Genomic DNA, 56703 nt, shown 5'->3' with positions numbered 1-56703 from the left:
CCAGTCCAAGGTGCGCCGGCTGCTCGGGTCAGGGTCCTTCAGCGAAGGCTGGGGCCTCTACACCGAGCAGATGATGCTGGACGAGGGCTACGGCGGCACGGGGCCCCAGGCGGACCGGCTGCGGCTGAACCAGCTGGCGCTCTACCTCCAGCGGCTGGCGCGCTACGTGGCGGGCTTGTCATTGCACACGCGCGGGATGACGTACGACCAGGCCGTGAGCCTCTTCGAACAGGAGGCCTACATGACGCGCGTCAACGCGGAGCGCGAGGCCCGTCGTGGCACGTCCGACCCGACGTATCTGGTGTATGCGCTGGGCAAGAAGATGCTGATGGAGCTGCGCGAGGACGCGAAGGTGAAGTGGGGCAAGGACTTCACCCTCCAGCGCTTCCACGACGCCGTGGTCTCCCACGGCTACCCGCCCGTGCCCATCGTCCGTCAGCTGTTGCTCGGCGAGGACACGGCGCCTTCCGCGTCCCGGTAGGGTGTGGGAAATGTTTGATCCGGAGCCGCCTCGCCCGTCACCGGGTGAGGCGGCCCGTTGCCTCAGACCGGACTACGGCACGTCCGGGAAGAACGGAGTGACGTAGTTGGGCGATGCGGACGACGCGCACACCTTGGCTCCAGCGGCGGGGGAGAAGGTGCAGATGCCCGTGAGGCATTGCGAGTGCTCGCGATGGAGTCCGCCACGGTGTCGTGCGGGAGCGTGAAGGTGTGGCCCAATTCCGGTGCGCTCCGCCTGTGTATGCCCAGGGGTTCCAGCCGAACTGGCCTTGAATCTCTCCCGGGGTGTCGTTCCAGACATTGTTGTTGGTCAGGTCCCCCTTGTGAAAGGCGTCACGAAGCGAAAGCCATTTAAGTCAGCTTTTCAAGTAAGGCGGACCTGGATGCGTCACCTTTCTACCGGGAGCTGACGGCTACGGGGCGGGGATGAACTTGAACTCCGCGATGACGATCTCCGCCTCCTGCCCGTTCTTGGGTGCACGTCCCTGGAAGAGCCAGAAGTTCATATGGACGGGCAGGGGGTTCTGGGGAATGCGCTGGACGTAATCCGGCGGATTGAAGAGCCAGCTGGCCATCTGATTGGCGTTGCCATCCTGGTGGCCATGCAACGCCTGGAAGAAGACCTGCGTCGACGACCACTGGAAGCGGTGGGTGGAGTGGGTCCCCCCCAGGCTGATGGAGTAGGCCTGATGGGAGTAGGGGACACCCGTCACCGCGGGGTACACGGCCCAGTTGCCCATCTGCGGCTGACTGCCGCCCCACTTCGCGAACTCGATATCGATTTCATTCGTGGCGTCCGGGCCCACGTCGGGACGCGTGTAGTTGAACAGGCCCAGGACCACGTTGTCGTCGAAGAGGTCCGGCCGGCCAATCACCTTGAACTGGTAGGTGCCATACCCCAGCCGCTGCTGCGGCATGTAGACCTCCGCCGTCGTCCAGCGTCCATCGCGCCACGCAATCTTCAGGTGGAGGTGGCCGTTCGCATCCACCCAGGCGTTGCGGTCATCCCACGTATTGGGCCCCGGCCCCCCCTGACCGCTGCGCACCTCCCATTGATAGCCTGAGAAGGAGACGCTCTTCGCCTCCGCGAGCGGAGCGAAGGCAATGCTGGAGACGAGAGCGATACCGAAGACCTGTGAGCCGCGCATGGATGCCCCCACTTCGAAAAGGGTTCCAACAAGAAACACTTTTCCGCATATTCTGCTATTCCTGGGAGTGAAAGTCCATGGCGCCTGTGAGGCTGCTGGGCTTCTGAAACCCAAACCCAAGAACACTCCACCGAATCGGGGCAACTCCAGGTGTGACCTGTTCGTCAACGTGGCGGGCGGCATGCAGCTACCCGAGCCGGCGTGTGACCTGGCCGTATGCGCGGCGCTGGTCTCCAGCCTGCAGAACCGGCCGATGGATCCGCACACGCTGGTGCTGGGCGAGGTGGGCCTGGCCGGAGAGGTGCGCGCGGTGGGGCAGGTGGAGCCCCGGCTCGCCGAGGCCGCGAAGATGGGCTTCCAGCGCGTGGTGCTCCCCAGTGGGAGCGCTCGGCGCATGGAGGAGACGAAGCTGCAGGTGATCGGCGTGGAGACGCTCGGCGAGGCCCTGGCCGCGATGTTCGATTGAAGGCCGCGCCCGCGCGCTACTGGATCCGGACGAACTGGACCCGCCTCCCCCCTGGCACGGTCACCTGCACCTCGCAGCGGGGGCAGGTGAACTCTCCCAGGATTCGCTCGCCTCCACTCTCGATGGGCTGGAGTTTGCCGGAGCAGTCAGGACACTTCCCGTTGAGCGTGAAACTCCGGCGAAGGGGGGGGTTGGAGACGATCTGGTGACTCCACTCATTGATGGTGCGGTTCAGGTTCCTCGGCACCTCGACGCGCCGGCCTTCATCGAATTGAACCGTGAACTGGCTGACCACGGGCGAGTGATCGATGCCCAGGTCGAGCCATCCCCCGAGCTGTTCCCAGAGATGCTGAGGAGTGTTGATCCGGACGAACTGCCTGGCCTTCGTGACCAGGTTCGGGTTGGAGACAATGGATTCCACCGATCCGCGAGGGAACTGGAGATCTCCGATGCCTCCCTGCTGGTCCTGCTGGTTCACGGGCACGAACTGCCAGAGATGCTGGACCTGACAGCTATCACTGACGATGAGATGGTCGGCGACCTGGATGGTGTGCTCGGTGTTCCTGTGCTTGAGGCTGGTGCCGTACTTCGGCGCGATGAGCTGCCAGCCGGACTCCTCCAGGGAGCACGCATACCCAGGGGCATCATTCTGCATGTACCAATCCCCGGCGAGGATGACGGGGATGCCATCGTGCCGCAGGGTGGCCGCGTGGGTGATGATCTCGTGGATCTGCGCGGGAATCATGTTGGTGGACCCCGACGGCGAGGTGTGCACTCCCATGGTCCAGATCAGGCTGCTGGACGAGCGGTAGGGCACGGTGGACAGCAGCCACCCCACGCTGCCACGGTGCCCGGCGACGGGGCCCTGCACGCCTCCCCCATTGTGGCGATTGAAGAGCACGGTGCTCTCCTCCAAGGGGCGCTCGCTCGAGCCGAAGTGCAGCGGACCGAGGACGATGCTCACTTTCTGGGTGTTGTAGATGAGCACGTAGTGGTCCTTGGTCCCGCCGCTGCCCAGGGTGAGTTCGCCCCCAGAGCACTTGTAGTGACCGAGCCGGGAGCTCTTGAGCTGCTTGTTCATATTGCCGATGAACAGCTTCGCGTCGGTGACTTCCTGGACGATCAGCCAGTCCGCCTCAGTGACGCCCAGCATGTTGGCGATCACGAGGGGCACGAGTTGCCGCTTCCCCAAGGGCGAGGACGAGCCGTACTTCTGGATGTTCCAGGTGCCACAGCAGAAGGTCATCGACGGGGCCTGGAGTTGCTGCCCCTGCAGGAACTGCAAGTCGGTATGAGTGGCGCACTCGGTACAGCCCCAGGCTCCCTGCTTCGACCACTGCAGCGGGATGAGCTGCTTGGGGTTCTGGTAGCGCCCACACGCGCCGCATGAGAAGGGAATATGGAAGGCGGACCGCACGGGCCGCGCCTGTGAGGAGGGCTGCCACAAGCCCTGCCGCAGCTTGGGACTGCGAGGGCAGCCCCTGTTCTTCCCAATGCCCCCGAAGCGGTACTTCCGCGTGCACGAGCCGCACAGCGTGGCCCGGCAGTGGATGCACAGCGCCAGGCTCGTCTGATTCTCGGGGAGGCGGTCCTGGCAGTGATTGCACTTCTTCTGCGAGTAGTGGTTGGGCATGAGGCTTCACCGGCAGCAACGGCTGTGCCAGCTTGGAGAAGCCCGCCGGAGCCAGCGCCCCCCTGCGCACGGGGCGCGAGGGTGCGTTCTCGCCGGACGCGACATGACGCAAAGGGCTTCAGGCGCGTCCTGAAAAGACGCGTCCTGCCCGCTGGCTGCTCAGGGCTCGAGGGGGCCCAGGAGTTCTTGGGAGTTCTGGGAGTTCCTGCTTTGGGTTCAGCACCACGCGCGTGGGACCGGTCTTCTCCGATGAAGAGGAGGCCCTGCCGGGCGGGACCTGAGGCATCCCCTCATTCATAGGACGGCGAAGACCTCGCGGAAGAACGCCTGCTCAAGGACGAGTTCACCGAAGCGCTTCATCAGAGGCTCAAACCGATGCTCTTTCATCATCGGCAGGGCGCCATAGAAGTACAGCCCCTGGTTGAAAAGTGAATGGGTGCGTTTCTTCGCGGTGTTGGCCTTGAGGGTTCGGTCCAGGCCGGTGTCTTCGGCGGCGGCCCCAAGGGCCGTAGAGTTTCACCACTTCCGTGGCGCTGGCCGACAGGCTCGTTGCCAGACACCAGGCGTCCTTCATCCCCACCGCCTTCACCACGACGACCGCCGTGAGTTGGTAGCGTTGGTGGGTGACGCGCGCACCCTTGAGCGTGGTCGCACGGCCATTGGCAGGCAGCCACTCCGCGGCAGTGCGCATTTCCCCCTTCGCATTCTCGACGTGGATGCACTCGCGAAAGCGAATGACGAAGTCGAAGCCGAGTTCCGCCTTCAGCAGCTCGTACAGCTCGACGTCGCCGAAGCCGCGGTCGGCCAGCACCGTCACCTTCACCCCCGCGGGGAGCACTGCGCGCAGCCGGCGAAGGACGAGGTCTTCAGCCTGGTTCCGGTTGCCGGCAGGCCACTTTTCAGCGCCGTGTGCCAGACAAGCGGAGTCGCGCGCCCATGCTTCGTCATCAGGTAGAGGCAGAGGGTCGTGTGGTCGTCGTGCTCGAAGTCCGTCCAGTCGAGCGCGACCACGGCCTCTGTTCGCTGCGCGAGCACCATCGGCACCCACGAGGCGAAGAGCGTCCAGACGTCTCCCCCGCTGTTGGACAGCAGCCGGTCCACTTGCTTGATGGCGTGCTTCGGCTCAAGTCCACGGGCCTGCGCGAGCGCGCGGCCAATGGTTGCCACTGCCAACGAGGCGGCTTGAATGACGCCCAACGTCGCATTCGCCAGCGACAGCACCCGCTTGGCATGGACGTCCTCGCCGACGACGGACCTCACGTACTCCTCGACGACTTCTGGGCTCAGTGGCTGCTCGCGCATGCGCGCACCGTCCGCGCCATGGCCCGTCCTTTCAACGGGTTACGTAGCGTCAGCAGAAGTGAACCCGCTCCACCGGATCAGCGCCCCTCATGCCGCGATGAGGGGATCTCCCAGGATCTTACCCACTCTCCCTCAAACACCCTGCTGGTGGGTGAGGGAGCGCCTGTCGAGCCGGAGGAGGACGCAGGCGGTCGCTGCGTCAGCGTCCTGCACGCCCTGTTCCCACTCTGAGGGAACCGGACTGTCCGTCTGGCTTCTCATGAGCGGTAGACTTCCATTGGCACGGGCAGGCTCAGGCTGGGCGCGGCTCGTGATTTGGTCCTTTTTGGGTCCCCAAAGACCCAATTTGGTCCCCCCCATGCAGGCCCCATCACCTTTCTCAGAGGATGCAAGACTGGAAGCGGCGGGTTGCTCTGCTTGGAAGCGGCGGCAATCGAACCCAGCATCCCTGCGCAGCGCCGGCTATGCCCCTGAGCGCGGCCCGGGCGTCGGATCATAGATGCCGATGGCGCCCGCGTTGCCGCGCATGAAGGCATCCAACTCGGCGGGCGTGACCTCAAGGGGTGTGCGGACCGCGGCCGCCGGATCGCACACGATGAAGTTGCCCTCCGGCGTCATGCCCACCACCGCGACCAGGTGCTCCTGGGCACCGCCACCTTGCGCCCACGTGTCGCTCTTGACCACCGGGTCGGTATTCTCGGAGCCCTGCGCGGGCTCCTCGACGAAGTTCCCGGAGATGACCACCGACATTCCTGACTCGATGGCCTTCTGGATGCTCTCTGAGTTCGCGTCCACCTTCGCCCAGCTTCCGCGCGCGGCCGTCACCGCGTTCTTCACGTCCTGGAAGCCGGTGTATTGAGAGTTCTCCGTCGTCAGCGAGTACTCCGTCCCTCCCTGGGGGTTGGTCGTCACGCCGTCGCTGTTGGTGTCGGTCAGGCGATTGCCCCAGTAGCGCACGGCCTGCACGTCCGCTCCGGCAGTGCCGTTGTGCGTAATGCCAGGGATGGAGGGGATTTCGAGCCCCTGCTTGAGAAACGCCATGAGCGTGGCGGTGGGGCCGCAGTTGGCGTTCCGGCCATCGCCTCCCACCTGCGTCTCGGCGTCGAACTGATTGACGTAGATGCCCTGGTACGCGTCCGCGGCGTCCGACTGGTTGCGACTGGCCCGATACGTCTTGGTATCGGCCTCGGTCATCTCCGCGGTGTGGCTCATGCGGACCCAGCCCTGCTGCTGCCTGTTGGCATCCTGGACGTAGACGAAGTCGCCCCGGACCGCGGGGCCATTGTCCGGCGGCGTGGCGACTTGCAGCTTCGTTCCCTTGTAGAAGAGGACGCTCTGCCCGGATTCCGCGCTCGGCCCCGGACGCAGGTAGACGTTCTCCGGGGAGGAGACGATCAGCCACTCCCCCGGGGCCATGTTCTGATCTCCCTGCACGTTCGGCGTCGGCGTCAGGTCGACCGGCGGCCGCTGCACGACGACAGGCGGCGGATTCAGCACGACTTTGGGCGAGGTGCCGCGCTCGAACGAGGACACGGCGAAGTTCGCGACGGCCTTGGCGGCGGGTTGGAGCGGCGGTGCGACCCCCTTCTCCACGGCGGCGTTCGCGACGGTGCGCAGCACAGGCCCCAGGGCACGGCGGATTCCATCAGAAAACATGTGTCACTTCCCCCTCTACACGGCGCGACAGCGCCGTGCGGATGGGGAGATGAAAGCGCTGGGGGGCCCCGCCCGGCGAGTTAAATGGGATTAATTCGGGCCCCATCCTGGGGCATCCCCGCGCCCGCTCCCATGACGAAGCGGGCGCGTGGTTCGACGGCTACTTCTCCTGCGTGACCTTGTTGTCCGTGCCGGTGCGGCTGATCTTCGGCTTCGACTTGCCGAGTCCACGCTTCCAGGTGACGGAGTTGGAGTTCCCCGTCACGGAGATGGCACCGGTGGCCTCCACCTTCACCTTGTTGTCGGTGCCGTTCACCGTGACGCTCTTGCACTCACCGGTCAGCGTCACGGTGTTGGCGTTGCCGGTGATCTCCACCGTGCTGCCCGGCGCACAGGCGTGGGTCGCCGTCTCGTCATTGCCGGTGATGTCGATGTTGCCCGACGCCTCCTGCGCGACGGCCGTCATCGGCCCGAAGGCACATGCCACCATCATGAACACTGCCGTGCCGAACTTCTTGTTCATCCGTTTGTCCCCCGACGAGTGGTGCCGGCCTGATGCCGCACGGCCCCCATCTACGTGACGGGCGACGAAAGATTCAACACGTCAGGGCGCGCAGCCTGGATCCGCTGGGCTCCAGGTGTACTGGGAGTCCAGCGTCAGCTTCTGTTCCACCACGGGGCCACTCATGCCGCGCGCGGTGAGGAGGAAGGTCTGCTCCGGCGCCGTGCCTGAGACCTCGGCGCGGTAGATGAAGCGACAGCCTCCGATCCACGTGTCATCGGGAACCGGCGCCCGGGAGCCGTCGAGGCAGGGCTCCGGAAGGAAGCCCAACTGGGCGGCGCTCTCCGAGTAGCGGTCCTTCTCCCCGAAATAGGACTTCTCGGCCGTGAAGAGCGCCTTCAGGTTGAAGGCGCCCTCGCACACCGGGGCTGCCAGGGGCGTCCCCTCCGGCCTGCGCACGCCATGGCAGTCCTCGAGGACGAGCTCCGAGGGCCACACGCGCACGAGCTTCCTGTCCGCGTACCCATGCGTCAGGGTGTACGTGAGCCCTTCGGCGAGTCCGCCCACGCCCACCGCGCGCACGCTGAAGGTGCTGTCGTCGGGCATCGAGCCCGCCACCGAGACCGCATAGCGGAAGTGGCACCCCGCGAGCCAGGGGCCGTCCGTCGCGGGCACGCGGCTGCCATCCGCGCACGCCGCCGGGGTGGGGAGCCGCGTGACGTCCGCGGTCCAGGCGTCCTTCTCCCCGAAGTGCGCCTGCTGACCCGCCAACAGCTCGCTGAGTCCCAGGAGCGCCTCGCACCGCAGCCGCTCGCGCAGCTCCTGCTCGGTGGTGCTCCGCGAGGGCGTGACCGGCGCGGGCGTGCTGGCCTTGACCGGAGCAGGCTCGGACCGAGTGGGCGCGGGTGGCTTCTCCTGACGCTCACAACCGCCCAGCACGACCAGCGCCGAGACGAGGCAGGGGACGCGGAATGAGAGGCTTCGCACGCAGGACTCCTGGGTTCGCATGTCCAGGCGTCCATCATGGCGCTTTTCACGCGCTCATAAGAGCCCTTCCTCCGCGGGAGGGTCACCGCGCGCCTTGTCCTCGCGGCTGAGCGTCCTCCGCGCGCCCGCCTTCGCTCCCAGCGGAGAGGTGAGCCAGATGAGGCGCGTCCCCGCCGGGTACCACTTCTTCTGGGCCGACGTCCGGACCTCGTAGGGACCGGACTCCGAGCCGTGGGAGATGAGCAGGGGATCCTCGCCGACCTGGATGACCAACGACACATGCTTGCCCTGCCAGAGGCAGAGGTCCCCTGGCTGGACCTGGGACAACGGAATGTGAAGCATGTGGGCTTCGAGCGTGCCTGTGTATCCCGCGCCGCTGTAGCGGTTGCCATTGGGGTCGGGTGCGCCCGCCCACTTGTAGCAAAGCGTCACGAAGCCCGAGCAGTCGATGTCGAGCGGCAGCTTGTGGCGCAGCTGGAGGCCGTCAATGGGGCGGATCTGCGCGTAGTGGATCTGGTCCCGGTGGGAGGCCCCCCACAGTCCCTCCGTGACGATCTTCGTGCGGAGCACAGGTGGCATCGGGGTGGGGGGCGTCTCCTCGTCCCCCAGGGTCGCGCCCAGGGCCTTGAACGCCGCGCGCGTCTTCGGGCCATAGACGCCAATGGCATCCACGCCGTGCGCCTCCTGGAACTTCTTGAGCGAGCCTTCCGTCCGGGCGCCGAAGGTGCCAGGGCCCGTGTCCATCTGCGCCTGGGTCATGTGGCCCAGCTTCACCAGCGCGGTCTGGAGTTGTCTCACGCCCGTTCCACTCGCGCCGCGCTCCAGGTCCACCGCGGGCAGCGTGTAGCCCTTCAACGGGAGGCTCGGCACCTCTGCCCGGCTGTAGCCGGCGGGGGCCTTCCGCTTGCGGGCCTTGCCTGTCCGTGCCCGGGATGTCTGTGCTTTCCTTCGCATGCGGCCTCCTGCCGGCAACATGCGAATCGGCTCGGGGAGGCGCCAGGAGCGGGAGCCTGCTTCCGAGGTGCGCCTTGCTTCCTAGCGCGCGCGCTGCAGATGAACCATGGCCTCGTCCAGCAGCGCGGCCACGCCCCGGCGCACCACGTGCACCACCTTGCGGTGATGCGAGGACGCCAGGTGCGTGTAGTGGGTGGACACCTTGTGGTGCAGCTCCGTGGCGCCCCACACCAGCACCAGGTCCGCCCACTCCAGGTCGCTCTTCGCGCGGTCCGCCGTGCGGCGCTCGGTGCCGTCCACCATGCGCAGGGAGATGGGGCCGCTCAGCTTCGCCTCCAGCTCCTCCCGCACCGCGGGCGAGCCGCCCACCACCACCACGCGCTGGACGCCGCGCTGATGGCACATCTCCAGGAACGCCACCTCCGCGCGCCGGTTGGCGGAACCGCCGCACCGCGCGCAGTGGCTCCGGGGCTCGACACGCAAAGGCTCCCGGCCGCTCGCCGACGCCACCTGGAGGCAGCCGGGATCCCCGCACACCTGGAAGAAGCGCTCGGACAGCACCTCGGCCGCTCGCAGGAGCTTGGGCTCGCTCATCCGCGCCTTGCCCGGCCGCGTGAGGCCCGCCTCCTCCAGCACGCCCCTGGCTCGCGCACGCGCGTCCATCAGCGTGACGCCCCGCTCCGCCAACCACCCGTCGATGTCCCGGTCCGCGCTCATCGCTTCGCCATCGGGGCAGGAGTAGCGGCGAACAGCTCCGATTGCATCGGGACGGGCCCGGAGGGCTGCGCCAGTCCGAGCGCCTCGCGCACCGGGCCGAAGCTCCGGCGGTGGATGGGCAGCACGCCCAGGGCCTGGATGGCCTGCACATGCTGCGCGGTGGGGTAGCCCTTGTGCGCCGCCAGGCCGTAGCCGGGATATTGCGCATCCAACTGGGTCATCAGCCGGTCGCGCGTCGTCTTCGCCAGCACGGACGCCGCCGCGATGCTCAGGGACAGCGAGTCCCCCTTGATGATGCCGCGCTGCGGAGCCGGGCACTGGGGAATCGTGCGCGCGTCCACCAGCACGTAGTCCGGCGTCAGCCCCAATCCCTCCACCGCGCGCCGCATGGCCAGCAGGCCCGCGTGGTAGATGTTGAGCTGATCAATCTCCTCCACCTCCGCCCGGCCCACCGCCCACGCCACCACGTCGCGCTTGAGCGCCTCCGCCAGCGCCTCGCGCTTGTCCGGGTCCAATATCTTCTTCGAGTCGTCCAGCCCCTTGAGCTTGTAGCCCCGGGGCAGGATGGCCGCCGCCGCGACGACGGGGCCCGCGAGCGGCGCCATGCCGGCCTCGTCCACGCCGGCCACCTTCAACAGGCCCTGCTCCCACAGCTCCGTTTCGAACTTCAGCAGGTGCCGCAGCCGCTGCCCCTCCGCCCGGTTCTTCTCCTGACGCGAGCGCAGCTTGCGCGCGAGCGCCTGCGCTCCCTGACGGGGGTCTGCCTCCAGCGCCTCCAGCAGGCCCTGGGGGATGGGCTGCGCCTGGGTGACGAACCGCCCGGTCAGCTCGGTGACCGAGCATTCGAGCAGCGCCTGCACACTCTCTGCGGACATGGGGGACCTTCGGGATTGCCTACCCGGCGGGTAGCGCGGTTGCACGGCTTACTGGAGTGGGGGAACACCAGTGCCGCGACAACACGCCCGCTCGCACGCCGTCAGGCCAGACGGGCGTGCGGCAAGGCTGTGGGAGAGCCGGACCGACGCGGACGCGCGCATGCGGGTTTGACGCATGGCGTAAGTGGTACCGCGCACAGGTGGGTGTGCACAACCGCCCCACGGCCTGAAGCGGCGGATTTTCCGCGCCCGCCGGCCCTCACTGGCGGGTCTTCCGGCTCAATCCTGGAGCGTGAGTGTCACCGTGCCGGGAACAGGCGTGCAGTGGCACTCGTCACAGGTCCACTCCACGCGCTCCGCGCGCGTCACGTGCGAGCCCGCCGTGGCCACCACGCGGATGGGGCTGGGCGCGAGCGTTTCGTTGATGGCCGTGGTGATGCCCCGGTCATCCGTCACGCCGGTGATGCTGACGTTGCTCTCCAGGTTGGTGGCCGTCACGGACGCGCCCTGGATGTACGCGCCGTCCGACGACATCACCTCCACGCGCAGCGACCTCGGCTCCGCGCAGGTGTCCTCGTACCGGTTCGCGCTGGGGGCATCATCACAGCCCGTCACCAGCACGCTCGCGAGGAGCCCCAACCAACCATACCGCTTCCACTTCGTCTCCATCCCCACGCCCCCGACCCGTCCCATGCACGGAATCTGGTACCGGCGGACGGGTGCTGCAATGCGCGGGTCACGCGGCGGGCGGCAGCCGCGCATGGGCAAAACGTGCGGCCTCTGTGTCCGGATAACGATGCACGATGTACCGGTAGATCTCCTCCGCGCGCATTGTGTTTCCCAACTTCTCCCCCTGCACGCGCGCCAGCAGCACCAGCGCGCGGGGCGCGGTGGGTTCATCCGGCGCCGTGTCCGCCGCGGCTTCCAACGCTTTGACCGACAGTGGGAAATCTCCTTCCACTGCCGCGGCCTGGCCAATGAACAGATGGTGTGAAGGCAAAAGCTTCAAGCGGGGCAGAACGTGGAGCGCGCCATACAGCGCCAGCGCCTTCGCCACGTCGCGCCCCTCCACCGCCGCGCCCAGCTCGGCCACCTTCGCTTCGACTCCGGCGGCGTCGGGCGCGGGGGCTTCGGGCACCGGGGACTCGCGCAGGGACACGGGCGCGCGCTGGGGCGCGGTGTCGCCCAGCGTGGGCTCCAGGAAGTCGCGCGAGGGCAGGTAGCCCATCGCGTCCCCGTGCACGTACAGCACCAGCCCCAGCAGGCTCGCGGTGGCGAAGGGCACCAGGCACGTGAGCGCCTCCGCGAGCCATCCGGAGACGAAGGGCACGGGCAGGTAGAACACCCACGCCGCGGCCAGGTGCAGCCCGGCGTGGACGAGCGCCAGCAGCACGAACACGCCCGTCACCCACCCCGCGTCGCCCCCCACCGTCCGCAGACACCTGAGCGTGCGCAACGGATTCAAGGCGGCGAACGCCGACTGGGACGTGGCGGCCAGCAGCAGCGCCCACGGCATCCACAGGACTCCCAATCCGGCGAGCCCCCAGAAGAGGGGGTCCCCGCGCACGACGGGCTCCCACAGGGTCTGTTGCAAGAGCATGGCCCGCCCGATGTTGTCGAACGCGGAGGCGGAGGGCAGCAGGTGCCAGGCGCGAGCGAGCGCGGGCGCGAAGACGCCCACGGTGACGCCCAGGCCGCGCAGGCCCGGCACGATGTTGTCCTGGACGACGCTGGTGAAGCCGGGGCCCTCGGGATCCGCGTCGCCCCGCGCAGCGCCGCGCACCAGCGCGAAGAACGCGGACCAGAAGATGCCCAGCCCGAGCGCCATGGGCAGCACCACGAGGATGCGCACGCCCATCCCGAGCACGCGCAGCACGGTCAGCATCAGGCTGACGGCCAGGAGCGTCTGCAGGCCCGGAACGGTGAAGGGAAAGCGCAGCGCGTCCAGCAGGCGGGTCCGGAGGGCGCGCTGGGAGCGGTGGCGCAAGAGCACGTTCGCCGTGCCCTCGCACCGGACGCACACGGTGTACTCCACCGTGCCCATGCGCCGCGTCTCCACGCACGCGGGGCACAGCAGGGCCTCGCAGTGCTCGCAGCGCCAGCCGGCGGTGGCGCCCGGGTGTCCGGCGCAGGAGGGAGGGGCAGGGAGGGAAGGGGCCATGCGGCCCGCGAGCCTACGCCGGGCCGGGAGTCTCGTCCCAGGGGGACCCGAGCCACGCCTGGAACGCGGCCTTCTGCGCGTCGGTGGGCCGCTCCACGCGCTGCAGCCACGCGGCGTCCGCGGGCTTCTGGCCCAGGACGACCGGCACCTCCATCAGGCGGTCGCGGCGGAACAGCGTCACCCTCACGGTGTCGCCGGGGCGCTTGTCCTCGCAGCGGGCGATGAGCCCCGCGCCGTCCACACGCCAGCCGTCCAGCGCCACCACGTCGTCCTCCGGATACAGGCCCGCGTCCAGCGCGGGCGTGCCCTCCGGTACGGTGGACAGCGTCGAGGAGCCGCGCACGGTGACGCCCAGCCAGCCCTTGGGCTTGGGGTCGACCTTGAGGCGCGGCGGCGTGCCGCCCTTGTCGTTGGGGGCCTCCCGCACGCGGAAGGACACCTCCAGCCCCACGTGCGCGAAGACGCCGTAGTCCAGGTCCTCCGTGGAGCGCACCGCCCGGTCGAAGAAGGGCGTCATGTCCACGCCCGCCACCTCGCTCGCCGCCCGCTCCACGCCGTCCTCGGGGACGCCGGAGCCGTCGCCATGGCGTTGCCACAAGAGCCGCATGACGTCATCCAGGCACTTCGCGTCACGGGTGGCGCGGCGCACCTCCAGGTCCAGCAGCGCGCACACCACCTCCCCCTTCAGGTAGTAGGAGATGGCGCTGTTGGTGGAGTGCTCGTCCGGGCGGTAGTGCTTCACCCAGCTGACGAGCGACGCCTCCGTGAGCGTCTGCACGCGGCGGCCCGGCGTGGAGTGCAGCAGGGAGAAGGTCTCCCCCAGCCGGGCCAGGTAGCGCGTGGGGGACATCAGGCCCGCGCGGCGCACGAAGAGGTTGTCGTAGTAGGCGGTGCCGCCCTCGAAGGCCCACAAGAGCGTGGTGTAGTTCTCCTGCGAGTAGTCGAACGGCACCAGCGCGCGAGGCTTCACCCGCTTGATGTTCCACAGGTGGAAGTACTCGTGCGCCACCAGGGTGAGGAAGTCCTCCCAGCCCCGGAGCGACGACAGGCCCGTGCGCGGGAAGAGCAGCGCGGTGGAGGCCTGGTGCTCCAGGCCGCCGCGGCCCTTGTCGGTGAGATAGACGAGGAACAGGTAGCGCTTGAGCGGCAGGCCTTCGTACATGCGCGCCTGGGCCTCGCAGATGCGCTGCATGTCCGCGCACAGCCGGTCCGCGTCCGGCACGCTGTCGCCCCACACCACCACTTCGTGCGGCACGCCCGCGGCGGTGAAGGTGAGCGGCGTGTGCGGGCCCACCTCGAAGGGGCTGTCCACGAGCGTGTCGTAGTCCGGCGCGTGGAAGGTGGCCCCTTCCGAGTCCAGCGCGCAGAACGTGCGCCAGCCCTGCGGCGCGTCCACGGTGACGTGGTGGGGCAGGGTGCGCGTTCCCTCCGTGTAGAGGAACACGGTGGCGCCGTTGAAGTAGGCGTGGCTGCCGTCCAGGTGGCTGGTGCGCACGGACAGCTCGTTCGCGTAGACGCGGTAGCACAGGGTGACGGCCTGCCCCCGCGCGTCCACGCGCCAGGTGCGCTTGTCCACGCGGCGCACCGGTAGGGGCTGGCCGTCCGGGCCCCGCGCGGTGACGTCCTGCACCTGGCGGGCGTATTCGCGCACCAGGTAGCTGCCCGGCGTCCACACCGGCATCACCGCGTCGAGCAGGTCAGGCCCGGCGGGGAAGCTCGCCTCCACCTCGAACAGATGCGCATGCGGGCGGGGCATGGCGACGCGGTAGTGGACGGCGAGCGACATGGACGGAGGGCCTTTCTCCATGGGGGGACCGCGGGGTTACTTCGCCTTGACGAGCACGGCGCCGAAGAAGCCGTCGGTGCCGTGGGTGTGCGGGGCCAGACGCAGGTACGGGCCGGGGCCGAGCTTCGCGCCCAGCTCCGCGCCCAGCACCTCCGCCACGGGGCGCACGCTGAAGTCGGGGTGCTTGGACAGGAAGTCCTCCACCACGTTCTCGTTCTCCTCGCGCAGCACGCTGCACGTGCCGTAGATGAGCCGGCCGCCGGGCTTCACCAGCATGGCGAAGCGCGCGAGCAGCGCCTTCTGCCGGCCCACGTGCATCTCCAGGTCCTCCGGCGTGAGGCGGTATCTCGCGTCCGGCTTGCGGCGGAAGGTGCCGGTGCCGCTGCACGGCGCGTCCACCAGCACGCGGTCCGCCAGGCCCTTGAGCGGCGTGAGCGCGGCGTCCGCGTCCGGGCCCTCATGCGGGATGAGCTGCGTGCGCACGTTATGCACGCCGGCGCGGCGCGCGCGCTTGCGCAGGTCCTCCATGCGGCCCTCGTCCACGTCCAGCGCGTGCAGGTCGCCGCGGTTCTTCATCTGCGCGGCCAGCTGCAGCGTCTTGCCACCCGCGCCCGCGCACGCGTCCACCACGCGGGTGGGCGGCGCGTCCACGAGCATGCCCAACAGCTGGCTGCCCTCGTCCTGGATCTCGAACCCTCCGTCCTTGAAGTCCTGGAGGGAGAAGAGGTTGAGCCGCGTCTCCATGACGAGGCCGAAGGGGGACAGGGACGTGGGCTTCGTGGACTCCACGTCCTCCGCGGCCAGGCGCTCCTGGAGCTGGGCGCGGTCGCCCTTGAGCGTATTGGCGCGGACGATGAGCGGGGCGCGCTCGTTCATGGCCTCGGCGGCGCGCGCGGCGTCCTTGCCGAAGACGGCCTTGAAGCGGTCCGCGAGGAAGTCCGGCAGGGACGCGGCGATGGGGAAGCGCTTCGCTTCCGGCAGGGCGTCCAGCTCCGCCGCGGCGTCCGGCAGGCGGTCGAGCACGGACACGTCCGGGCCGGTGAGTCCGCTGGAGCGCGCGACGTAGGTGGGATCCTCGCCGTGGAGGATGCGGGACGCGGCGAGCCGCATGACGTCCTGGCGCGTGCCGTCCAGCGCGTCGAACTTCCGGTGGGACTTCTCCAGGAGGAAGTCGACGGTGCGCTGGCGGCGCAGCAGGGCGTAGACGCGCTCGGCCACGGCGCGGCGCTCGGTGGAGTAGAGGGCCGTCTTGCGGCGCAGGACGAACTCCAGGGCGCGGTCGGACAGGCGGCCCTCTCGGCGCACGCCGCCGTAGGCCTCCAGACACGCCTGGAGGACCAGGTCCTCGCGCAGGGGGCGGTTGGGGTTGGGGCGCGCGCGTTCATGCTGGGCGCGGCTGAGCTTCGGTTTGTCGGCGCGTCCACCGGCGTCCTTGCGCTTCTTCGGCGCGCCAGGGCGGGACGTACGGGGCCCGCCAGACTTGGGGGCGCCACTTCGGGAAGGTCCAGGCTTACGAGTCGTGGCCATGTCGCATGGGGCCTTTGCATCCCCGGGTGGCGTTGACAAGCAGGGAACGCAAAAGACGCCCCCGGAATGCCCCGGAGGGGCTGGCCGAAGGCGTCTGGAAGCCGCTTCAGGGCTTTCCGGGCCTGGCCTCCGAGGCCGTTCCGCCTCCGCCCCAGAAGGGGAAGAAACCTGTCCGACAGTCGGACAGGTTTCCGCGACCGGGCTGGACAAGCGGCCCGGGGCCCGGGGGTCGGCCGCGGTGGTCCAAAACCTGTCCGACAGTCGGACAGGTCGCGCGGCCTGACTGGGGCAGTGGCCCCTGGCACGGGCCGGGGCCGCGGTGGTCCCAAACCTGTCCGACAGTCGGACAGGTTTCCGTGGCGCGGTCGGAGCCGCGTCCCAGCCAGGGCCGGGGCCGCGGTGGTTCCAAACCTGTCCGACTGTCGGACAGCTTTCTGCGGTCCGCCTCCGGGGGCTCAGCGGGCGCGGCGCCGGCGGCGCACGAGCCCTGCGACGAGCGCCGCGGCGGCGGGAATCAGGGCGGCGGACGGGCCGGCGGCGCAGCCACCGCCTCCATTCGAGTCATCCCCCGGCGTGACGCCCGGCGTCGTGGGCGTGCCCGGAATCTCGGGGCGGGGGTCGGGGTCGGACGGGGTGGTGCCGGGGTCCTCACCCGAGCCGGTGCCGGGGTCCTCACCCGAGCCGGTGCCGGTGCCGGGGTCGGTGGTGCCGTTGGCTGTCACGGTGACCACGGTGGTGGCCGTCAGCGGGGCGGCGCCCTGGACGGTGGCCGTGGCCGTCACGGTGTAGGTGCCGGCCTGGGCGAAGACGTGCTGGACCTGGGGGCCTTCGGCGGTGCCGCCGTCCCCGAAGTCCCAGGTGACGGTGGCTCCGGACTGGGAGGCCGTCGCGGTGAACGAGGCCGTGTGGGGCGCGGCGCCGCTGGCGCTGTTCACGGCGACATTCAGCGTGCCCTGGGGCTGCTCGGGCTTCGCGGGCAGCGTCTTGGAGAGGGTGAACGAGTCCAGCGTGCCGCCGTCCGTCTTCACGAGCTTCGCGGTGAGGTTTCCCTCCACGACCTCGACGTCGAGGAAGCCGTGGGCCGCGTCGTCGCGGATGACGCTCCAGGACGGGCGTGACGTGGCGAACGCGCGCAGGGTGGCGCCGCCGCCGCCGACAACGAGGTAGGGGATGCCCGCCTCGTTCTTGCCGGCCTCTGCGTCACCGAGCATGGGCTTGCTGCGCTCGTAGTCGTGGTCATGGCCGGTGAGGACCAGGTCCACGCCGTACTTCTCGAACAGCGGGCCGAACTGGCGGCGCATGGTGAGCTGCGAGCCGTGCTCGCCGCTGGACCAGGACGGGTGGTGGAAGAAGACGACCTTCCACGGCTGCGTGGTGGCGGCCAGGTCCTTCTCCACGAACGCCTTCTGCGCGGCGAGCGTGCACTTGGACGCGGACGCCAGGCCCACGGCGCAGTTCGAGTCGATGGACACGAAGTGCACGTGCCCCCAGTCGAACGAGTAGTAGCGCTCCGAGCCCTCCGCGTTGTTGGTGGGCAGGTAGAGGTTGTCCAGGTAGGGCTGCGCCTGGTTCGTCACGTACTCGTGATTGCCGGGCGTGGCGAACATGGGCACCTGCGCGAGCAGGGCGGCCATGGGGGTGAAGAGGTTGGTCTGGAACTCGGTCTCGGTGCCGGACGCGTAGGCGTTGTCACCCAGGGCGACGAAGAGCTCCGGCTTGTTGGTGAGCATGGAAGCGGCGACCTTCCGCTGATCGCTGCCACCAGTGCCGAAGTCACCCACCGCGGCGAAGTGCACGCGCCGCGTGCCGGGCACGGGGGCGGTGCTGAACGACTTCGCCGGGGTCGTCTCGCCACACCCGTCCACGGAGTACGTATAGGAGGTCGCGGGAGACAGGCCCGTAAGGACCACGGCGTGGATCTTCGCGGTGGCCGAGGACTTCGCCGTCTGGCTGGTGTTGCCCACGCCGTAGCGCACCTGGGCGTTGGAGCAGTTCGACGACAGGCGGAACGCCACGGTGGCGGTGTCGGGGCCCACCTTCTGCAGGTAGGGATCACGCGGCAGGGCGAGCGCGTCACCCGAGGCAAAGCCCCCGACGAACAGGGCAGCCAGGGCAGCGAGCGAAAGAGACTTCGTCCGGTCCATGAATCCTCCGGCCCGAGACATTCGGGACGGGGGCCCAACCGTTCATCGTTCAACGATCATCCAGAAATCAGGTGCTGGAGGGTAGGCAGGAGAACGAGCGCCCGGTGGGGCGGAAAGGCAGACGAACGGGCCTGCGTCGCATGTTTCAGGGAAGGCGGAACGGAGCGGCGCCTTGCGGCGTCCCGAGGCTGCGTTACCCCTGAAGACATGACCGAAGTCCACTCCCAGACCCGAGAGTACACCCTGCCTGCCGGGTGCCCCGTGTGCGAGTCGGACCTGCCGGTGCGCGTCACCGCGACCGGTCCGAACGCGGTCTGTACGCACTGCGGCTGGATGGGGCGTCCGTTCATCACGGTGACGCACGACGGCCTGCGCGTGTCGTACGATGACGCCGCGCGGGCCTGAGCGCCGGCGCGGTGACCCGGCCGTGCCCGATGCGACTCAAGACCTACGATGACCTCACGTGGGAGGCCGAGCAGGTCTTCCTCAACGACGTGCCCTTCACAGGGTCCGTTTACGTCGTGTCCAGCTCGGGCTTGCCCTCCGAGGAGTCCTTCTACGTTGATGGCTTGCGGCAAGGCCCCGAACGCATCTGGCGCGAGTCCGGGCTGCTCGCGGAGGAGATCTTCTACTGGCGCAATGTGCGGCACGGGACCTCCCGTGCCTGGCTCGCTGACGGCACGATGATTGAAGACTGTGTCTACCTCCACGGCGTTTGTGTTGTGCAGCGGCGCTGGAGCCACTCGGGACAGCTGAAGAAGGACTGGCGCGCTTCACCGGATGACCCGGTCTTCGATTTGATCGCCAGGATACGGGATGCGGATGGCGACGGGCCTCCTATCGACTGGTGAAGCGCGCAACCCGCGGACAGTCCGCAGCTGATGCCTGCACCCTGAAAGACCGGATCCCCGGGGGCGTAAGGGAAGGGACCCGCGTGGAGATGGAGTGGTTGAGGATGCTGCTGGGCGCGAGCGGTGTCACGTCTTCCGTAGTGAGAGCGGGGCTCAATGGTTGTGAGCCCGGAAAGCCAGTCCCGTGACAGTCCAGAGCCGAGACGTTCTCCTGTTCGAACAGCGTCCCTTTGAGCTGATGTCCGTCCAGGGAACAGGTCTGTTTGACCCGAGGCAAGAAGGGCTGGTGCCCCAGTGGGTCTCGACCGGGTGCTACCGGGGATTCGACTGCGTCTATCGGATCGACGAGAAGCGGCTGTTGCTCGAGGCATTCAGCATTGGCCTGAAGCCACTGGATCGGCTGAAGGTCAAATATGGAAAGGGGAAGGTTCTTCGAGGGCAGGGGCCCCTCCTCAAGGGAGACTCGTTCCTGGCTGTCTACGAGCAGCTCGGCTGGCACGTTCCGTTCACCGGAGGCCTGGTGGTGGCGCGTGACTTCATTCCAGGGCTTGCATCCCGAGCAGAGTCCGTCGTGAGCCGTACCTTGTCGCCCATCTGGATGTTCAGCGTGGTGCATGAACTCCACTTCGTGGAAGGCCAGTGGACCGAGTCTTTTGATTGCTCCAGTGCCATGGAGGCCCTCCGGCATCGCATTGCAGCGGAACCTGATGGGGACGAGTACGAGGTTCATCGGTTCCTCGCGAAAACGTTCCGTCGGAGCTATCGCGGTCTCGAGTGATGAACCGGGTCTTCTCGGAGGGTTGATGGATGTCCTGACGCTGTCCCTGGAACGGAGCGTCTTGTTGGAGGGCATCCGCTTTTCGGACGTGGCATTCGTGTGGAGGGTGCTCCTGCACTCTTCGCGGCATGGCGCCGGGCGTGTATGGATGCGGGAGGCGATGACCCGAGCAGGGGTGCTCCATGAGACCGGTGTCCTTCCCTGTAGCGATTCACTACGACGATAAAGACTGGGTCGTGACGTTCGCTTCGACCCGAGAAGAGCTCCGGCCCCTTGGAGAGCCTGGATTCATCGAGGAGGACTCGCTGCGCACAGCGGGAGGCCGGGAGTTCAACTGGGCCTTCGAATCAGCGAGCGGGCTGCGCTTCAGTCTGCGCTGGAGTGAAGCGATGAAGTATTCGGTCGTCGTCGCGGATCCTCCGGACCCGTCCGCGGTCGTCGCCGCGCTTCGCTCCCTGGGCCTGAACGCAACGTTCACGACGCGGGAGCTGCCGGAGCATCGCCACCTCCAGCGCCGGATGGCGCTCGGGTGTGTCTGGCTCTTCACGGGGGAGGGCGCCGTCCAGGTGACCGCAGTCTTCTCCCGGAAGGCCCTGGCGGATGCGTGGCTGGCGAAGATGCAGCTTTCTGGAGAGCTGGTTGCGTACCCGCTGGACACGTCCGTCTACGAAGCCGAAAGGCACTGGGGAATACCGGAGGTGCCCCAACTGGGGCCCGAAGGCATCCAGCGGTTCGTCGGACGGGTGGCCGAGCGCTACGCCTATCGGGACGGGAAGCCCGTGAACTCAGGCGCGTCATCCCCATGAGCGAAGGTGCCGCCTATTGGTATACGACCTGCTCCAGGTGCCGTGGCCAGGGGCGCCTGTTCATCATGCGGGAACTCAAGAACGGCACGCTCTATTTCCATTGCGAAGAGTGTGAGTGGGGATGGCGGGAGCCGGCGATCGTGGGAGACGTGACCGCCGGCTTCCTGACCTTGGAGGATGAGGCCGACGCGAAGCTGGCGACCCGTGAAGAGATTGAAGCAGCGGGCTGGACGCCGTTCGCCACGTATCGTGTCGAGGCGTGAGTCGGATGAATCCGGAAATGAGGGAGTGATGACCTGCTCGGAGTGCTCTGGTGAGCTTGCCTGGTTCGGCGTGACGAGAGGCACGGACCACTTCCGGTGCTTGGGGTGTGGACATGACGTCCATGCGGTGTCAACGCCGCGCCTCGGGCCGGAGCGGCGGTTCCGAGCGGTCGTCCGGTGGAAAGACGAGATCTTGAGTTTCGCTGAGCTGGAGAGCCTGAGGAAGATTGCTCCTGAGGCGAGGGCCATCCCTGCTGTTGATATCTGGGAGCGGTCAAAGCGGGAGGGGTGGGTGCTGGGGGAGTACCTGGAAAGCCAGATTGACACCCTCTGGAATCAGGCTCACGAACTTCAGCTCAGGTTGGATTTAGTTCTGGTGTCCGAGCCAGAGCCCGAGGTGAGGCCGGTTTGCATGTTTGTTGTTTGGAAGACGACGAGCCCTTCTCTCGAAGAGATCGTTGCGTTGCGCAAGCTGTCGGAAGAGGCCGCGAACATGCCTGCTTCAGCCGTCCTGGAGAAGGCCAGGGAAGGCGAATGGCTGCTGGGGCGCTTCTGGCCAAACAGGCTACCTGAAATCGAACGGCGGGCGATGGAGTTGGGGCTTCAGCTTCGGCGCGAGTCTTGAAACCTGCATGTCTCCAGCGTGCATGGAGAACTGTTGAGGCGTGTGCGTAGGGCGAATCTCTATGAAATCGGGAGAGCGAACGACGGTGGGGACGACGTGAGCGTCCGCCCCCTTCCTGCGGGGCGCACCTGGTGGTTCTGGCGCGAGACCCTCGAGGGGATTGCCAGGCTGCTGCTGGATGCACGTGCGCGGGTTGAAGAGGGACAGGCGAAGTCCTGGCTGGAGGCCCTGCGCCATCTCGATTCGACGATGAGTGCTCTCTGGCCGGAAGACCCTGATGCAACGTGAGCGCTGGGCGAACCATGAGAAAGTGATTTCGAGAGGTGAAGCATTTGAGCTGATCTCGCGGGCCCGAGAGGCTCTGTGTGACAGGGTTGCTCTGCAGGAGTTGATGGACGATTCTCAGGCCAGCTCAGCGGAGGAGGCGATCCGTTTAACGGGGTGCGACATCTGTGACCACTGCCGCTGGGAAGATGATGGAACCGTGAGTGATACCGCCCACAGCAGCGTCAATGTCGAGTTCGGACGGGTCGCGGTGGTCTTGCGAGGAGCACCTGTGAATCTGGTGCGCATTGATGAGTTCGTAGAGGGCTCCGAGCCCGACCGTGTCTATCTGACAGAAGTGGCGAAGCGCATGGACGCGCTATGGGGGCACGTGAGGGATGAGCCACCGAGTCCGGGCAAGCTCATCTGGCCTTCAGGCCTCCGTGCGGCGGGCGCGGAGCCGACGAGCGGCAAGCGCTCAGGTGGACCCGTGGTTTCAGGGGTAGACTGCGTCAATGCCCTTCGCTCGGATCAGGCGGTGGTGGTTGGGAAGAGTGAGTTGCACCAGGCGGCTCGGGAGTTGGGATACTCGGAGATCCTGCAGCCATATCTGCTTGGTGCCCGGCCAGATATAGAGTCAAGAACCGGAGCAGAGCCTGTGGGCAGGCACGGTTCATTGTTGCTGATGAGGTCGGGGATTTTTTCCATGCGAGACTCGGGCCGGACGCCAGTCGAAATTGGTGTCGAGGCGGTCGCGCGCGATGAGTGCGTTTGATGTGATGGATGTGGAAGCTTCAGGTGTTCACGAGGTGGATTCAGGTCTCACTCGGAGCAGGAAGCTCCTGGAAGCACTCACTGGGCTGGCAGCCCAGTCGTGAGGGACGGATGGCAGCGTACAATGTGCCGGTCGAGGTCAGGGAGTTGGGGCTGGAGTCGCAAGGCCCGGACAGATACCGCCGCTGAGGAACGTTCGAGTGCGAATCCCTGGTGTGGAATTCCAGTGTGGAGTGTGTGGCGCCTGGTCCGACGATAATGAGTCGTGCTCCGCCTGTGGTTCCAAGATGCCTCCGGATGACTCTCTGGAGGGGGTCTTTGTTCCCGGGTTCGATCACATCCCCGCGGAACAGCAGGATGCGGCCATGGAGAAGGCGGCGGAGGCTCAGTCACGATGGATTGAACGGTTCCGCCACGAGCAGGAACTTCGTCAAACCGAACCGGGCTATCCCGCTGACGATCGGACACGTCCATGGACGCCTACGCATCGGGTTCGGGGCGACGGTGACTCGGAGGGATGCCTCTTGATGGTTCTGCCCAATGGTCAGTCGTTCACTCGAGAGAGCTGGGAGGTCTATCGCGCTTGCCCGGTTCAGTGGTCAATGTACTTCAACTCGCCCTGGGTGTTCTGGCGGGGCGTTTGGTATCTGCATGGAAGCGCAGTGCCAGCAGGGACTGTCTTCGAGGTGGGCGTCACGGATGACACCGTCAATGGTGGAAAGACGTAATGGTGAATCGCAATCGCGCAGCAACCGAGAATCTGACTGAAGGAATTGGCAAGGCTCGGTGGGACGACGACGAGGCTGCTCTCAGGGAGCTATTCCCAGAGGCCAGGATCCGGAGTTTGCCGGGAGTCGGAACGCATCTCGCCATTCCAAACGTCGTGGAGGGGGGCGGTGGTGTTCCGGTGGGGAGTTACTTCTGCCTCGGTCCTCAAGGCATCAAGTATTTCGTTCTTGGCGAAGAGTTCGATGATGAGAACAAGGTGGATGTCCGTCCGTGCATTCACTCGCTCGCGCACCGCTTCGGTTTTGGCCCCATCAGTGCCTCAAGGAAGGATGAATGGTTGGTGCACCGCGTACAAGTGATGCTCCAACTCACCGACCTGGACGAGGAGGGCGTTCCATTCGGGTTCAAGCTGAGGGTGAACCGCCCAGGGGTCATTCAAACTGACTTTCGAATCTTTGAAGGGTTTCTCTTTCCCCCAAGGAAGGATCCAAGGGAGGCGCGTCCACCGCCACCCGCATGGGACCACCCTGAGTTGACGGCCCTCATCCGGCCAGATCGCTACGTTGTCTGCCCGTTCTGTGGAAAGGCCTTCAGTCTCGCCGACAAAGACCGCTGGAATGGCTCGCGCCACCTCAGCTGTGGACAGCGCCTCCAATTGAAGCAGGGCCAGGGCTCCTGACGGGACGATGGCGGTCCGCCTTGGTCGGAGGATGCTGAGTGTATGTTCTTGGGGCGGGATGTCTATTCGGGAGATCTTCCTGATGCGGCGGCCAGTAATGGGTTGAGGTATATTCTGTCGGCATCTCACGTCTTTCAGGTTGTGAGTAATGCTCGCCTTCCGCGGCCGGATGTCGATGCTGCTGGGTTTGTTGAGGCGTTGAGTTTCTGCTTCAGGAATGATGCCTTTATTGTGTTTTGAGCTGGTTTCGCCTCTCGGGGGCGAGCTGTTGGGCTGGTGATAATGAAACGCCCGGGCCAGCGCATTCCTCGCGCCAACCCGGGCTCCAATCCCATCCAGATGAATCAGCGGCCTACGGCTTCTTCACGTCGTAGGACACCAGCTCCTCCAGGCGTTCCCCGTCCTCACGGACCTTGCCCACGCCGGGGACCAGCCAGTACAGGCGCTGCTTCTCCTCCTTCACCTCGCCGTTCTTGTTCAGCTTGTCGCGCTGGACCTTGATGGCGTTGGTGAACGTGCCCGCGGGCGTCGTCACCGTGACGTCCTTCTCCAGCACCTTCCAGACGTACTTCGGGTCCTTGCCCTCCGTTCCGCCCGCCGCGTAGGTGATCAGCTCGCGCACCTGGTCCTGGTGCTCCCAGGGCACGGAGGCCGGCGTCGCCGCCAGGGACTTCATCATCGCCGGGGACCAGGTCGTCGCCTTCGTGGCCAGGCCGTCCGTGACGTCCTCCTCGCGCAGGCGCACCACCAGTCCGTTCGTCAGCTCCAACTGCCAGGAGTTCTCTTCGTAGACCGTGCCCGACTTCGTGCGGTCCTGCCGGCTGTGCACCTTCACGGCCGTCATCGTCGTGCCCGGCACCGTCTCCGGACCCTGCACCGTCACGACCTTGTCGAAGACCCCTTCCACGTCGTCGGTGATGCGGTAGGTCCACGTGGTGCCCGTGGTCAGCGGCCAGAGCGTCGTCAACTCCTCCTGCTGATCCGGCTTCGTGCCGCCGCCCTTGTCCGGGTCCACCGCGTTGCCCGGCAGGTCCACCGTGCCGTCAGGGTTCGTCGTGGGTGCGCCCGGATCATTCCCCGTGGGCAGGCTGCCCCCGCCGCCCCCACAGGCGGCGAACGCTCCGCACGCCGCGAACAGCACCGCCAGCTTCCTGAACTTCATACCGTCTCCTCCCGCGCGCCCTTCGCGCTCACCGCCGTCCACCGCAGCCCCCGCAGGGGCGCCCCTTCCGTCCGTCCCAACGCCGCCGCCAGGCTTCCAGGCTCCGGCTCCTCCACTTCCAGCTCCACGCGCCGCGCGGAGAAATCCATCGCGCAGCTCTTCACCATCACGTTGCGCTCACCCAGCGCCGCCCTCAGCGTGGCCTCCGCTCGCACCAGGTCATCCGCCTGCGCGGACACCACCAGCCGCTGCTTCGCCTCCTTCGCCGCCACGGCCTTCTTCTCGAACAGGTCCAGCACGAAGAGCAGCACCGCCACGAACCCCGTGCCCACGCACGCCAGCACCAGGTTCCCGTGGCCGCACGCCATGCCCAGGCCAATCACCAGGAACAGGATGGCCGCGTCACGCGGGTCCTTCAGCCCCGAGCGGAACCGCACGAACCCGCCCAGGCCCACTAGACCGAACGCCTTCGCCACGCTGTTGCCAATCACCGCGGTAATCACCGCCGCCGCCGCGCAGAGGAGGATCTGCGCCTGCACCATCTCCACCTTCGGCAGCGGCTTGCCCAGCACCACCCGCCAGGGCCGCGACGACAACACCGCGCCAATCAGCGCCGACGCCACCAGCCGGGGGAGGATGGCCCCCATCGACAGCGCCTGCAGCTCCTGCTCCACGTCCTGGAACAGCGCTCCGAACGGACCCTCCATGGGCGTCATGCCTCCTGCCGCCCGGCATCCACTCCCAGCGTCTCCGCCAGGGCCCGCGCCGGCCGCTGCGCCTGCTCCATCGCCCGGGCATGCGCCACCACCGCGTAGGCGTTGCGCAGCACCGGCAGCTTCCCGGACTGCTCCTCCAGGATGCGCTCCAGCAGCGCCCGCGTCTCCGCCACCAGCGGCAGCCCGCGCATCGACGACACCACCGTCGCGGGCCACCGGCGCGCTGCGGACGCCCGCAGCTTCCACGCGGCCGGCGAGTCCATCCCGTCCACGGAGTCCAGCGCCTCCTTGGTGGACTGCGCGCCCCGCTCACGCATCGCCCAGGCACGCGGCGTGTCCACGCCCGTCAGCGAGCGCAGCACCAGCTTCAGCGCTCCCTTCTCCAGCTGTTCGCGCAGGCCCACCGCCACCGGCGTCTCCAGCCCCGTGGTGCTCTTCAGCACCGCCAGCCGGTCGTGCGGAATCAGCGCCTCGCGCAGCGCCTCCGCGCGCTCCGTGCCCAGGCCGCCCAGGCTGCGCGCCACCTCCGAGTACAGCTTGCGCTGCATGCCCGCCTCGCGGACCACCCAGGACTCCTCGCCGTCCACGCCGGCCAGGCCCAGCAGCACCGCCGCCAGGTGACCGTCCTTCAGGCCCCGCTCGCGCAGCGCCCACGCCTCCGGTGAGTCCTGGCGCTTGAGCCCCTCCAGCACCGCCGCCGGCGCCTGCGCGTACAGCCGATTTCGCAGCGCGTGCGAGCGCGGGGACGTCACGAACCCCAGGCCCTCCGCCACGTCCGCCGGCACGCTCGCCGACAGCACGTCGCGCAGCGTCCACGCCGTGTCGTCATCCAGCCCGCTCAGGCTGCGCGCCACCAGCCCCGGCAGCCGCTCCGCGTACGCCAGCCGGCGCTGGTGCGCGGGCAGGCCCGGGATTCCGTTGAGCAGCCACGCCGCCAGTTGCGGCTCGCGCGCCTCCAGGCTGTCCACCGCCTGGAAGAAGCGCTCCTCCACGTCGTCCACGGACACCGCGCCCGGCGCCGGCGGGGGAGGGGCGGGGACCAGCCGCTGCACCGGCTGCTCACGGCCCTCCAGCCGCGCGACCACCGCGTCCACCAGGCGCTGCTCCAGCACGCGCAGCGGCTGATCATTGTTCTCCAGGATGATCCACCGCGCCGGGTCCTTCCGGGCCTGCGCCAGGAACGCCTCGCGCACGCGCACCGCCAGCCCCGCGCCGACCAGGCCCTTGCGGCTGTCCGCGTCGTTCACCTTGCCGCTCTGCACCTTGCCCAGCCGCTTGCGCAGCCGCGCCAGGTCGGGGTCCACGTCCACCAGGATGACCAGGTCCGGCCACAGCCCCTGCGACGCCAGCTCGCAGGAGGGCAGCAGCTGCGCATCCTTCAGGCCCCGCCCGCCGCCCGTCAGCGCCAGCTGCGAGTAGAGGTATCGGTCGGTGATGCACACCTCGCCGCGCTTCAGCGCGGGCGCGATGACCTCTTCCAGTTGCTGCGCGTCGCGGGCCAGGTTCAGGAAGAACTCGGCGCGCGGGCCCATCTCCAAAAGCCGCGCGTCGCGCGTCAGGTCGCGGATGCGCCGCGCGGTGGGCGACTGCAATTCGCCCCCCTCGCGCGCGTGCGCGACCTTGTAGCCCAGCCGCTTCAGCCGGGACGCGAGCAGGTTGGACAGCGTCGTCTTGCCGCTGCCGTCAATGCCTTCGAAATCGATGAACACGGTGCCCTAACCCCCTACGACCCCAACGCCACCTGATGTGAAGGCATGCACCCGCGCCATGCCCTCCGCGAACTTGCTGTACGCCGTCGCGCCCCCCGGATTGAGGGCCGCCAGCCACTCGGGCAGCGCCGCCCCGAGGTGCTTCACCTCCACCACCACCCGCGAGTCCTCCCACACGGGCAGCCCCAGCCGCTCCACCGTCAGCGCCACGGGCGACAGGGCCAGCTCCGGAGATACGGCATGGAAGCCGATGTCCCGGTCCACCGTCACCCGCCACTCCTGCGACACCTGGTACACGTGCCGCCGGTACGTCACCGCCAGCACCGGCGACAGGCTGCCCCCCGCGATGAGCGGCAGCAGGCTCACGCCGCCCTTGATGGCCCGGCCCAGCTCCGCGCGAGGCACCCACACGCGCCGCTTGCGCGTGAGCCCGCGGTGCTCGCGCTTCACCTCCAGCACCACGCGCTCGCGGCCCGCCGCGCCCACGTCCGGCGAGTACTCCTTCGTCCTCACCTTGAGGCAGTCATCCGGCGTGAGCAGCGCGCGCTGGGCCAGCGGCTGGCCCGGCTTGTCGAAGTAGACCGACACGATGCGCGTGGGCGGCGGCAGGTAGCCCCCCAGCTCCTGCGACAGCCTCGCGCAGATCGCCTTGGCGTCCGGGGCCTCCAGCACGCGCTTGAATTCACGCCGCAGCTTCGTCACTTCCCCTTCAGCGAACGAGATCATCTCCAGGTGTCTCCTCAACGGAAGCGGGTGGCGAGCTGCACCGACAGCTCGAGCGCGGGCGCCACGTCCCCCGGCCGGAGCGCACGCTCCGCCTGGACCTGCGCCTTGAATGAATCCGCCAACAACACGTTGAAGCCCCCCGTCACCGAATGCCCTTCCGCCTGGATTCCACCCTGCAATTGCAGCGCCTCCGCCCCCACCACCGGCTGCACCGCCCACCCCTCGCGGCCCACCGGCACCGTCCAGTAGGCCAGCACGGACTGCGACTGGAACGGCCCCAACGCCAGCCGGCCCACCGCCGCCTCACCCGTCACGGACAGCCCCCAGAGGTTCAGCTCCGCGTCCGCCGCCGTCGCGTACTGCTTCGTCCCGTCAATCACCTGCGTCAGGTACGTGCTCGTGCCCAGCGTGAGGAACTTGAACGGGCGGATGCTCAGCCGCGCGGAGCCGTCCTCGCTCAGCCGCTTCCCCGTGGAATCCTCGCCGCCCTCGAAGAGGCCCGCGGAGAACTTCAGGCCCCACGCCTCCTTGAGGCGCAGCTCGCCCATCACGCCCAGGCGCCGCCCGCCCAGGGCGTTCGTCTCCGTGAGGTAGTCCTCCACCAGCCCGCGCTCCTGGATGGGCAGCCGCCACGCCGACTCCTGCGAGCGCTGGAGGAAGGGCGACTTGAAGCGGCCCGCGTAGAGCCGCACGCGCTTGTTGTCGTCCGCCAGCCGCACGAAGGCGTCCTTGAGGATCGTCTTGGAGGCGAGATCCGCGCTCACCTCCGCTTCCAGGTTGGACAGCGACGCGGCCACGCCCACGCGCGCGGACTCGATGCCCAGGTCGCGCTCGTACTTCTGGCGCTCGTCCGCGGCGCCGCGCGCGAACACGCGGCCGAACACGCGGATCCGCTGCTGGGGCCCGCCCTTGTCGTCCACCTTGTCCGCTTCGGCCGGCGCCTCGCCCAGCGTGTCCGCCTTGGGGCCCGTGTCCTTCTTCTTCTTGCCCGGCACCGCCGCGTCCGGCACCGGCGCGCCCGGCTCCGTCACCTGCTCCGGCGTACCCATGACGGGGCCCTGCGCGCCGCCAGGCATCGCCTGCGCCACCGCGCCTTCCAGCGCGTCTCCTGTCCCGTCCCGCGGCTTCGCCGCGTCGTCGTCCCCGGACACCTCGAGCGGCCGGTCCACGCCCTCCGCCGCCGCGTCCTCGTCCGGTTCCGGCGCCGCGCCCGCGACCGCCGGCAGGCCCAGGAGGACCGCGACGAGCAGCCCGCGCCGCCACCCCTTCTCCTCCAGCCCCGTCCCGCCCATGCCCGATGTCTCCCCGCCCCGGTAATGCCCGACGCCTTCCGACCCGCTGCCTGCTCCCCTGTGCAACCCCGGTGCCCAGGGCAGGGACGTGCACTGCCGGACACCCGGAAGCGGCGAGCGGGGCGGATGCCCCGTGACGTGGCCGTGACGAGACCCAACCTGGGAAGACTTTTTCCCTCCCGGGGCCCCGCAGGGCTGTAACGCCGGACTGTAAGAAGGGCGGTGTTACCGATCAGCGGGCGGGTCCGCCGGAGGGGCGGTGGGCGCCCCCGGCGCGGCGGCGCCAGGTTCCGGCGGGGCTTCCGGCGTCGCGGCGGCGTCAGGCGCGGGAGTCGCGGCAGCGGGCTCCACGGGCGTGGCTTCCGCGGGCGCGGCCTGGGGCAGGGGAGGGATGGGGTGCTCCGGCGTCACCCCTCGCCGCGTGACGGCGTACAGCACCCGCACCAGCAGGAGCCCTCCGGCGAGGATCATCAGGACGCGCCAGACCATGGGTGGGACCGGAGGCTCGCTCACGGTGAAGCGCGCGTGGGCCGCCTTGGGGCGGGTGGTGAGGAAGCGCACGTCCACGTCCCACGTGCCGGCCTCGTCGGGGACGAACTCGGTGCTCCAGCCCACGGCGTCGCGCGTCAGCGTGCGCGTCACCTGACCCGGCACGCCCTCCCGGGAGAACGCGACCGTGACGGCGCCCTGGAAGGGAGGGCCCTGGAGGTTTCCCACCGACAGGGTCAGCCGCAGGGGCTCGCCGGGGCGGGGGACGGCGGGCGTGAGGACGCCGCTCAGCTGGTCCTCCGCGTCCCGCCAGGACAGGGAGAGCAGCTCCCCCTTGCGCTCGACCTGGATCTGATCCGGCGCGGGGGCCGCGGCGGCATGAAGGGCCAGCAGGCAGGTCATGGCGACCCACCCCAGCAAGGTGGTCCTGCGGCTTTGCCTCATGGGCCGCTGTCCCCTAAGATGCGCTGCCCTGTCACCTTCCACCAAGCTTGCTCCCCCCGGGGAGTCCCCGGGATGAACCCTCAAGCATTCGGGAAATACCAGCTCCTCAAGAAGCTCGCCACGGGCGGCATGGCCGAAGTCTGGCTTGCGCGTCAGACCGGCATCGAGGGCTTCCAGAAGGAACTCGTCGTCAAGCGCATCCTCCCGCACCTCGCGGAGGACCGCGAGTTCGTGGAGATGTTCAAGAACGAGGCGCTGATCGCCGCGCGCTTCAATCACCCGAACATCGCGCAGGTCTACGAATTCGGCGAGGCCAACGGCACCTATTACATCGCCATGGAGTTCATCCACGGCGAGGACCTGGGCCGGGTCATGCGCAAGGCCAGCGGGATGAACCAGTGGATCGCCCGTCCGCTGGCCATCCGCATCGTCGCGTCCGCGTGCGAAGGCCTCTACTACGCGCACAGCCGCACGGATGACCGCGGCCAGCCGCTCAACGTGGTGCACCGCGACATCAGCCCGCAGAACATCCTGATCAGCTTCGATGGCTCGGTGAAGCTGGTGGACTTCGGCATCGCGAAGGCCGCGGATCAGGCGTCGATGACGAAGTCCGGCGCCATCAAGGGCAAGTTCGCGTACATGGCGCCCGAGCAGGCCGCGGGCAAGCACCTGGACCGGCGCGCGGACATCTTCGCCATCGGCCTGGTGCTGTACGAGATGCTCACCGGGCACCGGCCGCTCAAGAAGGACTCGGAGCTGGCCACGCTGCAGGCGGCCATGGAGTGCTCCATCCCGTCCCCGTCCGAGGTGGCCGACGTGCCCCGGGACATGGACCACGTGGTGATGCGCGCCCTGGCCAGGAGCGCGGATGACCGCTACGACAACGCGCGCGAGTTCCAGACGGCGCTGGAGGAGCTGCTCGTCAACGAGCGCTGGCTCGTCACCTCCGGACAGATTTCGGAGCTGATGAAGACGCTCTTCGCGGATCGTCTGAGTGAGGAGCTCAAGCAGGGCCAGTTCGTGCCCGTGGGCGAGGACTCCAACACCGCGCCGCCCCGGCCGCCCCCGGACATGAGCTGGGAGGCCCCGCCGGGCGAGTCGCCTTCGCAGTCGCGCGAGCGCTCGCGGGGCAACTCCACCCGCACGGGCGCCGCGCCCCGCCGCTCCACGGGCATGTCGCCCGCGCTGGCGGAGGATCCGAACGAATACGACGCGCCGTCGCTCACCGGCGTGGAGCCGCAGCCCCGGCGCCGCTCCAGCGTGTCGGAGCCGGCGGTCCGGCGCGGCACGTCCACCAGCAACCCGAACGCGACGCAGATCGCCCGCACGAACTCGCGCCCGGACCTGCGCAGCCAGTCCGGGGACGACGTCCCTCCGCCCCGGCGCACGATGTCGCGCGGGGCGCCGGTGTCGGAGCCGCCCATGCGTTCGCGCTCGGGCGTGCACCGCATGGAGCTGGAGGACGACGAGCGCACGCGCCTGCCGCCCCCGGAGGATGATCCGGAGACGGAGCCCGTGCCCGCGCCGCCGCCTCCGCGCCGCCGCACCAGCACCAGCCAGTCCGCGGTGGAGCCGCCTCGCCGCCGCACCTCCAGCCGCGTGGACGCCCCGCGCCCGCGCCCGGTGGCCCCGCCGGTGGACGACGAGGACTCCGGCGAGCGCCGCCCGTCGCGCTCCAGCGCCCCCGCGCTCCCGGAGCCGGCGAGGCCCGGGGGCGGCAGCGTTCGCGCGCTGGTGACGGTGGGCCTGGTCGTGGGCCTGCTCGCGATGGGCGTGCTCTTCCGCGAACCCATCCTGCTGGCGCTCACGTCCAAGGCGGCGGACGCGCAGGGCGTGTGGCTCACGGTGAACACCAACCAGCCGGTGAAGGTGTCCGTGCGGCACACGGAGCGCTGCAACAGCCCGGAGCCGGTGACGATGCTGGGCACCGCGCCGCTCACGCGCGTGCAGGGCGCCCACCTGCAGGACACGCTCATCCTGGAGAACGACGCCCAGGGCATCTACCTGGAGGACTCCGAGGAGCTCGCGTTCGGCCAGCCCGGTGAGCTGAAGACCTTCGAGCGCAGCTTCAAGGAGGGCACCCTCCGTTTGAAGATCCTGCCCAGGAGTGTGACGGGCCTGTCTGTCTACCGGAACAACCAGCTCATCGGGAACGCGAGCACCACGCTCAAGCTGATGGAAGGCAAGCACATCCTGGAGCTGCGCGGCGCCAAGCTGAAGGAGCCGGTGACGTTCGAGGCGAAGGTCAGCCCCAGCGAGGTGACTGACCAGACGCTCAACCTGGATACGGCGATGTAGCTAGTAGCGCGGCAGGGCAGGGTCCACGGTGCGCGAGTACAGGTCGATGCCGCCCTGGAGCGACACGGCCTCCAGGCCCCGGTCGATGAGGTACGCGGCGCCGTCCAGGCTGCGCACCCCGTGGTGGCAGTAGACGACCACGGGGCGGCCCCGGAGGGACTCCAGCTGCTCGTGGAAGTCCTCCAGCTCCGGCAGGGGCATCAGCACCGAGCCGGGCAGGGCCACCCACTCGTGCTCGTGCGGGAAGCGCACGTCCACCAGCACGGGGCGTGACTCGGGAGGGCCGGCCAGGCGCCGGGCCAGCTCGGCGGGGGTGATTTCGGGGATGGGCATGGGGGTTATCTTCTGTTGAGCCGGGAAGGGGCCCGTCAGGTCCCTTGGCTTTTCAGGCGCCAGGGCGTTATGAGGCGCCGTCTACGAGGAGATTGAAGCACATGGATACTTCTACCGCCGTCACCGGCTCCACGCCGGCCTCCCAGCCCGCCGCCTCCGCGCCCGTCGTCCTGACGGCCGCCGCCATCGCCCAGGTGAAGACGGTCATCCAGGCCCAGGGCTTCCAGGGCTACTTCTTCTCCATCCGCGTGGTGCCCTCCGGCTGCAGCGGCCTGGGCTACGACCTGAACCTCGTCAAGGAGACGAAGGCCGGCGACCAGACCTGGGAGCAGGACGGCGTCACCATCGCCACCGACGCGCTGAGCGCCCAGTACCTCTCGGGCACCCACATCGACTACGTCACCAGCATCACCGGCGCGGGCTTCAAGTTCGAGAACCCCAACGCCAAGTCGTCCTGCGGCTGCGGGACGTCGTTCACCACCTGATCCGCCGTCTGACGGATTGCCGTGGAGGAAGGGCCGGGATGGGACGCCAGGCAGGCGTGCCCCCGGCCCTTCGTGCGTTCAGGCGCCGGCCACGGGCTTCATCACCTTCATCCAGTTCTGCTCGCCCTGACCGCGGTTGCGGCGCTGGGCGCGGCGGGCCTCCGCCTCCTGGAAGGCCTGGCGCTCCGCCTCCGACTCCAGGAGCAGCGGCGGCACGGGCACGCCCTTGCCGTCCTGGCCCTGCGCCACGAACGTCAGCAGCGCGCTGGTGGTGAGGTGCCGCTCACCGGTGAGCGGGTTCTCCGCGTGCACGGTGACGCCCACCTCCAGCGAGGTGCGGAACGCCGCGAGCACGCGGGAGTGGAGCAGGGCAATCCAGCCCACGCGGATGGGGGCGTGGAAGTGCAGCTCGTCCATGGAGGCCGTCACCACGACCTGACGGCAGTGGCGCTGGGCGGCCACGGCGCCGCAGATGTCGATCCACTGCATCACCTTCCCGCCGAACGCGGCGTTCAGGTTGTTGGCGTCCGGAGGGAGGATGAGCTGCGTCATCACCACTTCGGAGTCGCGCGGGCTCTTGGGGCTGAGGTCGTGCATGGCGCGACGGAGCGTCGCACGAGAGTCGGTATCGCGTCAGGCCAGGAATGCGGACACGCGGTCCATGAACTCCTCGCGGCCCGCGCCCTTGCGGATGTCCGACTTGGAGACGTCCACCACCAGGCACTCCACGCCGTACTTCTCCTGGAGCACCTGGGGGAAGCCCGCGTAGTAGCCGTTGAGGCCCTTGAGGAAGGGCCGCCCGATGCCCTTCTCCTCCGCGCGGCCGCGCGTGCGGATGCGCTGGAGCAGCACCTCCTCCGACGGCACGTCGAAGCAGATGACCTTGTCCGGCCGCACGATGTGGCGCGACAGCCGCTGGAAGTACTCGTAGTACAGGTCCAGCTCCGCGTTCGTCATGTGCCCCAGGCCGTGCAGGTACTTGGCGAAGATTTCGGGGTCTTCATACAGCGTGCGGTCCTGCACGCAGCTCTTCCTGACGGAGTGGATGAGCTCGTGGTGCTCCACGCGCCGGATGAGGAACTCCAGCTGCAGCGTGAACGACCACCGCGTCATGTCGCCGTAGTAGTCACGCAGGAAGCGGTTGTCGATGACGGGCTCGTCGAAGAGCTCGAAGCCGAAGCCCTGGCTGATGAGCTTCGCGGCCGTCGTCTTGCCCGCGCCGATGTTGCCCGCGAGCGCCACGAAGCGCTTGGCGCGCGGCACCTTCACCTTGGGCTTGAGGGCGTTGCGAGCGGGCTTCTTTCCGGCGTCGGCCGGGGGCGGCGCCTGGGTCGAGGACGGCTCGGTGCGGGACGTCGCCGGACGCGCGCGGGCGGTGGAGCGGGGCATGGAGCCCGAAGGCTTAACCCGGCTTTCCAGAGGCGTCCATTCGCTGGCGGAGCAGGTCCGGCCGGTCGGTCATGATGCCGCCGATGCGCTCGGAGATGAGCCGGTCCATCTCCGCCGGATCATCCACGGTCCACACGTTGATCCACTTGCCGCGCTCGGCCGCGGCCTTGAGCAGCACGTCGTCCACCAGCCGCACCTCGCCGAAGTACAGCGGCATGTCGAGCACGCTGAAGCGCGCGTCCTCCGGCGGCGCCTCGCCCGCCTTGAGCGCCAGGACGAACGCGGCCAGCGCGTCGCGCGGGTAGAAGTGGCACGCGTCGGGAAGCTCTTCGTGGAGCCGCTCCGCGATGACGTCCTGCTCGCTGCCCAGGCACACGCGGCCCAGGGCCCCTTCCTCGGTCAGCAGGCGGGCGAGCACGGCCTCCGCGCCCGGCACGTCCGGCTTGAGCTCCACGTTGAGGCGCAGGGCCGGGAAGGCGCGCAGCACCTCGCGCAGTGTGGGCAGGCGTATGCCCTGGCCTCGGAAGGGGAAGGTGCGGCCCTCGTCCGGCGTGAAGCGGTGGCCCGCGTCCAGCTTGCGCAATTCGGAAAGCGTCAGCGCCGCGAGCGGGCCTTCGCCGTCGGTGCAGCGCTCCAGCGTGTCGTCGTGCGCGACGATGACTTCACCATCGCGCGACAGGTGCACGTCCAGTTCCAGCATGTCCGTGCGGTGCGTGTGGACGGCGCGCTGAAAGGCCTCCAGCGTGTTCTCCGGCGCGAGCAGCGCTCCGCCGCGGTGCGCGATGTGGAGCGTGGGCTTGAGCCCGTGAAGAAACATGTCGCGCGGCAGCATGATCCACCTATTCCTGAATTGACGATGATGTCACGGACAGGGCCTCGGTCCGTTCCTTGCCGGCCCTACGGAGCCACCGGTATAAGGGTCTGAATCCTCAGCCCGACTGGCGTCGGACTTCAACCACCTCGGCGCCCTTCACCCCCCGGAGAATTTCAAATGGAACTGCGCACGAAGCTGGGCGCTGCGGCGCTCCTGGCTGCCGCGGCGATGGCCACCGCGGCCGGCTGTGGCGGCCGTGACGACGAGAACCCCACGCCCACTCCCGACGCCGGCTGCACGGGCGTCTGCAGCACCGACGCGGGCACCACCGACGCGGGCTCTGACGCGGGCACCACCGACGCGGGCACCACCGACGCGGGCACGGCCAACCAGATCGCCGCGGCGCGCAAGCTGTCGTTCGGGAACAAGGCGACGCTGCGCGACGTGGTCATCTCTGGCGTCCACTACGAGAAGCTCAGCGAGCAGGGCAACGGCTCCTGGCGCTCGTACTTCTGGGTGACGGATCCGGCCGCTCCAAAGGAGGGCCTCTTCATCCACAAGTTCTACACGGACACGCCGGACGCGTATCACCCGCAGATTGGCGACACCGTCGATATCGAGGGCTACTTCGGCACGGAGGGGAACTTCACGCCGTTCACCGGCCGCCGTCAGCGTCTGGCCAATCAGCGTGACCCCGCGGTGCCGCTGGCCATCACGCCCAAGATCACGGACGCGGGGACGGCGAACCTGCCGGCCGCCAATGAGGTAACGGCGGAGGATCTGACGGCGTCGCTCGCGGTGGCCCAGAACAGCGCGGCCTACCTGGGCACGCGCGTGCACCTGGCGGGTCCGCTCACGCTGACCAACCCGCAGCCCGTCCAGTTCCAGCGCCTGGACAACGAGGACGCGGGCACCCTCTATTACGGCTTCGAGGTTACCGGTGGCATCCTCGTCTACCACGACAAGACCCGGTCCCGGACCTTCAGCGACGGCGGCACGTTCGAAGGCTGCGACTTCCAGAAGGCGGCCCTGGATGGCGGCTCGGTGACGTTCCCCAACGGCATCAGTGGCGTCTGGGACACCTACACCTTCGCGCCCTGCAAGAACGGCAGCTCCGACATCACCGGCTGCGGTGACAACGATCCCGACAGCGGCGTGCCGGGCATCACCGACAAGCGCTACACCTACACCATCATCCCGCAGGGCTGCGAAGACCTGCCGGGCGAGGTGGCGGGCCCGGTGGCCCCGGAGTAATCCGCCTTCCGCCTGACGCTTTTCCCCGTCCGCCTCCCAGGGCCCTCGTGCCCTGGGGGGCGGTCGTGTTTCAGGGGCCCGAAAGTTCGCGTGCCCCGCGGGGCCTGCCTAGAGTCCGGCGCCGGGCGGGTCGGACGGCTCCCCCCGGGGCGGGAATGCAGGTAGGCTCCGGACACGCTTCAAAGTTCCACCCGCGGCCCACACCTTCCACGTCCTTGAGCTCGCCCCAGACGGCCACCCCGTTCGGCAAATATCTGCTCATCAAGCGCCTCGCGCTGGGTGGGATGGCGGAGCTTTTCCTGGCGCACAAGCCGCCGGATCCGACGCTGGTGGTCATCAAGCGGATCCTCCCGTACCTCTCCGAGGAGCCGGAGTTCGTCCAGATGTTCCTGGACGAGGCGCGCATCGCCGCCCAGCTCCATCACCCCAACATCGTGCAGGTGCACGAGCTGGGGATCGAGGGAGACAACATCTTCATCTGCATGGAGTACGTGGAGGGCGTGGACCTGCGCCGCGTGCTCGCGGAGGAGTTCAAGTTCGGCGCGTCCATGCCGTACGGCGTCGCGGCGAAGATCTGCGCGGCCATCGCCGCGGGCCTGGACCACGCGCACTTCAGCCGAGGCGTGGATGGGCGCCCGCTGGAGCTGATCCACCGGGACGTCTCTCCGCAGAACGTGATGATCTCCTACGACGGGCGCGTGAAGCTCGTCGACTTCGGCATCGCCAAGGCCGGCGCGTTCATGGAGCGCAGCAAGCCGGGCGTCATCAAGGGGAAGTTCCTCTACCTCTCTCCCGAGCAGATCCTCCAGGAGCGGCTGGACCACCGGGCGGACATCTACGCGCTGGGGGTGATGCTCTACGAAATCACCACCGGCAAGCAGCCCTTCCACCGCCCCACCACGGAAGGCATCCTCTACGCCATCCGCTACGAGGAGGCGACGCCGCCGCACCTGGTGCGCCCGGACTACCCGGAGGCGCTGTCGCGCATCGTGATGCGGTGCCTGGTGAAGGACCGCACGCTGCGCTACCAGCGGGCCTCCGACGTGCGCAAGGACCTGGAGGTGTTCCTCGCGTCCGGCGTGCTCAAGCAGAGCCTGGACGTGGCGCAGTACATCGCGCGGCTGTTGGGGGAGAAGGAGGAGCGCACCGTGCTCCACATCCCCCCGGCGAAGCGCGCGGGCCGGCACGAGGCCACCCTGCCGCTGCCGCCGCTGCGCACGCCGCTGCCGCCTCCGGTGCCCGAGCTTCCGGAGGACACCGCCGCGCGCACGCTGCCCCTTGCGGACGCGGAGGACACCGCCGCGCGCACGCTGCCCCTGTCGGACGTGGAGGACACGTCGTCGCGCACGTCGCCGCTCGACGAGGACACGGGCGCGCGCACCCTGCCGCTGGGCGGGACGGCGTCGCCGCCGCGAGGGCCCTCGGCGCTGACGCCCGTGGGGCTGGTGTCCCGGCCTCCCGCGCGCAGGCCCACCGCGGAATCTGCGGCGCTGCGCGCCTGGGACTCGGAGGAAGGGGAGCCGGAGACGCAGATGGCGCGGCCGCGCGACCTGCCCTCGGGCCACGACGACGACGATGATGACGGCGAGTCCACCGCCGTCGGGACGATGCCCGGCGCTCCCACGCCGCGCCGCCACCTGGAGCCCGTGTTCGAGGCGGAAGCCTGGGACGAAGAGGAGGCACAGGAGGAGGACGACGAGGGCGACTCCACCGTGCCGCTGCGCGCGCGCCGTCCCCGGCCCGTCGCGCCCACGCCCGCACCGGCGCGGCGCAATGGCCCTCCGGAGGCCACCGCGCGCTCCGGGTCGGGAGAGCGGGGCGGGGGAGACCGTTCGCGGCGTCCTTCGTCCGGCGTGGCCATGCCTCGCGGGGCGGGTGCCGGGGATGATCCGTTCGCGCCCACCGCGCGTCGCACGCCGGAGGGACGCGCCACGACGCCGCCACCTGGCCCGCGCCGGCCGGGCATGGCGTCCGCCAACGACGGCCGCTCCGAGCCGCTGTCCTCCGGCCCCCGCCGCATGGGCGACGACGGCCGCTCCGAGCCGCTGTCCTCCGGCCCCCGCCGCATGGGCGACGACGGCCGCTCCGAGCCGCTGTCCTCCGGCCCTCGCCGCATGGGCGACGACGGCCGCTCCGAGCCGCTGTCCTCCGGCCCTCGCCGCATGGGCGACGACGGCCGCTCCGAGCCGCTGTCCTCCGGCCCCCGCCGCATGGGCGACGACGGCCGCTCCGAGCCGTTGTCCTCCGGCCCTCGCCGCATGGGCGACGACGGCCGTGTGTCGCAGCCGCCAGGCCCGCGCCGTGGGGCCTCTGCGTCCAGTGACGCGAACCGCTCCGCCCCGTCCGGAAACCCGGGGGCTCGCAATGTCCGCCCGCCGCCGCGGCCGTCACCCGAGGACGACGAGCGCTTCAACACCGACCCGGGACCCTCCGCGGTGAGCCTCACGGGTCCGACGCCCGTTACGATCGGAGACCCGGACGACGACGAGTCCACCATCGGGTTCCAGGCGCCGCGAAGGCCGCCGCCCCGTCGGGCCGTGCGCGCGCCCGTCGAGGAGGACGAGGACGAGGACTACGACGACGCGGGCCCCGACACGCTCGATTCCTCCCGGTCGCCCCGGCGCTCGCGCGCCATCCTGGTGGTGGCGGGCGTGGTGCTCGTGGCCGTGCTGGGCCTGGGGCTCGCGTGGATGATGGGCCTCTTCGGTCCGGAAGCGCAGGCTCCCCCCGCGCCCATGAAGGGGCCTCCGGCGGGAGGCCCGGCCCGGCCCGGTCCCCAGGGAACGGCCCCCGTGAAGGCGCCCACGCCACCCGCTCCTGTCCCGGCCGAAGCCGCGCCGTCGAAGCCCGCTGAACCCGCCCTCGCGGACACCGCCGCGCGGCAGCCCATTGAACCCGCCCTCGCGGACGCCGCCGCGAGCCCGCCGGACGCAGGCCTCGCGGTGGCCGCGGCGGGCACCGAACCCGCGGCTCCGCTGGCCGTCGCGACGGCGGCTCCGGCCGAGCCCCCACCCCCCGCCACCGTGGAGGTCCGCTTCGAGGCCCCGGTGCGCACCGTGCTCGGCCGGCCGGGGGGCGGAAAGCTGCCCATCAACCAGGTGGTCGCCCTGGCTCCGGGCCCCCTTCGCGTCCAGTACACCTGCCCGGGAAGACGTGCACCTCGGGGCATCGAGACCTACAACGTCCGACCTGTAACCGGGGAACTCCAGACGCTCCGGGTCCCATGCCGCAGGCGGCGCTAATTGGCACGGCGACTTACGCGTATGCGGCATCCGCACCCCCCGGAGGACACGTAGGACCGGGTAAGCTTGAGTGCCCTTAAGTCGTTGGAATTCCTTGGCTTTCCACCAAGCGGGCGCGTTTACACATGTCAGAGGGGTCCGTAGACTCCGGCCCCTCTATGGCTCGCGCGAAGAAGCAGAAGAACATCAACCGACAGAGGACCTACCCCGCGGGGAGGGTGGCCCGGCAGCTCCCGGTCGCCCCAGAGCCCAACCGACTGGTGAAGGTGTGGCGGCGCGTGTTGGAGCGCCGGCTGCGCACGCGGCTGCGGGGGAAGGTGGCGGTGGAGATCCACGACAACACCCACACCATGCTGACGTTCCAACGGCAGCGGGCGCTGTGGCGGCTGAGGCTGCACCACATGTTCCTGGCCGCACCGGACGAAGTGCTCCAGGCGCTCGCGAGCTTCGTGCGCAAGGGGGACCCGGACGCCAGCGCGCTCCTGGACCGCTACATCGAGCGCAACCGCATCTTCATCCGCCGGCTGTCCCCGGCGCAGATGCGCAAGCGGCTGCGGCTGTCCCCAGTGGGGCGCTACCACGACCTCGGCCGCATCTATGAGCGGCTCAACGAGCGCTACTTCCAGAGCCGCATCGACGCGGCCATCACCTACGGGCCGGCGCCCCGGGTGAAGGGGCCACGCAAGAGCATCAAGATGGGCTCGTACTCGGCGGACTCGAAGGTCATCCGCATCCACCCGGCGTTGGACCAGCCGCTGGTGCCCCGGTACTTCGTGGAGTGGATCGTCTTCCACGAGATGCTGCACCACGTCTACCGCGCCCGCCGGGGCGAGGACGGCCGGCGCTGCATCCACCCGCCGGAGCTGATGGAGCACGAGAAGCGCTTCCACGACTACCAGCGGGCGCTCGCCTGGGAGCGGGAGAACCTGGACCTGCTCCTGTGCGCCCGCACGGAGCAGCTCTGAAGCAAGCGGGCCCGCTCCCGGGGCGTCTCCGGGACGCGGGCCCTCCTGACGGCTCCTCCTGAGGGCTCCGGGGTGCCGTCAGGGCAGGATGAGGCCGCCGGGGCTGCGCCGCTCGCCCGTGGGGGCGGCAGGAGGCGCTTCGGGGGCCGGGGCGCCCTGCTCCGCCTGGGCCTGGGCACCCGCCGCGGCCAGGACCAGGACCTTGGCGAAGAGCGCCTCCGCGAAGAGCGAGAAGGGCTCGTCGAGTCCGTGGAAGAGGCGCCGCGCCTCGCCCCTGGCGATGTCCGCCTGGAGGGCCCGCGCGGTCGCGTCGAAGAAGGCCGCCATGCGCCACAGGCGGCGCGCGTAGCGCTGGCGCACCTCCGGGGTGAAGAAGGCCCGCGCCGCGTCCAGCACCCGCTGCCGCACCTGTTCCTTGCGCTGGGGCCCGCTCAGCGCCAGCGGGCTCGAGGCCAGCGCCTGCACCTGCTCCATCAGGCCCCGCACCTCCGCGTCGGGCGGCACCCACTCGGCGATCTCCGGCGTCGCATGGAGCTGATCGCCCTCCAGCGCGCGGCGCACGTCGTCGGGCTCGGGGGCGGGGAGGGGCTCGGGCTCCTGGGGCTGGACCCCGTGGTGGCGCAGCGCGGCCTCCAGGTCCGGCGGGAAGGGCGTGCGGGTGCGCAGGTTGAGGGCAACGGCCTCGGCGAGCAGGCGGGCCCCCTCCTCGCGGGAGACCTCCATGCCGAAGCCGTTCTTCAGCCCGTGCTTGAGGATGCGGCGGATGTCCCCGCGGCTCTGCTCCGTGCGGGTGAGCTCCAGCACGCCCTGCTCATCCGACGCGACGACCTGGAGCAGCTCCACGCCGCCGCGCACCACGCGCGTGAGCAGCAAGCCGTACTGCCCCGCCGACGACACCACCGTCACCAGCGTGGGCAGCGTCTCCGGGGCGGGAGCCGGGGGCGCCTCCTTGGGCGCTTCCGGCGGGGTGACGCCGCGCGAGCGCAGCCGGTAGAGCGCCTTCTTCGCGGCCTTGGCCAGCGGCTTCACCGGCGAAGCGGACAGGGCCTCCGGCAGCGCCACCTGGCCCGCCAGCACGGCGGCCTCCAGCACCGCGCCCGCCAGGGGCTCGGGCAGGGCCTCCACGGCCGAGGCGGACGCGGAGCCCACGTCGTCCGCGAGCTTCCGGGCCTGGGCGACGTCCGCCTCCGGGAAGGCGGGCAGGGGCGTGCCGGCGCGCAACGCATCCAGCAGGGGACGGGGCTCGGTGGAGGCAGGGCTCATGCGCCGGTTTCTACTTCACGCCCTACCGCCGCCGCACCAGCCAGCTCCCTCCGCTCTGTCCCACGATGACCAGTTCCGACTGGAGCCGGGCGCCGAAGACGCGCGACGGATGCACCCCGCGCACCAGGAAGTGGTCGTACCAGCTGCCCTGCGTCGCGTAGTTCATCTCCTGCGGCCGCCACTCCGAAGGGAAGGTGGGCGGCACCTCCCCCCGGTAGCGCAGCGGCGAGTGGGGCGTGGTGGCGAAGGTGAAGTTGGGCACCCCGCCGCGCTCGCGCGCCACCACCGCCGCGGCGTGGATGAAGACGGGGAAGCGCACCACGCTGGAGCGCGGGTCGAACACCAGCCCCATCACCTTCGGCCGATTCGCGGCCAGCTGGGACAGCGCCTCCAGCTCCCGGGCCTCCTGGGAGAAGCGCTGGAAGCCGCGCCCCATCACGAAGGCCAGCAGCAACGCGCTCGCCGCCGCGGCGAGCCCCAACGGCCGCCGCCAGTCCGCGCGCGCGGCCGGCATGCTCGCCACCAGCAGCGCCGCGGCCAGGTGCGCGTAGCGCGTGTTGAGGTAGTAGACGTACCCCCGGATGTCGAAGGGCAGGAGGAAGTAGAGCGCCAGCGCCAGCACGCCCAGCCCCAGCAGCCGCCAGCGCGCCACCGGGCCCTCGCGCCGCGTCCCCGGCTGCACGAGCCCCAGCACCCAGCCCGCCACCGCCACCGCGCTTACGGCATACAGCGGCCAGCGGTCCGAGCCGTCGTGGAACGTGTTGGCGAGCACCTGGAAGAACTCCGCGCGGTTCTGCTCGAAGCCCTTCCACGCCAGGTTCTGCGGCGAGAACGTGGGCCCCCACGCCTTCCACGGCGCGCCCGGCTGGATGTCCGGCGGGTTGCCGAACCGCAGCACCACCCACGACAGGAACAGCGCCACGCCGGGCACCACGCCCAGGAGCGCCGGCACGCGCGGCCGCAGCCGGGCCACGATGCCGCTGGCCGCCGCGTCCTCCGGCACCGGCGTGGTGACGAGCAGCCACGGCAGCCCGAACGCCAGGAACCCGAAGGCCTGCACGTGGAAGAGCAGCACCGCCACCAGGCACACCGCCAGCCCTACGCCCCAGCGCGGCCGGCGCGGCGCGTCCGTCAGCGTCCGCACGAAGAGGCCGCAGCACACGAGCGTCAGCGGCAGGGCCGCCAGGTAGTTGATGAAGCCCCAGCCGAAGCTGTCCCCGTACGCGAGCGGCAGCGTGAGCAGCGCGGGCCACGACGGCCGGCCCAGGCTGCGCGACAGGAAGGCCATGCCCAGCGGCATGCCCACCACGTACGCGGTGAGGAAGACGCGGTTGGCCAGCTCCAGCGGCAACAGCCAGTTGAGCGCGCTGACGAGGTAGTAGTAGCCCAGGTACGGCGTCAGCTCGTGCCGCGCCGCGAACAGCGTGGGGTAGAGCGTCGTCGGGTCGTCCAGCCGGTGCAGCACCGAGATGAGGTACAGGTGCTGCGGCAGGTCCACCATGGGCAGCAGGCGCGACACCCAGAGCGGGAGCGCCCCCAGGACGAGCGCGGCGGCAAAGGCGATGCGGGCGGTTCGGTTCGTCACGGGCAGGAGGGCGCGGACTGTACGCGCGCGCCCCCGCGCCGGGCGAGCGCACCGTGGGCTCCGTTGAAGGGTAGGCAAAGGTACGTGCGAATGCCTTGGCAGGGGGAGTGCCCTGGGCTATAGGCCGGGACGGCGGGCGCCTCCCCCCGGGCCTTCGCGAAGGAGAACGGACATGGCACGCAGCGCGACGTTGATGACCGCGGGTTTGCTGCTGGGAGGCCTCTGGCTCCTGCCCACCAGCGCCCACGCCTGCGAGGCCCATGCGAAGGCGGCCGCTGCCTCCAAGACGGGCACCGCGCCCCAGACGCCGGCACCGGAGACCCGCGGGGCTCCGGAGGCGAAGCAGGACGACGCGCCGCGCCCCCTGGAGGAGCTGGATCAGCTGCTGTCGGCGAAGTGCTCCTGCGGCAGCAAGGCGGACTGCACCTGCAAGCGCGGCAAGTGCGAGTGCTCCAAGTGCTCGGGGCGCCATGCGCCGCGCCAGGTGATGGATGCGCTGCGCGGCCGTCCCGCCACGCAGGAGCTCCAGGAGGCGCGCAACGACGCCTCCGCCGGCATCTTCATCTGAAACGAAAAGGGGGCCCGTGAAGGGCCCCCGTGGGAACACCGGCGAGGTGGCTCAGGCCGCCGGGCTGGAAGGACGCCCGCGCGGGGCAGGGGTTCCGCCCTCGGCCACGAGCACCGGCCAGCCGCGCGCCATGGCCTCGCGGAAGAAGGCCGCCAGCTGGTGCCGGCTGCTGTTCACCGCGCCCTGGAACGGGTCGATGAGGGCCTCCTCGCCCAGGCTCTCCTGCGAGGACAGCTGCACCGGGTTGCCGCAGCGCTCGCAGCGGATGGACACCTGGCGCACCAGGGCCACCGGCACCGCGTAGCGGGCGCCGCACTGGCCGCACTTCCACACCAGCGCGCGCTCGCCGGCCTCCCGGCGGGCCAGGTGCTCCAGCTCATCCGCCAGGCGCAGCAGCGCCGGCAGGTCCTGGGGCGGCTGGGCGAAGATGGCGCTCGGGCCAAAGCCCTTGCCCGGCGAGCCCAGGGCCGCTGGACGGTCCCCCTGGAGCAGGGCGCGCAGGCGGTCGCGGGCCTTCAGGTCGCGGAACTCGGCGCCGGCGAGGGCTCGCTCCACGGCCTCGTGCACCGGGGGCAGGTCCGGCTCGAGGCGCTCTTCGTCCGGCAGGGTCTTGGGGAAGTCCACCAGCCGGTGGGCGGGAAGTGCGAGAAATCGGAAGGCCACGTCCCTTCCATGGCACTTGGGCCCGCCATCCGCAAGGCGCGAGTTGGCGAACGTGGGACGCGGGCGACAGTCCCCGCGGCCCGCTTCCCTCAGGCGGACCACTCCAGCATCCGCTGCAGGGGGGCGAGCGCCGCGTGCTGCAGGTCCGCCGGCAGCACCAGCTCCGGCGTCCTGTCCTTCATGCAGCGGTAGAGCTTCTCCAGCGTGTTGAGGCGCATGTACGGGCACTCGTTGCACGCGCACCCGTTGTCCGGGGGCGCCGGGAGGTACGTCTTGTCCGGCGCGGCCTTCTTCATCTGGTGGAGGATTCCCGCCTCCGTCACCACGATGAACTTCTTCTTCGGGCTCTTCACCACGTAATCCAGGATGGCCTTGGTGGAGCCGATGAAGTCCGCGTGCCGCAAGACCTGCTGCTCGCACTCCGGATGGGCCACCACCTCCGCGTCCGGATGCTCCACCTTCAGCCCCACGAGCTTCTTCTCGCTGAAGATTTCATGGACGATGCAGCTGCCCGGCCACAGCACCATGTCGCGGCCCGTCTGCTTCATCACGTGCCGGCCCAGGTGTTGATCCGGCGCGAAGAGGATGGGGCGGTCCTTCGGAATCTGGTTCACGATGCGCACGGCGTTGGACGACGTGCAGATGACGTCGCTCATCGCCTTCACCGCGGCGGAGCTGTTCACGTACGACACCACGAAGGCGCCCGGGTGTTTGTCCTTGAACGCCTTGAAGGCCGCGGGCGGGCACCGGTCCGACAGCGAGCAGCCGGCCTTGAGGTCCGGAAGCAGCACTTGTCGGCTGGGATTCAGAATCTTGGCGGTCTCCGCCATGAAGTGCACACCGCAGAAAACAATCACGTCGGCTTCCGTCCGCGCCGCCGCCTGCGCCAGCGCCAGGCTGTCACCGACGAAGTCGGCCACGTCCTGCACTTCGCTCTCCTGGTAGTAGTGCGCCAGGATGACCGCGTTCATGGAGCGCTTCAGCTCCCGGATTCCGCCCTCGTAATCCACCGTCTCGCCCATGGGGGGCCTCCTCGTCGCCCGCGCATTCTGTAACGGCGTTCGCGGCCTGGGGCCAGGGCTCTCCGCCGGCTCCCGTGCGTGCGTCCCTACCCACCAAGGGGTCCCACGCGACCGCGCGTCTTTAACCTATTCCGAAAAGTCCTCTCACCCCCGCGTACATCACCTAATCCATAGGAGCAGGTAAAGTACGCGGTGGTTGTTCGCCGGCGGCTCACCGGGATGGCGTTTCAGCGCGGGCCCGCTGGCAACAGAGAGAGCACCTGGCTCGGACACTCAAGACATGCGGATGGCGGGAACGGGGCGCGTGCGAGCCCCGCGTCGACGGGAATGGCGCCATGCACGGGCGCCGATGTGTCTCTTGCGCGTCGGGGGAAATCCATGAGCGTGCCGACCCACGAAGTCCTCATCGTCCACCCCAACGAGATGCGTCGCAACGCGCTGAAGTCCGCGTTGAACACGCACCGCGTTTCAGTGGTGGGCTCTCAGCTGGAAGCCACGCGGCGCATGGAGGCGACCGCGCCCACGTTGATCATCGCGCCCGCGGACAACGCGCGCCGCTTCCTGCGCCACGTGGACCGCGCGGCGCCGGAGGCCGTCTGCGTGTTCGTCTGCGCCCGGTCGGATCAGCACGGGCTGGAGGAGCTGGTGGAGACGGCCGCGGAGGGGCACGTCTTCAGCACGGTGGACGACGCGCTGACCGAAGGCGAATTGCAGATGCGCCTGCGCGACATCCTCCAGCTGCGCGCCTCCACGCGCGTGTCGCTGGATGCCGGGATGCGCGTGGACTTCCTCTTGCGCGGCCAGGCCTTCAGCGCCGAGTGCCAGGACCTGGGCCACTTCGGCGCCGCGCTCCAGGTCCCCATGGACGCGTCGCTGGCGGCCTTCCTGCCGGGCACGCCCCTGGACTCGCTGACCATGCTGCGGGACGGCCGGCCCGTGCTGCACGTGGCCCGCGCCTACGTGCGCCACGCCACCCCCGTCCAGCAGGGGACGCACGCGTTCCTGCGCGTGGGCATCTCCTGGCGGCTGGCGCATGACGAGTCCACCGCCGCGCCGCCGCGCACGCTGCGGGACGCCGTGGCGGTGCAGGCCGCGCTGCGCAAGGCGCTCCGGCGCGAGCTGCCCGTGTGGCTGCACCCCGCGGAGAGCCAGACGGCGCACTTCCTCCTGGAGTCCGCCACGGTGGAGCCCTCCGACGAACGGGGCCTGTTGCGCGGGCAGGTGTCCCCGGTGCTGCCCGCGAGCGTGGGCGAGGTGGTCCACCTCTCCTTCGAGATGGGCGGCCAGCGCTACCGCGGCGTCACCAGCATGCTCCACGTGGGACATGACGGCGTGGCGCTGGGGATGCCCCGCTCGCTCGCGGTGGAGAACCGGCGCGGCCAGCAGCGCTTCCGCCCCAGCGCGCAGCACCGCTTCCTCGTGCGCTTCACCTCGCCGTTCAGCGGCCAGCGCATCACCCGCGCGGTGCTGGACCTGGGCGCGGGCGGGTTCGCCTTCCCCATCGACGCGTCGTGCGAGGTGCTGCCGGTGGGCTCGCTGCTGGACACCATGCTGCTCCTGCCGGATGGCTCGGAGGCGGCGTGCCGCGTGGAGGTGCGCTCGGTGGACGTCGTGCCCTTCGAGTCCCGGCATGATCAGCGCCTGCGGCCCTACCGCTGCGGCGTGCGCATCCTGGACATGCCGCGCGCGGTGCGCGACGCCATCGTGGACGCGTTCGTGTCCGCGAGGGCCCCCCAGGTCCGCGACGCCGCGGTGTTCCGCTTCCCGGACGTCTGGCGGATGATGGCGGACGCCCGCTACACCTTCCACCCGGACCACCCCTTCGGCGAGGAGTCCCGCGTCCTGCCCGTGCTGGAGGCGACGTACGAGCGGCTGGGCCGCGCGCGCGAGCTGGGGCGCTCACTCGTCTTCACGGACGCGAGCCGGCTCCTGGGGCACGTCAACGGCCTGCGCATGTACTCCGGCACGTGGCTGGTGCAGCACCTGGCGGTGATGCCGAGCTTCCGGCGCAGCGAGCAGATCTCCAGCGAGCTCACGTCGCTCGCCGTGGAGGTGGGCGAGGCGATGGAGGACGTGGAGTTCATCCGCTACATGTGGCGCACCGACAACCGGTGGCCGCACCGGCTGGGCTCGTGGCTGGCGCGCGTGCTGGAAGGGCAGGGGCTGTGCCACCTGCGCCAGTTCCACTACCTGCGCGCGGACCTGTCCCAGATGCCCACCGTGGACGCGGGGGCGCTGCCGGCCGTGCGCGAGGCGCGCCCGGAGGACCGCCAGTGGCTGGAGTCGTACCTGCGCCGCCGGGGGGAGATGGTGCGCCTGCTCAGCGAGGACCTGGGCGCGGACCCCGGCCCCGAGTCCGTCCTGGGCGCGCGCTTCCGGGCCGCGGGGCTGCACCGCGAGCGGCGGATGTTCGTGGTGGATGGGGACGAAGGCCCCCTCGCGCTGGCGCTCCAGGACGAGGCCACGCCGGGCCTGAGCCTCATCGAGGTCACCAACGGCTTCAACCTGGTGGTGGCGGACCGGCGGCACCCCCGCGCGAAGGACGCGGTGACGGCGCTGGCGCTGCGGTGCATGGCGCACGCGCGCGAGCGGGGCCGCGGCTCCGCGCTGGGCCTGGTGGACCCGCTGGACGTGCCGGTGCTGGGCGCCTGGGGCTTCGTGGACCAGGGCCTCTTCTCCGAGTGGACCTTCCACCGCTCCATGGTGCGCCGCTGGTGCGAGGCCTGGCGCTCGCTCTTCGAGCGGCAGATGCCCATGCGGCGCTCGAAGCAGCAGTCCGCTGGCCAGGCCGCGTCGTTCGCCCAGAAGCAGGAGGTGCGGTGATGTACCTCATGGAATCCACGGAAGAGGCCCGCCGCCTCCTGGAGCAGGAGCAGTCCCAGGACACGCGCGACATCCTCCTGCGCACGGGCCTCAAGCCGGGGGACCGCGCGCTGGACGCTGGCTGCGGTCCCGGCGGCATCGCGGAGTTGATGGTGGAGCGGGTGGGGGCGGGCGGCCACGTCACCGGCGTGGAGCTGCACGAGGGCCGCCTCGCGGAGGCGCGGACGCGCAACGCCCACCGCCCGAACGTGACGTTCCTCCAGGCGGACGTGCGCACCACGGGCCTGCCCCCGGATGCGTTCGATTACGCTTGGAGCCAGTATGTCTTCGAGTACCTGCCGGACCGGGACGTGGCGCTCGCGGAGCTCATCCGCGTGACGCGGCCCGGGGGGCGGGTGGTGGTGTCCGACATCGACGGGCTGGGCCTCCAGAACTGGCCCTTCCCGGAGCACCTGCGCGTGGGCACCCAGCGCATCGTGGAGGCGCTGGCGGCGCGCGGGTTCGACCTGTACGTGGGCCGCAAGCTGTATTCTGAGTTCCGCCGCGCGGGGCTCACGGACGTGCGGGTGCACCTGATGCCCTTCTACCTCTCCCCTGGCGCCGCGGAGGCGCGGCTCGTGCGTGACTGGAAGACGCGCTTCGAGGCGTTGGCGCCGGTGGGCGCGGCCGTGCTGGGCGGGCTCGAGGCCTACCAGTCGCACTGCGCCGACTTCCTGGCCATGCTCGAGGACCCGGAGGGACTGAAGTACGCGGTGACGCTGGTCACCGAAGGAACGAAGCCGTGACCCAACGCCTGCCGGCGGTGAAGGTGCAGGACGTGTCCGCGGACAACGCCCCCGAGGTGAGCGTCCGCGCCACGTCCACGCTGTTGCTCTTCTTCGAGCACCGCTATGGCGCCGAGCGGCTGGCGCGGGTGTGGCGCGAGCACGGGTTCAGCCTGGGGCTGGACTACATGCGCCAGCCCACCAACTACGTCTCGCTGCGCTTCCTGGAGCGCGTGGCCGCGGCGCTGCGCGAGGACTCCGGCGACTCGCGCTTCATGCGCGAGGCGGGCCTCTTCACCGCGTCGCCGCAGGCGCTGGGCTTCGTCTTCTACATGCTGCGCGCCTTCGGCTCGCCCAAGGCCTGCTACAAGCAGACCATCGACTTCTCCCCCAGCTACAACCGGGTGGGGGCGTTCACGGTGGACCTGCTGGAGCACAAGCGGCTCAAGCTGTCCTACCGCAGCAGCACCCCGGAGCAGAACCGCAACATCTGCGAGCTGCGCATGGGCCAGTTCGCCTCCTTCCCCACCATCTGGGGCCTGGCGCCCGCGGAGGTGCGGGAGTCGGAGTGCCAGGCGCTGGGCGGCCATGCGTGCCGCTACCACCTCACCTGGACGGATCCGCCCACCCTCTGGGGCCACTACCTGGGCCTGCTCCTGGGCATGGTGAGCGGGCTGCTGGCCACGCACCTGGGCTGGGGGGACGCGCTCTTCTCCGTGGCGTCGCTGGGCATGGGCGGCTTCGCGCTGGGCGGCTGGCTGGACCGGTGGCGCGAGCTCAAGCGCAAGGACGAGCTGCTCGCGGCGCAGGCCCAGGCGAACATGGGCTCGCTGCGCGAGCTGCAGCAGCGCTACGACGAGGTGTTTGGCAGCAAGGTGACGCTGGAGGACCGCGTCATCGCGCGCACGCGGGAGCTGTCGGAGGCCAACGAGAAGCTGGAGGCGGCGCTCGTCAAGCAGCGCGAGCAGGACCGGCTGAAGACGGAGTTCTTCGACAACGTGAGCCATGAGCTGCGCACGCCGCTCACGCTCATCCTGCTGTCGCTGGACGCGCTCCAGAAGGAGCCGGAGTCGCTGCCCGCGGTGCTGCGGCAGCACCTGGTGACGCTGGACCGGAGCACGCAGCGGCTCTTGCGGCTCATCGACAACCTGCTCAACCTGGCGCAGCTGGAGGCGGGCAAGGTGCGGCTGCGCTACCAGCCGCTGGAGCTGCACGCGTTCCTGTCCTCGCAGCTGTTGCCCTTCCGCACCGTGGCGGAGAAGCAGGGCATCACCCTCACGCTGGAGGGCGGGCCGGTGTCCGCGGTGCACGCGGACGCGGAGCGGATTGAAGGCGTGTTCCACAACCTGGTCTCCAACGCGCTCAAGTTCACTCCGTCCGGCGGCAGCATCGCGGTGCGGCTGCGCGAGGACGACACGGACGTGCACGTGGAGGTGGTGGACACCGGGCAGGGCATGGCGCCCGCGGACCTGGCCGTCATCTTCGACCGCTTCGCCCAGGCGGACACGACGGGCACGCGGCGCTTCGGGGGCAGCGGCATCGGCCTGGCGCTGGTGAAGGAGACGCTGGCCCTGCACTCGGGCGGCATCGAGGTGTCGAGCACGCCGGGGCAGGGCTCCAGCTTCCGCGTGCGGCTGCCCAAGGGCACCCAGCACCTGCGCGAGGACCTGCGCGAGCGCCGCGCCACGGACCTGCCCACGCGCCGCGAGCGCCGCAGCTCCGGCCGCTTCGCCACCGTGCTGGCCGCCACCGTCGCCGGAGCCCAGCGCCCCACGGAGCCGCAAGACCACACGCGCGCGGACGCGAAGGCCCCCCGCATCCTGGTGGTGGAGGACGACGCGGAGATCCGCGCCTTCATCGCGGACATCCTCGCGCCCAGCTACCGGGTGCTGGAGGCCGCCAACGGGGAAGAGGGCGCGCGCCGCGCGATGGAGGAGCGGCCGGACCTGGTGGTGTCCGACGTGATGATGCCGGTGCAGTCCGGCCTGAATCTCCTGGTGCAGCTGCGCGCCCACGCGCAGACGGTGGACATGCCCGTCATCCTGCTCACCGCGCGCCAGGAGGTGTCCGCCAAGGTGGAGGCCCTGGGCGCGGGCGCCAATGACTACCTGGGCAAGCCCTTCAGCCCGCGCGAGCTCCTGGCGCGCGTGGAGACGCAGCTGCGCCTGCGCGAGGCGGCCGTGCGCGCGGCGGAGAACGAGCGGCTGGCGGCCATCGGCCTGCTCACCTCAGGCTTCGCGCACGAGGTGCGAAACCCCCTCAACGGGCTGATGAACGCGCTCATCCCGTTGAAAGAGGTCATGCAGGGGAAGCAGACGGGCGGCGACCCGGACCTGGGCCCCGCGATGCTGGAGGTGATGGAGGAGTGCGGCCAGCGCATCCGCCACCTGGCGGAGTCGCTCTTGTCCTTCGTGCGCACGGCGGAGAAGCCGGTGTCGGTGCGGCTGGAGGCATCGCTCGACTCCACGCTCAACGTGCTGGGCTGGCGCATCCCGCCGGGCGTCGTGGTGGAGCGCGCGTACCAGTGCGCGGAGCCCATCTGGGGCGACCCTGGCACCCTCAACCAGGTGTGGCTCAACCTGCTGGACAACGCCGTGCGCGCGGTGGGCGACGCCGGCCGCGTGCTGGTGGAGACGGCCCAGCAGGGCGACGAGGCGCTCGTCACCATCGAGGACACCGGCGTGGGCATCAGCCCGGAGGACCTGGAGCGGCTCTTCCAGCCCTTCTTCTCCACCCGCGCCGCGGGTGAAGGCACGGGCCTGGGCCTGGCGCTCAGCCGGCGCATCATCTTGCAACACGGCGGCCGCATCCACATCACCAGCCAGCTGGGGAAGGGCACGCGCGTGGAGGTCCGGCTGCCCATGCGCCCCGCGCACGCGGAGCCCCTGGCCTCCACCCCCACCACGGGTGCGAGTGGCGGGCGGTGGTCGCGGCGGCTCGGCTGACGCGCCCGGCCACGAACGGGCGGGGCGCGGGGGCCCGAAGGGCTGCTCGCGCAGGGGGCGGGAATTCCCACGGACGCGGGGGGTCCTCTGTCCTCGCCGAGGGCGGGACTCCTGTTACAGTCGCGCGACTTTTCGTTCCCCCTCCCAAGAATCCGTTCGAGGAACTCACGGCATGCAAAGCACCGTCGCCGCGGGCGAGGCCCGCAAGGGGCATCCCCCGGGCCTGTATTTGTTGTTCGCCACCGAGATGTGGGAGCGCATGTCCTATTACGGCATGCGCGGCCTGTTGGTGCTCTTCCTCACCGACAAGGTGCGGGGTGGCTTTGGCTGGTCCACGGCGGATGCGCTGAGCCTCTACGGCACGTACACGGGCCTCGTGTACCTGACGCCGATCCTGGGCGGCTACATCGCGGACCGCTTCATCGGCCAGCGCAAGGCGGTGGTGCTGGGCGGCGCGTTGATGGTGATTGGACACCTGCTGCTAGCGCTCCCAGGCATCTCCATCTTCTACGCGGGCCTGGGCTTCCTCATCATCGGCAACGGCTTCTTCAAGCCGAACATCTCCACCATGGTGGGCGGGCTGTACCCCGCGGGTGACGGCCGGCGCGACGGTGCCTTCACCATCTTCTACATGGGCATCAACCTGGGCGCGGTGCTGGGCAACTTCATCTGCGGCACGCTGGGTGAGCGCGTGGGCTGGCACTGGGGCTTCGGCTCCGCCGGCGTGGGCATGACGCTGGGCCTGATCATCTTCATGGCGCTGGGGCGCAGGTTCCTGGGCAACGTGGGCCTCGCGCCCGCGCCGCGCCCCACCGAGGCGCAGAAGACGACGCCGGACGGCAAGCACCACGCCTTCAGCCGCCAGGAGTGGGACCGCATCATCGTCATCTTCATCATCGCGCTGTTCGTGGTGGCGTTCTGGACGGGCTTCGAGCAGGCGGGCGGCCTGATGAACCTCTACACGGACCAGAAGGTGGACCGGACCATGTTCGGCTGGGAGGTGCCCACCACCTGGTTCCAGAACTTCAACTCCGTCTTCATCGTGACGCTGGCGCCCCTCTTCGCGGCGGTGTGGGGCTCGCTGGCGGCGAAGGGCAAGGACCTGAGCATCCCGGTGAAGATGTCCCTGGGGCTCATCTTCCTGTCGGTCGGCTTCGCCTTCATGCTGGGCGCCTCCAAGGAGAGCGCGGCGGACGGCAAGGCGGCGGCGTGGTGGGTCATCATGGCGTACCTCTTCCACACCATGGGCGAGCTGTGCCTGTCGCCGGTGGGCCTGTCCATGGTGAGCAAGGTGGCGCCCCAGCGCGTCGTCTCCGCGATGATGGGCGTGTGGTTCCTGGCGAACGCGGTGGCCAACAAGCTGTCCGGCGTGCTGGGTGGCTACTCGGAGAAGATGGGCGAGTTCAGCGTGTTCCTCACCATCGTCATCGGCGCGGGCCTGGCGGGCGTCATCCTGCTGTTCCTCGCCCCCATGCTGAAGCGCATGATGCACGGCACGGACGAAGTGACGCCCGCGCCGACGCCCGCGCACCAGGAAGGCACCGTCCACCCGGCCACCTGAGCCGGACAGGGCAGCCTTGCTGAAACACGAACGCCGGAGCGCCCCCAGGGTGCTCCGGCGTTTTTCATGCGCCGCGGGGACCCTGCACGCCCGCTCCCGCGTGGGTATCGATTCATGAAGCCCATGCGGATCCAGATTGGAAAGAGCCGCTCGCCGGATTGCACCGCCGCCGCGCGGGAGGCGAGCCAGGAGGCGCTGCGCGGCGCGGACGCCGCCACGTTCGCGCTCGTGCTGTGCACGGACCAGTACGACGCGGCGGCGCTGGCGGCGGCGGTCGGAGCGGAGCTCGGGGACATCCCCTGGGCCGGGTGCTGCGCGGCGGGCGTCTTCGTGGGGACGGAGCTCCTGCTCCAGGGGCTGGTCATCGCGCTCTTTCGCGGCGACGACTTCCGCGTCGGCGTGGGGATGGGCGGTCCGGTCAGTGTCAACCCGAGGGCCGCCGGGCGCGCGGCGGTGGCCGAGGCCGTCAGCAAGCTGTCTCCCAAGCCGCCCGGATACCGGCGGACGCTGTTCGTCCTTCCGGACGCGCTGAGCGGCAACTCGACGGAGGTCGTGCGCGGGGCCCAGCAGGAGGCGGGCGCGGGCATCCGTTGGGCGGGGGGCGGAGCGGGCAACAACGTCCGGTTCGTGAAGACGGCCCAGTTCACCCAAGGGCATGCCTACCAGGACCAGGTGGTCGTGATTGCCTTCGATGCCCTGTCACCCTTTGGCGTGGGCATCCAGCACGGCTGGTATCCGTATGGTCCGCCCTCGCAGGTCACGAAGGCCCGGGGCTCGGTCGCCGTGGAGCTGGACTACGAGCGTGCCTTCGAGGCCTACCGGCACACGGCCGAGAGCCGGGGGGATGCCCTGGACGTGCGCAGTTTCCCCCGCTTCGCGATGACCCACCCGCTGGGGATTCCCCAGGCCAATGGCGAGTTCGTGATCCGCGACCCCCTGGCCGTCGAACCCGACGGCTCGGTCCGCTTCATCGCCGAGGTCCCGGACGGCTCCCTGGTCCGCGTGATGGAGGGCAAGCGCACGGACCTGCTCGACGCCGCGGCCGGCGCCGCCACCCTGGCCCGGGAGGCAACCCCTGGCACGCTGGGCGGCGCGGTGGTGTTCGATTGCGTCTCCCGGTACCTCGTCCTGGGGGAGGGCGTCCGGGACGAGCTCTCGCGGTTCCAGGCCGCGCTGGGAGCGGGCGTCCCGGTCGTGGGCTGTCTGACCCTGGGCGAGGTGGGGGCCATGGGAGGCGCGGTCCCCCAGTTCCACAACAAGACAGCGGTGGTGGTCGCCCTGCCTGGATGAGGGAGTGAGGTGGCGCATGGCGGACCACGGCGCGGACGGGGACCACAAGCTCACCGAGGAGCGGCTCGCGCTCTTGAGCGTGCTCCAGGAGCTCACCGTCGCGGCGCTGGATCTGCTCAATCCCTGCAAGCCCGCCGACGACTTCCTGGACCGCGCCGCGGAGCGGCTGGGGTGCGCGGTCGCCCTCTGGCTCCAGCCGGATGAGCGGGGGCAGGTGGGGCTGCTGGGCGCGAGCGGACTGTCCTCGGCCTCCCGCCAGTTCCCGATTCCGGGGCTGCCCCCGCGCCCGGGGCTGCCAGCGCCCCTCTGGGTCGACCTGCCCTATCCGGAGCTGGACTCGCCGGGGCTCGTGCGGTGGTCCGTGCCCATCGACGGGGCCGGGGCCCCTTCCAGCCTGCTGCTGCTGTACTTCGACCGCGAGCCGAACCTGCCGCGGCAATACCGGGGCATGGTGGAGCGGCTCGGCGGCGTGCTCCACACCGCGCTCGTCCACCGGCAGCTCTTCGCGCGGACCCTGGACAGCGAGCGCGCGCTCCAGCGTGAGCGGGACTTCAGCTCGGCGGTGCTGGACACGGCCCGCGCCCTGGTCATCGTCCTGGATCCCCAGGGGAGGATCGTCCGCTTCAACCGGGCGTGCCAGGCGGTGACGGGCTACACCTTCGAGGAGCTGCGCGGCGCGTATTTCTGGACGAGCCTCATGCCGCCGGACGAAGCGGCGCGGGTCGAGAAGACCTTCGGGGTGCTCGCGGCGGGGCTGGGGTTCGAGCAGGCCG

At 69.7% G+C, this 56703-nt stretch carries 50 protein-coding genes and 1 pseudogene (2 of these 51 running past the window's edge); 23 read left to right on the top strand and 28 right to left on the bottom strand.

Annotation, left to right across the window (positions count from 1 at the left end; translation table 11 throughout):
* Positions 1–481, top strand: the end of a protein-coding gene (locus tag D7W82_RS00440; protein WP_120616396.1) for a DUF885 domain-containing protein. It extends 1307 nt beyond the left edge of the window; the window shows 481 of its 1788 coding nt (coding positions 1308–1788); the start codon falls outside the window, past its left edge; the stop codon is at positions 479–481.
* Positions 482–914: 433 nt separating this feature from the next.
* On the opposite strand, the gene D7W82_RS00435 is transcribed toward D7W82_RS00440, so the two are convergent.
* Positions 915–1649 (bottom strand): glycoside hydrolase family 16 protein, encoded by a 735-nt coding sequence (locus tag D7W82_RS00435; protein ID WP_120616395.1) that lies wholly within the window; start codon positions 1647–1649, stop codon positions 915–917.
* A 181-nt stretch (positions 1650–1830) separates the two neighbouring features.
* On the opposite strand from D7W82_RS00435, the gene D7W82_RS00430 reads away from it, so the two are divergent.
* Positions 1831–2115 carry a magnesium chelatase domain-containing protein gene (locus D7W82_RS00430; protein ID WP_233587207.1) on the top strand — a complete coding sequence of 95 codons (285 nt, stop codon included), beginning with the start codon at positions 1831–1833 and terminating at the stop codon, positions 2113–2115.
* 16 nt (positions 2116–2131) lie between these two features.
* Here D7W82_RS00430 and D7W82_RS00425 read toward each other — a convergent pair whose 3' ends face one another.
* The 13 genes and pseudogenes from D7W82_RS00425 to D7W82_RS00365 form a co-directional block, all read right to left on the bottom strand.
* Positions 2132–3748, bottom strand: a complete 1617-nt coding sequence (locus D7W82_RS00425; protein WP_120616394.1) for a hypothetical protein — start codon at positions 3746–3748, stop codon at positions 2132–2134.
* A gap of 294 nt (positions 3749–4042) precedes the next feature.
* Positions 4043–5050, bottom strand: a pseudogene (locus D7W82_RS00420) (transposase).
* Between the two features lie 462 nt (positions 5051–5512).
* Positions 5513–6706 (bottom strand): C39 family peptidase, encoded by a 1194-nt coding sequence (locus D7W82_RS00415; protein ID WP_120616393.1) that lies wholly within the window; start codon positions 6704–6706, stop codon positions 5513–5515.
* A gap of 160 nt (positions 6707–6866) precedes the next feature.
* Positions 6867–7229, bottom strand: coding sequence for a DUF3060 domain-containing protein (locus tag D7W82_RS00410; RefSeq protein WP_120616392.1), 363 nt, complete (start codon positions 7227–7229; stop codon positions 6867–6869).
* 81 nt (positions 7230–7310) lie between these two features.
* Complete coding sequence (locus tag D7W82_RS42475) at positions 7311–8195, bottom strand: hypothetical protein (protein WP_199727652.1); 885 nt, start codon at positions 8193–8195, stop codon at positions 7311–7313.
* Between the two features lie 54 nt (positions 8196–8249).
* On the bottom strand, positions 8250–9149 hold the full coding sequence (locus tag D7W82_RS00400; RefSeq protein WP_233587206.1) for a peptidoglycan-binding domain-containing protein: 900 nt from the start codon (positions 9147–9149) through the stop codon (positions 8250–8252).
* Positions 9150–9230: 81 nt separating this feature from the next.
* On the bottom strand, positions 9231–9866 hold the full coding sequence (locus D7W82_RS00395; RefSeq protein WP_120616390.1) for a hypothetical protein: 636 nt from the start codon (positions 9864–9866) through the stop codon (positions 9231–9233).
* Positions 9863–10741 carry a ribonuclease HII gene (locus D7W82_RS00390; protein WP_120616389.1) on the bottom strand — a complete coding sequence of 293 codons (879 nt, stop codon included), beginning with the start codon at positions 10739–10741 and terminating at the stop codon, positions 9863–9865. Before D7W82_RS00390 ends, D7W82_RS00395 begins: the two co-directional genes overlap by 4 nt.
* 279 nt (positions 10742–11020) lie before the next feature.
* The gene (locus D7W82_RS00385) at positions 11021–11434 is read right to left on the bottom strand and encodes a carboxypeptidase-like regulatory domain-containing protein (RefSeq protein ID WP_233587205.1); all 414 of its coding nucleotides are present in this window, start codon (positions 11432–11434) and stop codon (positions 11021–11023) included.
* Positions 11435–11477: 43 nt separating this feature from the next.
* Positions 11478–12902 carry a hypothetical protein gene (locus tag D7W82_RS00380; protein WP_147439166.1) on the bottom strand — a complete coding sequence of 475 codons (1425 nt, stop codon included), beginning with the start codon at positions 12900–12902 and terminating at the stop codon, positions 11478–11480.
* A gap of 13 nt (positions 12903–12915) precedes the next feature.
* A complete protein-coding gene (locus D7W82_RS00375) occupies positions 12916–14688 on the bottom strand; it encodes a M61 family metallopeptidase (protein WP_120616386.1) in 1773 nt (590 codons plus the stop codon).
* Positions 14689–14724: 36 nt separating this feature from the next.
* On the bottom strand, positions 14725–16215 hold the full coding sequence (locus D7W82_RS00370) for an RsmB/NOP family class I SAM-dependent RNA methyltransferase (RefSeq protein WP_120616385.1): 1491 nt from the start codon (positions 16213–16215) through the stop codon (positions 14725–14727).
* Positions 16216–16670: 455 nt separating this feature from the next.
* The gene (locus D7W82_RS00365) at positions 16671–18359 is read right to left on the bottom strand and encodes a metallophosphoesterase (protein WP_120616384.1); all 1689 of its coding nucleotides are present in this window, start codon (positions 18357–18359) and stop codon (positions 16671–16673) included.
* 207 nt (positions 18360–18566) lie between these two features.
* Between D7W82_RS00365 and D7W82_RS00360 the strand changes: the two genes are divergently transcribed.
* From D7W82_RS00360 to D7W82_RS39905, 9 genes are all read left to right on the top strand, one after another.
* The gene (locus tag D7W82_RS00360) at positions 18567–18764 is read left to right on the top strand and encodes a hypothetical protein (RefSeq protein ID WP_014398265.1); all 198 of its coding nucleotides are present in this window, start codon (positions 18567–18569) and stop codon (positions 18762–18764) included.
* A 29-nt stretch (positions 18765–18793) separates the two neighbouring features.
* Entirely contained in the window at positions 18794–19210 is a 417-nt protein-coding gene (locus D7W82_RS00355) for a toxin-antitoxin system YwqK family antitoxin (RefSeq protein WP_120616383.1), read from the top strand.
* Between the two features lie 184 nt (positions 19211–19394).
* Positions 19395–19988 (top strand): hypothetical protein, encoded by a 594-nt coding sequence (locus tag D7W82_RS00350; protein WP_120616382.1) that lies wholly within the window; start codon positions 19395–19397, stop codon positions 19986–19988.
* 236 nt (positions 19989–20224) lie between these two features.
* The gene (locus D7W82_RS00345; RefSeq protein ID WP_233587204.1) at positions 20225–20794 is read left to right on the top strand and encodes a hypothetical protein; all 570 of its coding nucleotides are present in this window, start codon (positions 20225–20227) and stop codon (positions 20792–20794) included.
* The gene (locus tag D7W82_RS00340; protein WP_147439165.1) at positions 20791–21057 is read left to right on the top strand and encodes a hypothetical protein; all 267 of its coding nucleotides are present in this window, start codon (positions 20791–20793) and stop codon (positions 21055–21057) included. The genes D7W82_RS00345 and D7W82_RS00340 overlap by 4 nt, the downstream gene beginning before the upstream one ends.
* A gap of 28 nt (positions 21058–21085) precedes the next feature.
* A complete protein-coding gene (locus D7W82_RS00335) occupies positions 21086–21682 on the top strand; it encodes a hypothetical protein (RefSeq protein ID WP_120616379.1) in 597 nt (198 codons plus the stop codon).
* A 96-nt stretch (positions 21683–21778) separates the two neighbouring features.
* Entirely contained in the window at positions 21779–21970 is a 192-nt protein-coding gene (locus D7W82_RS39915; RefSeq protein ID WP_147439164.1) for a hypothetical protein, read from the top strand.
* Positions 21960–22721, top strand: a complete 762-nt coding sequence (locus D7W82_RS39910) for a hypothetical protein (protein WP_147439163.1) — start codon at positions 21960–21962, stop codon at positions 22719–22721. The genes D7W82_RS39915 and D7W82_RS39910 overlap by 11 nt, the downstream gene beginning before the upstream one ends.
* Before the next feature lie 726 nt (positions 22722–23447).
* A complete protein-coding gene (locus D7W82_RS39905) occupies positions 23448–24128 on the top strand; it encodes a hypothetical protein (RefSeq protein ID WP_147439162.1) in 681 nt (226 codons plus the stop codon).
* A 352-nt stretch (positions 24129–24480) separates the two neighbouring features.
* Here the strand turns inward: D7W82_RS39905 and D7W82_RS00330 are convergent, their stop codons facing one another.
* The 6 genes from D7W82_RS00330 to D7W82_RS00305 form a co-directional block, all read right to left on the bottom strand.
* Positions 24481–25290: a hypothetical protein gene (locus tag D7W82_RS00330; protein ID WP_120616378.1), complete on the bottom strand. Its 810-nt coding sequence runs from the start codon at positions 25288–25290 to the stop codon at positions 24481–24483.
* Entirely contained in the window at positions 25287–25997 is a 711-nt protein-coding gene (locus D7W82_RS00325) for a DUF4956 domain-containing protein (protein ID WP_120616423.1), read from the bottom strand. The genes D7W82_RS00330 and D7W82_RS00325 overlap by 4 nt, the downstream gene beginning before the upstream one ends.
* Positions 25998–26002: 5 nt before the next feature.
* Entirely contained in the window at positions 26003–27715 is a 1713-nt protein-coding gene (tmk, locus tag D7W82_RS00320) for a dTMP kinase (protein ID WP_120616377.1), read from the bottom strand.
* Between the two features lie 6 nt (positions 27716–27721).
* Entirely contained in the window at positions 27722–28441 is a 720-nt protein-coding gene (locus tag D7W82_RS00315; protein WP_120616376.1) for a VTC domain-containing protein, read from the bottom strand.
* Positions 28442–28455: 14 nt separating this feature from the next.
* A complete protein-coding gene (locus D7W82_RS00310; RefSeq protein WP_120616375.1) occupies positions 28456–29733 on the bottom strand; it encodes a hypothetical protein in 1278 nt (425 codons plus the stop codon).
* A gap of 225 nt (positions 29734–29958) precedes the next feature.
* Positions 29959–30624 carry a hypothetical protein gene (locus D7W82_RS00305; RefSeq protein ID WP_120616374.1) on the bottom strand — a complete coding sequence of 222 codons (666 nt, stop codon included), beginning with the start codon at positions 30622–30624 and terminating at the stop codon, positions 29959–29961.
* Between the two features lie 114 nt (positions 30625–30738).
* Here D7W82_RS00305 and D7W82_RS00300 point away from each other — a divergent pair, with 114 nt between their 5' ends.
* Entirely contained in the window at positions 30739–32964 is a 2226-nt protein-coding gene (locus D7W82_RS00300; protein WP_120616373.1) for a serine/threonine-protein kinase, read from the top strand.
* Here the strand turns inward: D7W82_RS00300 and D7W82_RS00295 are convergent, their stop codons facing one another.
* Positions 32965–33297 (bottom strand): rhodanese-like domain-containing protein, encoded by a 333-nt coding sequence (locus D7W82_RS00295; protein WP_120616372.1) that lies wholly within the window; start codon positions 33295–33297, stop codon positions 32965–32967. It abuts the gene before it with no gap.
* A 101-nt stretch (positions 33298–33398) separates the two neighbouring features.
* On the opposite strand from D7W82_RS00295, the gene D7W82_RS00290 reads away from it, so the two are divergent.
* The gene (locus tag D7W82_RS00290) at positions 33399–33782 is read left to right on the top strand and encodes an iron-sulfur cluster assembly accessory protein (RefSeq protein WP_120616371.1); all 384 of its coding nucleotides are present in this window, start codon (positions 33399–33401) and stop codon (positions 33780–33782) included.
* A 78-nt stretch (positions 33783–33860) separates the two neighbouring features.
* Here D7W82_RS00290 and D7W82_RS00285 read toward each other — a convergent pair whose 3' ends face one another.
* The 3 genes from D7W82_RS00285 to D7W82_RS00275 are packed head-to-tail and all read right to left on the bottom strand — an operon-like array spanning position 33861 to position 36003.
* Positions 33861–34379: an acyl-CoA thioesterase gene (locus tag D7W82_RS00285; protein ID WP_120616370.1), complete on the bottom strand. Its 519-nt coding sequence runs from the start codon at positions 34377–34379 to the stop codon at positions 33861–33863.
* Between the two features lie 36 nt (positions 34380–34415).
* Positions 34416–35171, bottom strand: a complete 756-nt coding sequence (locus D7W82_RS00280) for a deoxynucleoside kinase (RefSeq protein ID WP_120616369.1) — start codon at positions 35169–35171, stop codon at positions 34416–34418.
* Between the two features lie 13 nt (positions 35172–35184).
* The gene (locus D7W82_RS00275; protein WP_120616368.1) at positions 35185–36003 is read right to left on the bottom strand and encodes a glycerophosphodiester phosphodiesterase; all 819 of its coding nucleotides are present in this window, start codon (positions 36001–36003) and stop codon (positions 35185–35187) included.
* 159 nt (positions 36004–36162) lie between these two features.
* Here D7W82_RS00275 and D7W82_RS00270 point away from each other — a divergent pair, with 159 nt between their 5' ends.
* From D7W82_RS00270 to D7W82_RS00260, 3 genes are all read left to right on the top strand, one after another.
* Positions 36163–37239 (top strand): hypothetical protein, encoded by a 1077-nt coding sequence (locus tag D7W82_RS00270; RefSeq protein WP_120616367.1) that lies wholly within the window; start codon positions 36163–36165, stop codon positions 37237–37239.
* Positions 37240–37454: 215 nt separating this feature from the next.
* Positions 37455–40481, top strand: coding sequence for a serine/threonine protein kinase (locus D7W82_RS41170; protein ID WP_233587203.1), 3027 nt, complete (start codon positions 37455–37457; stop codon positions 40479–40481).
* A 158-nt stretch (positions 40482–40639) separates the two neighbouring features.
* Positions 40640–41446, top strand: coding sequence for a hypothetical protein (locus D7W82_RS00260; RefSeq protein WP_216617598.1), 807 nt, complete (start codon positions 40640–40642; stop codon positions 41444–41446).
* A gap of 78 nt (positions 41447–41524) precedes the next feature.
* On the opposite strand, the gene D7W82_RS00255 is transcribed toward D7W82_RS00260, so the two are convergent.
* Positions 41525–42709, bottom strand: coding sequence for a hypothetical protein (locus tag D7W82_RS00255; protein WP_120616366.1), 1185 nt, complete (start codon positions 42707–42709; stop codon positions 41525–41527).
* A 22-nt stretch (positions 42710–42731) separates the two neighbouring features.
* Positions 42732–44294: a hypothetical protein gene (locus tag D7W82_RS00250; protein WP_199727651.1), complete on the bottom strand. Its 1563-nt coding sequence runs from the start codon at positions 44292–44294 to the stop codon at positions 42732–42734.
* Between the two features lie 172 nt (positions 44295–44466).
* Here D7W82_RS00250 and D7W82_RS00245 point away from each other — a divergent pair, with 172 nt between their 5' ends.
* Positions 44467–44862 (top strand): metallothionein, encoded by a 396-nt coding sequence (locus D7W82_RS00245; RefSeq protein ID WP_120616364.1) that lies wholly within the window; start codon positions 44467–44469, stop codon positions 44860–44862.
* A 51-nt stretch (positions 44863–44913) separates the two neighbouring features.
* Here the strand turns inward: D7W82_RS00245 and D7W82_RS00240 are convergent, their stop codons facing one another.
* Both D7W82_RS00240 and nadA read right to left on the bottom strand, forming a co-directional pair.
* Positions 44914–45525, bottom strand: a complete 612-nt coding sequence (locus D7W82_RS00240; RefSeq protein ID WP_120616363.1) for a hypothetical protein — start codon at positions 45523–45525, stop codon at positions 44914–44916.
* An 89-nt stretch (positions 45526–45614) separates the two neighbouring features.
* A complete protein-coding gene (gene nadA / locus D7W82_RS00235; protein WP_120616362.1) occupies positions 45615–46547 on the bottom strand; it encodes a quinolinate synthase NadA in 933 nt (310 codons plus the stop codon).
* A 378-nt stretch (positions 46548–46925) separates the two neighbouring features.
* On the opposite strand from nadA, the gene D7W82_RS00230 reads away from it, so the two are divergent.
* The 6 genes from D7W82_RS00230 to D7W82_RS00205 form a co-directional block, all read left to right on the top strand.
* The gene (locus D7W82_RS00230; protein ID WP_120616361.1) at positions 46926–49370 is read left to right on the top strand and encodes a PilZ domain-containing protein; all 2445 of its coding nucleotides are present in this window, start codon (positions 46926–46928) and stop codon (positions 49368–49370) included.
* Positions 49370–50155, top strand: a complete 786-nt coding sequence (locus D7W82_RS00225; protein ID WP_171424062.1) for a methyltransferase domain-containing protein — start codon at positions 49370–49372, stop codon at positions 50153–50155. The genes D7W82_RS00230 and D7W82_RS00225 overlap by 1 nt, the downstream gene beginning before the upstream one ends.
* Complete coding sequence (locus tag D7W82_RS00220; protein ID WP_120616360.1) at positions 50152–53079, top strand: ATP-binding protein; 2928 nt, start codon at positions 50152–50154, stop codon at positions 53077–53079. Before D7W82_RS00225 ends, D7W82_RS00220 begins: the two co-directional genes overlap by 4 nt.
* Before the next feature lie 172 nt (positions 53080–53251).
* Entirely contained in the window at positions 53252–54640 is a 1389-nt protein-coding gene (locus D7W82_RS00215) for a peptide MFS transporter (RefSeq protein ID WP_120616359.1), read from the top strand.
* Between the two features lie 114 nt (positions 54641–54754).
* Entirely contained in the window at positions 54755–55930 is a 1176-nt protein-coding gene (locus tag D7W82_RS00210) for an FIST signal transduction protein (protein WP_233587202.1), read from the top strand.
* A 4-nt stretch (positions 55931–55934) separates the two neighbouring features.
* A protein-coding gene (locus tag D7W82_RS00205; protein WP_233587201.1) for an ATP-binding protein crosses the window boundary here: on the top strand, positions 55935–56703 show its 5' end (the start). It continues 1466 nt past the right edge of the window; the window shows 769 of its 2235 coding nt (coding positions 1–769); it begins with the start codon at positions 55935–55937; its stop codon lies beyond the right edge, outside the window.

The sequence above is a fragment of the Corallococcus sp. CA049B genome, assembly GCF_003611685.1.
GTDB lineage: Bacteria > Myxococcota > Myxococcia > Myxococcales > Myxococcaceae > Corallococcus > Corallococcus coralloides.
This window is presented reverse-complemented; position numbering and strand designations above follow the sequence as displayed.

Bases quoted from the DNA above. Each gene is read 5' to 3' on its own strand.
- D7W82_RS00435 (WP_120616395.1), bottom strand. From the start codon at position 1,649: ATGCGCGGCTCACAGGTCTTCGGTATCGCTCTCGTCTCCAGCATTGCC.
- D7W82_RS00430 (WP_233587207.1), top strand. From the start codon at position 1,831: ATGCAGCTACCCGAGCCGGCGTGTGACCTGGCCGTATGCGCGGCGCTG.
- D7W82_RS00425 (WP_120616394.1), bottom strand. From the start codon at position 3,748: ATGCCCAACCACTACTCGCAGAAGAAGTGCAATCACTGCCAGGACCGC.
- D7W82_RS00415 (WP_120616393.1), bottom strand. From the start codon at position 6,706: ATGTTTTCTGATGGAATCCGCCGTGCCCTGGGGCCTGTGCTGCGCACC.
- D7W82_RS00410 (WP_120616392.1), bottom strand. From the start codon at position 7,229: ATGAACAAGAAGTTCGGCACGGCAGTGTTCATGATGGTGGCATGTGCC.
- D7W82_RS00400 (WP_233587206.1), bottom strand. From the start codon at position 9,149: ATGCGAAGGAAAGCACAGACATCCCGGGCACGGACAGGCAAGGCCCGC.
- D7W82_RS00395 (WP_120616390.1), bottom strand. From the start codon at position 9,866: ATGAGCGCGGACCGGGACATCGACGGGTGGTTGGCGGAGCGGGGCGTC.
- D7W82_RS00390 (WP_120616389.1), bottom strand. From the start codon at position 10,741: ATGTCCGCAGAGAGTGTGCAGGCGCTGCTCGAATGCTCGGTCACCGAG.
- D7W82_RS00385 (WP_233587205.1), bottom strand. From the start codon at position 11,434: ATGGGACGGGTCGGGGGCGTGGGGATGGAGACGAAGTGGAAGCGGTAT.
- D7W82_RS00380 (WP_147439166.1), bottom strand. From the start codon at position 12,902: ATGGCCCCTTCCCTCCCTGCCCCTCCCTCCTGCGCCGGACACCCGGGC.
- D7W82_RS00375 (WP_120616386.1), bottom strand. From the start codon at position 14,688: ATGTCGCTCGCCGTCCACTACCGCGTCGCCATGCCCCGCCCGCATGCG.
- D7W82_RS00370 (WP_120616385.1), bottom strand. From the start codon at position 16,215: ATGGCCACGACTCGTAAGCCTGGACCTTCCCGAAGTGGCGCCCCCAAG.
- D7W82_RS00365 (WP_120616384.1), bottom strand. From the start codon at position 18,359: ATGGACCGGACGAAGTCTCTTTCGCTCGCTGCCCTGGCTGCCCTGTTC.
- D7W82_RS00360 (WP_014398265.1), top strand. From the start codon at position 18,567: ATGACCGAAGTCCACTCCCAGACCCGAGAGTACACCCTGCCTGCCGGG.
- D7W82_RS00355 (WP_120616383.1), top strand. From the start codon at position 18,794: ATGCGACTCAAGACCTACGATGACCTCACGTGGGAGGCCGAGCAGGTC.
- D7W82_RS00340 (WP_147439165.1), top strand. From the start codon at position 20,791: ATGAGCGAAGGTGCCGCCTATTGGTATACGACCTGCTCCAGGTGCCGT.
- D7W82_RS00335 (WP_120616379.1), top strand. From the start codon at position 21,086: ATGACCTGCTCGGAGTGCTCTGGTGAGCTTGCCTGGTTCGGCGTGACG.
- D7W82_RS39910 (WP_147439163.1), top strand. From the start codon at position 21,960: ATGCAACGTGAGCGCTGGGCGAACCATGAGAAAGTGATTTCGAGAGGT.
- D7W82_RS39905 (WP_147439162.1), top strand. From the start codon at position 23,448: ATGGTGAATCGCAATCGCGCAGCAACCGAGAATCTGACTGAAGGAATT.
- D7W82_RS00330 (WP_120616378.1), bottom strand. From the start codon at position 25,290: ATGAAGTTCAGGAAGCTGGCGGTGCTGTTCGCGGCGTGCGGAGCGTTC.
- D7W82_RS00325 (WP_120616423.1), bottom strand. From the start codon at position 25,997: ATGGAGGGTCCGTTCGGAGCGCTGTTCCAGGACGTGGAGCAGGAGCTG.
- D7W82_RS00315 (WP_120616376.1), bottom strand. From the start codon at position 28,441: ATGATCTCGTTCGCTGAAGGGGAAGTGACGAAGCTGCGGCGTGAATTC.
- D7W82_RS00310 (WP_120616375.1), bottom strand. From the start codon at position 29,733: ATGGGCGGGACGGGGCTGGAGGAGAAGGGGTGGCGGCGCGGGCTGCTC.
- D7W82_RS00305 (WP_120616374.1), bottom strand. From the start codon at position 30,624: ATGACCTGCCTGCTGGCCCTTCATGCCGCCGCGGCCCCCGCGCCGGAT.
- D7W82_RS00300 (WP_120616373.1), top strand. From the start codon at position 30,739: ATGAACCCTCAAGCATTCGGGAAATACCAGCTCCTCAAGAAGCTCGCC.
- D7W82_RS00295 (WP_120616372.1), bottom strand. From the start codon at position 33,297: ATGCCCATCCCCGAAATCACCCCCGCCGAGCTGGCCCGGCGCCTGGCC.
- D7W82_RS00290 (WP_120616371.1), top strand. From the start codon at position 33,399: ATGGATACTTCTACCGCCGTCACCGGCTCCACGCCGGCCTCCCAGCCC.
- D7W82_RS00285 (WP_120616370.1), bottom strand. From the start codon at position 34,379: ATGCACGACCTCAGCCCCAAGAGCCCGCGCGACTCCGAAGTGGTGATG.
- D7W82_RS00280 (WP_120616369.1), bottom strand. From the start codon at position 35,171: ATGCCCCGCTCCACCGCCCGCGCGCGTCCGGCGACGTCCCGCACCGAG.
- D7W82_RS00275 (WP_120616368.1), bottom strand. From the start codon at position 36,003: ATGCTGCCGCGCGACATGTTTCTTCACGGGCTCAAGCCCACGCTCCAC.
- D7W82_RS00270 (WP_120616367.1), top strand. From the start codon at position 36,163: ATGGAACTGCGCACGAAGCTGGGCGCTGCGGCGCTCCTGGCTGCCGCG.
- D7W82_RS00260 (WP_216617598.1), top strand. From the start codon at position 40,640: ATGGCTCGCGCGAAGAAGCAGAAGAACATCAACCGACAGAGGACCTAC.
- D7W82_RS00255 (WP_120616366.1), bottom strand. From the start codon at position 42,709: ATGAGCCCTGCCTCCACCGAGCCCCGTCCCCTGCTGGATGCGTTGCGC.
- D7W82_RS00245 (WP_120616364.1), top strand. From the start codon at position 44,467: ATGGCACGCAGCGCGACGTTGATGACCGCGGGTTTGCTGCTGGGAGGC.
- nadA (WP_120616362.1), bottom strand. From the start codon at position 46,547: ATGGGCGAGACGGTGGATTACGAGGGCGGAATCCGGGAGCTGAAGCGC.
- D7W82_RS00230 (WP_120616361.1), top strand. From the start codon at position 46,926: ATGAGCGTGCCGACCCACGAAGTCCTCATCGTCCACCCCAACGAGATG.
- D7W82_RS00225 (WP_171424062.1), top strand. From the start codon at position 49,370: ATGTACCTCATGGAATCCACGGAAGAGGCCCGCCGCCTCCTGGAGCAG.
- D7W82_RS00215 (WP_120616359.1), top strand. From the start codon at position 53,252: ATGCAAAGCACCGTCGCCGCGGGCGAGGCCCGCAAGGGGCATCCCCCG.
- D7W82_RS00210 (WP_233587202.1), top strand. From the start codon at position 54,755: ATGAAGCCCATGCGGATCCAGATTGGAAAGAGCCGCTCGCCGGATTGC.